This is a genomic window from Burkholderia sp. IT-111MI5, from assembly GCF_949752865.1.
Classification (GTDB): domain Bacteria; phylum Pseudomonadota; class Gammaproteobacteria; order Burkholderiales; family Burkholderiaceae; genus Burkholderia; species Burkholderia pyrrocinia_C.
Map to the genome: position 1 here is coordinate 112,521 of NZ_CATKIF010000005.1, position 56,270 is coordinate 168,790.

53 protein-coding genes, 2 tRNA genes and 1 pseudogene (1 of these 56 only partly in view) are annotated in these 56,270 nt (G+C 66.7%); 21 read left to right on the top strand and 35 right to left on the bottom strand.

Annotation, left to right across the window (positions count from 1 at the left end):
• Window positions 1-45 precede the first annotated feature (45 nt).
• The 12 genes from queD to def form a co-directional block, all read right to left on the bottom strand.
• On the bottom strand, window positions 46-498 hold the full coding sequence (gene queD, locus ACM6JT_RS04575; RefSeq protein WP_006477472.1) for a 6-carboxytetrahydropterin synthase QueD: 453 nt from the start codon (window positions 496-498) through the stop codon (window positions 46-48).
• An 18-nt stretch (window positions 499-516) separates the two neighbouring features.
• Window positions 517-1,149 (bottom strand): 7-carboxy-7-deazaguanine synthase, encoded by a 633-nt coding sequence (queE, locus tag ACM6JT_RS04580; RefSeq protein WP_072437609.1) that lies wholly within the window; start codon window positions 1,147-1,149, stop codon window positions 517-519.
• A 75-nt stretch (window positions 1,150-1,224) separates the two neighbouring features.
• Window positions 1,225-1,959: a 7-cyano-7-deazaguanine synthase QueC gene (gene queC / locus ACM6JT_RS04585; RefSeq protein WP_034179351.1), complete on the bottom strand. Its 735-nt coding sequence runs from the start codon at window positions 1,957-1,959 to the stop codon at window positions 1,225-1,227.
• Between the two features lie 351 nt (window positions 1,960-2,310).
• Window positions 2,311-2,386, bottom strand: a tRNA-Phe gene (locus ACM6JT_RS04590).
• A 61-nt stretch (window positions 2,387-2,447) separates the two neighbouring features.
• A complete protein-coding gene (esaR, locus tag ACM6JT_RS04595) occupies window positions 2,448-3,149 on the bottom strand; it encodes a response regulator transcription factor EsaR (RefSeq protein WP_034179352.1) in 702 nt (233 codons plus the stop codon).
• A complete protein-coding gene (gene esaS, locus ACM6JT_RS04600; RefSeq protein WP_414856029.1) occupies window positions 3,150-5,564 on the bottom strand; it encodes a sensor histidine kinase EsaS in 2,415 nt (804 codons plus the stop codon).
• Window positions 5,554-6,144: a DUF4390 domain-containing protein gene (locus ACM6JT_RS04605; protein ID WP_034179354.1), complete on the bottom strand. Its 591-nt coding sequence runs from the start codon at window positions 6,142-6,144 to the stop codon at window positions 5,554-5,556. The genes esaS and ACM6JT_RS04605 overlap by 11 nt, the downstream gene beginning before the upstream one ends.
• Window positions 6,141-7,532 carry a 16S rRNA (cytosine(967)-C(5))-methyltransferase RsmB gene (gene rsmB, locus ACM6JT_RS04610; protein ID WP_105389500.1) on the bottom strand — a complete coding sequence of 464 codons (1,392 nt, stop codon included), beginning with the start codon at window positions 7,530-7,532 and terminating at the stop codon, window positions 6,141-6,143. The genes ACM6JT_RS04605 and rsmB overlap by 4 nt, the downstream gene beginning before the upstream one ends.
• Window positions 7,533-7,752: 220 nt before the next feature.
• Window positions 7,753-8,610, bottom strand: a complete 858-nt coding sequence (htpX, locus tag ACM6JT_RS04615; RefSeq protein ID WP_034179355.1) for a zinc metalloprotease HtpX — start codon at window positions 8,608-8,610, stop codon at window positions 7,753-7,755.
• A gap of 100 nt (window positions 8,611-8,710) precedes the next feature.
• A complete protein-coding gene (locus ACM6JT_RS04620) occupies window positions 8,711-9,346 on the bottom strand; it encodes a LysE family translocator (protein ID WP_034179356.1) in 636 nt (211 codons plus the stop codon).
• A gap of 120 nt (window positions 9,347-9,466) precedes the next feature.
• On the bottom strand, window positions 9,467-10,450 hold the full coding sequence (gene fmt, locus ACM6JT_RS04625) for a methionyl-tRNA formyltransferase (RefSeq protein WP_105389499.1): 984 nt from the start codon (window positions 10,448-10,450) through the stop codon (window positions 9,467-9,469).
• Between the two features lie 34 nt (window positions 10,451-10,484).
• On the bottom strand, window positions 10,485-10,988 hold the full coding sequence (def, locus tag ACM6JT_RS04630; protein WP_034179358.1) for a peptide deformylase: 504 nt from the start codon (window positions 10,986-10,988) through the stop codon (window positions 10,485-10,487).
• A gap of 185 nt (window positions 10,989-11,173) precedes the next feature.
• Between def and dprA the strand changes: the two genes are divergently transcribed.
• The 3 genes from dprA (at window position 11,174) to ACM6JT_RS04645 (ending at window position 15,737) form a co-directional block, all read left to right on the top strand.
• Window positions 11,174-12,502, top strand: a complete 1,329-nt coding sequence (gene dprA / locus ACM6JT_RS04635) for a DNA-processing protein DprA (protein WP_414856030.1) — start codon at window positions 11,174-11,176, stop codon at window positions 12,500-12,502.
• Between the two features lie 36 nt (window positions 12,503-12,538).
• A complete protein-coding gene (locus tag ACM6JT_RS04640; protein WP_034179360.1) occupies window positions 12,539-12,919 on the top strand; it encodes a thioredoxin family protein in 381 nt (126 codons plus the stop codon).
• A gap of 193 nt (window positions 12,920-13,112) precedes the next feature.
• Window positions 13,113-15,737: a DNA topoisomerase III gene (locus ACM6JT_RS04645; protein WP_131947210.1), complete on the top strand. Its 2,625-nt coding sequence runs from the start codon at window positions 13,113-13,115 to the stop codon at window positions 15,735-15,737.
• 130 nt (window positions 15,738-15,867) lie between these two features.
• Here the strand turns inward: ACM6JT_RS04645 and ACM6JT_RS04650 are convergent, their stop codons facing one another.
• The gene (locus ACM6JT_RS04650) at window positions 15,868-16,917 is read right to left on the bottom strand and encodes a LysR family transcriptional regulator (protein ID WP_034179362.1); all 1,050 of its coding nucleotides are present in this window, start codon (window positions 16,915-16,917) and stop codon (window positions 15,868-15,870) included.
• Window positions 16,918-17,342: 425 nt separating this feature from the next.
• Here ACM6JT_RS04650 and ACM6JT_RS04655 point away from each other — a divergent pair, with 425 nt between their 5' ends.
• A complete protein-coding gene (locus ACM6JT_RS04655) occupies window positions 17,343-18,356 on the top strand; it encodes a D-2-hydroxyacid dehydrogenase family protein (RefSeq protein WP_034179363.1) in 1,014 nt (337 codons plus the stop codon).
• Window positions 18,357-18,405: 49 nt separating this feature from the next.
• Here the strand turns inward: ACM6JT_RS04655 and ACM6JT_RS04660 are convergent, their stop codons facing one another.
• Both ACM6JT_RS04660 and ACM6JT_RS04665 read right to left on the bottom strand, forming a co-directional pair.
• Complete coding sequence (locus ACM6JT_RS04660) at window positions 18,406-19,272, bottom strand: patatin-like phospholipase family protein (protein ID WP_034179364.1); 867 nt, start codon at window positions 19,270-19,272, stop codon at window positions 18,406-18,408.
• Between the two features lie 8 nt (window positions 19,273-19,280).
• On the bottom strand, window positions 19,281-19,685 hold the full coding sequence (locus ACM6JT_RS04665) for a PaaI family thioesterase (protein ID WP_034179365.1): 405 nt from the start codon (window positions 19,683-19,685) through the stop codon (window positions 19,281-19,283).
• Between the two features lie 190 nt (window positions 19,686-19,875).
• Between ACM6JT_RS04665 and ACM6JT_RS04670 the strand changes: the two genes are divergently transcribed.
• Together ACM6JT_RS04670 and ACM6JT_RS04675 are read left to right on the top strand one after the other, a co-directional pair.
• Window positions 19,876-19,951, top strand: a tRNA-Lys gene (locus ACM6JT_RS04670).
• Window positions 19,952-20,138: 187 nt separating this feature from the next.
• Complete coding sequence (locus tag ACM6JT_RS04675; protein ID WP_414856031.1) at window positions 20,139-21,191, top strand: DUF3592 domain-containing protein; 1,053 nt, start codon at window positions 20,139-20,141, stop codon at window positions 21,189-21,191.
• Between the two features lie 49 nt (window positions 21,192-21,240).
• Here the strand turns inward: ACM6JT_RS04675 and ACM6JT_RS04680 are convergent, their stop codons facing one another.
• Window positions 21,241-21,855 (bottom strand): CGNR zinc finger domain-containing protein, encoded by a 615-nt coding sequence (locus tag ACM6JT_RS04680; protein ID WP_175749053.1) that lies wholly within the window; start codon window positions 21,853-21,855, stop codon window positions 21,241-21,243.
• An 81-nt stretch (window positions 21,856-21,936) separates the two neighbouring features.
• On the opposite strand from ACM6JT_RS04680, the gene ACM6JT_RS04685 reads away from it, so the two are divergent.
• Entirely contained in the window at window positions 21,937-22,752 is an 816-nt protein-coding gene (locus ACM6JT_RS04685) for an alpha/beta fold hydrolase (RefSeq protein ID WP_243565014.1), read from the top strand.
• Between the two features lie 24 nt (window positions 22,753-22,776).
• On the opposite strand, the gene ACM6JT_RS04690 is transcribed toward ACM6JT_RS04685, so the two are convergent.
• Genes ACM6JT_RS04690 through ACM6JT_RS04700 form a run of 3 tightly spaced genes read right to left on the bottom strand, consistent with a single transcriptional unit; the run spans window position 22,777 to window position 25,009 of the window.
• Window positions 22,777-23,535, bottom strand: a complete 759-nt coding sequence (locus ACM6JT_RS04690; RefSeq protein ID WP_034179380.1) for an amino acid ABC transporter ATP-binding protein — start codon at window positions 23,533-23,535, stop codon at window positions 22,777-22,779.
• Window positions 23,532-24,212 carry an amino acid ABC transporter permease gene (locus ACM6JT_RS04695; protein ID WP_034179381.1) on the bottom strand — a complete coding sequence of 227 codons (681 nt, stop codon included), beginning with the start codon at window positions 24,210-24,212 and terminating at the stop codon, window positions 23,532-23,534. The genes ACM6JT_RS04690 and ACM6JT_RS04695 overlap by 4 nt, the downstream gene beginning before the upstream one ends.
• A 14-nt stretch (window positions 24,213-24,226) precedes the next feature.
• The gene (locus ACM6JT_RS04700; protein ID WP_414856032.1) at window positions 24,227-25,009 is read right to left on the bottom strand and encodes an amino acid ABC transporter substrate-binding protein; all 783 of its coding nucleotides are present in this window, start codon (window positions 25,007-25,009) and stop codon (window positions 24,227-24,229) included.
• A 324-nt stretch (window positions 25,010-25,333) separates the two neighbouring features.
• On the opposite strand from ACM6JT_RS04700, the gene ACM6JT_RS04705 reads away from it, so the two are divergent.
• Entirely contained in the window at window positions 25,334-25,609 is a 276-nt protein-coding gene (locus ACM6JT_RS04705) for a hypothetical protein (protein ID WP_034179383.1), read from the top strand.
• An 89-nt stretch (window positions 25,610-25,698) separates the two neighbouring features.
• On the opposite strand, the gene phnY is transcribed toward ACM6JT_RS04705, so the two are convergent.
• Window positions 25,699-27,153, bottom strand: coding sequence for a phosphonoacetaldehyde dehydrogenase (gene phnY, locus ACM6JT_RS04710; protein WP_414856033.1), 1,455 nt, complete (start codon window positions 27,151-27,153; stop codon window positions 25,699-25,701).
• A 29-nt stretch (window positions 27,154-27,182) separates the two neighbouring features.
• Complete coding sequence (phnA, locus tag ACM6JT_RS04715) at window positions 27,183-28,421, bottom strand: phosphonoacetate hydrolase (RefSeq protein WP_414856034.1); 1,239 nt, start codon at window positions 28,419-28,421, stop codon at window positions 27,183-27,185.
• A 202-nt stretch (window positions 28,422-28,623) separates the two neighbouring features.
• Between phnA and ACM6JT_RS04720 the strand changes: the two are divergent.
• Window positions 28,624-28,842, top strand: a pseudogene (locus ACM6JT_RS04720) (2-aminoethylphosphonate--pyruvate transaminase); the annotation flags it as partial.
• Window positions 28,843-28,961: 119 nt separating this feature from the next.
• Window positions 28,962-30,350: an FAD-dependent oxidoreductase gene (locus tag ACM6JT_RS04725; RefSeq protein WP_414856035.1), complete on the top strand. Its 1,389-nt coding sequence runs from the start codon at window positions 28,962-28,964 to the stop codon at window positions 30,348-30,350.
• Window positions 30,351-30,443: 93 nt separating this feature from the next.
• On the opposite strand, the gene ACM6JT_RS04730 is transcribed toward ACM6JT_RS04725, so the two are convergent.
• Together ACM6JT_RS04730 and ACM6JT_RS04735 are read right to left on the bottom strand one after the other, a co-directional pair.
• A complete protein-coding gene (locus tag ACM6JT_RS04730; RefSeq protein WP_105389490.1) occupies window positions 30,444-31,172 on the bottom strand; it encodes a phosphonate utilization associated transcriptional regulator in 729 nt (242 codons plus the stop codon).
• A gap of 194 nt (window positions 31,173-31,366) precedes the next feature.
• Entirely contained in the window at window positions 31,367-33,538 is a 2,172-nt protein-coding gene (locus ACM6JT_RS04735) for a phosphocholine-specific phospholipase C (RefSeq protein WP_414856036.1), read from the bottom strand.
• A gap of 231 nt (window positions 33,539-33,769) precedes the next feature.
• Between ACM6JT_RS04735 and ACM6JT_RS04740 the strand changes: the two genes are divergently transcribed.
• Window positions 33,770-34,669 (top strand): LysR family transcriptional regulator, encoded by a 900-nt coding sequence (locus tag ACM6JT_RS04740; RefSeq protein ID WP_414856037.1) that lies wholly within the window; start codon window positions 33,770-33,772, stop codon window positions 34,667-34,669.
• Between the two features lie 99 nt (window positions 34,670-34,768).
• Here the strand turns inward: ACM6JT_RS04740 and ACM6JT_RS04745 are convergent, their stop codons facing one another.
• Window positions 34,769-36,409, bottom strand: a complete 1,641-nt coding sequence (locus tag ACM6JT_RS04745; RefSeq protein WP_243565020.1) for an L-lactate permease — start codon at window positions 36,407-36,409, stop codon at window positions 34,769-34,771.
• Window positions 36,410-36,847: 438 nt separating this feature from the next.
• Here ACM6JT_RS04745 and ACM6JT_RS04750 point away from each other — a divergent pair, with 438 nt between their 5' ends.
• Complete coding sequence (locus tag ACM6JT_RS04750) at window positions 36,848-37,159, top strand: DUF4148 domain-containing protein (protein WP_105389486.1); 312 nt, start codon at window positions 36,848-36,850, stop codon at window positions 37,157-37,159.
• 103 nt (window positions 37,160-37,262) lie between these two features.
• On the opposite strand, the gene gshA is transcribed toward ACM6JT_RS04750, so the two are convergent.
• From gshA to ada, 3 genes are all read right to left on the bottom strand, one after another.
• The gene (gshA, locus tag ACM6JT_RS04755) at window positions 37,263-38,876 is read right to left on the bottom strand and encodes a glutamate--cysteine ligase (RefSeq protein WP_034179389.1); all 1,614 of its coding nucleotides are present in this window, start codon (window positions 38,874-38,876) and stop codon (window positions 37,263-37,265) included.
• Between the two features lie 452 nt (window positions 38,877-39,328).
• On the bottom strand, window positions 39,329-40,288 hold the full coding sequence (locus ACM6JT_RS04760) for a DNA-3-methyladenine glycosylase family protein (protein WP_034179390.1): 960 nt from the start codon (window positions 40,286-40,288) through the stop codon (window positions 39,329-39,331).
• Window positions 40,285-41,376, bottom strand: coding sequence for a bifunctional DNA-binding transcriptional regulator/O6-methylguanine-DNA methyltransferase Ada (ada, locus tag ACM6JT_RS04765; protein WP_034179391.1), 1,092 nt, complete (start codon window positions 41,374-41,376; stop codon window positions 40,285-40,287). Before ada ends, ACM6JT_RS04760 begins: the two co-directional genes overlap by 4 nt.
• 430 nt (window positions 41,377-41,806) lie before the next feature.
• Between ada and ACM6JT_RS04770 the strand changes: the two genes are divergently transcribed.
• Window positions 41,807-42,220 (top strand): VOC family protein, encoded by a 414-nt coding sequence (locus tag ACM6JT_RS04770; protein WP_034179392.1) that lies wholly within the window; start codon window positions 41,807-41,809, stop codon window positions 42,218-42,220.
• A gap of 21 nt (window positions 42,221-42,241) precedes the next feature.
• Here the strand turns inward: ACM6JT_RS04770 and ACM6JT_RS04775 are convergent, their stop codons facing one another.
• The 3 genes from ACM6JT_RS04775 to speG form a co-directional block, all read right to left on the bottom strand.
• Window positions 42,242-42,796: a YaeQ family protein gene (locus ACM6JT_RS04775; RefSeq protein WP_031401498.1), complete on the bottom strand. Its 555-nt coding sequence runs from the start codon at window positions 42,794-42,796 to the stop codon at window positions 42,242-42,244.
• A 190-nt stretch (window positions 42,797-42,986) separates the two neighbouring features.
• Window positions 42,987-43,334: a surface attachment protein Sap1 gene (gene sap1, locus ACM6JT_RS04780; protein WP_034179393.1), complete on the bottom strand. Its 348-nt coding sequence runs from the start codon at window positions 43,332-43,334 to the stop codon at window positions 42,987-42,989.
• Window positions 43,335-43,825: 491 nt separating this feature from the next.
• Complete coding sequence (speG, locus tag ACM6JT_RS04785; RefSeq protein ID WP_034179469.1) at window positions 43,826-44,368, bottom strand: spermidine N1-acetyltransferase; 543 nt, start codon at window positions 44,366-44,368, stop codon at window positions 43,826-43,828.
• A 151-nt stretch (window positions 44,369-44,519) separates the two neighbouring features.
• Between speG and ACM6JT_RS04790 the strand changes: the two genes are divergently transcribed.
• From ACM6JT_RS04790 to ACM6JT_RS04805, 4 genes are all read left to right on the top strand, one after another.
• On the top strand, window positions 44,520-44,690 hold the full coding sequence (locus ACM6JT_RS04790; protein WP_034179470.1) for a hypothetical protein: 171 nt from the start codon (window positions 44,520-44,522) through the stop codon (window positions 44,688-44,690).
• Window positions 44,691-44,805: 115 nt separating this feature from the next.
• A complete protein-coding gene (locus ACM6JT_RS04795; protein WP_034179394.1) occupies window positions 44,806-45,054 on the top strand; it encodes a DUF2795 domain-containing protein in 249 nt (82 codons plus the stop codon).
• 110 nt (window positions 45,055-45,164) lie between these two features.
• Window positions 45,165-46,523, top strand: a complete 1,359-nt coding sequence (locus tag ACM6JT_RS04800) for a GGDEF domain-containing protein (RefSeq protein WP_175749063.1) — start codon at window positions 45,165-45,167, stop codon at window positions 46,521-46,523.
• 151 nt (window positions 46,524-46,674) lie between these two features.
• A complete protein-coding gene (locus ACM6JT_RS04805) occupies window positions 46,675-46,797 on the top strand; it encodes a hypothetical protein (RefSeq protein WP_256260617.1) in 123 nt (40 codons plus the stop codon).
• Between the two features lie 205 nt (window positions 46,798-47,002).
• On the opposite strand, the gene mnmE is transcribed toward ACM6JT_RS04805, so the two are convergent.
• Window positions 47,003-48,397 carry a tRNA uridine-5-carboxymethylaminomethyl(34) synthesis GTPase MnmE gene (gene mnmE, locus ACM6JT_RS04810; protein ID WP_034179396.1) on the bottom strand — a complete coding sequence of 465 codons (1,395 nt, stop codon included), beginning with the start codon at window positions 48,395-48,397 and terminating at the stop codon, window positions 47,003-47,005.
• Window positions 48,398-48,735: 338 nt separating this feature from the next.
• Between mnmE and ACM6JT_RS04815 the strand changes: the two genes are divergently transcribed.
• Window positions 48,736-49,170 (top strand): transcriptional regulator, encoded by a 435-nt coding sequence (locus ACM6JT_RS04815; RefSeq protein ID WP_034179397.1) that lies wholly within the window; start codon window positions 48,736-48,738, stop codon window positions 49,168-49,170.
• A 125-nt stretch (window positions 49,171-49,295) separates the two neighbouring features.
• On the opposite strand, the gene yidC is transcribed toward ACM6JT_RS04815, so the two are convergent.
• From yidC to rpmH, 4 genes are all read right to left on the bottom strand, one after another.
• Window positions 49,296-50,963, bottom strand: a complete 1,668-nt coding sequence (gene yidC, locus ACM6JT_RS04820; protein WP_407970980.1) for a membrane protein insertase YidC — start codon at window positions 50,961-50,963, stop codon at window positions 49,296-49,298.
• Window positions 50,964-50,971: 8 nt separating this feature from the next.
• Entirely contained in the window at window positions 50,972-51,238 is a 267-nt protein-coding gene (gene yidD, locus ACM6JT_RS04825) for a membrane protein insertion efficiency factor YidD (RefSeq protein WP_009694594.1), read from the bottom strand.
• A 75-nt stretch (window positions 51,239-51,313) separates the two neighbouring features.
• Complete coding sequence (rnpA, locus tag ACM6JT_RS04830; RefSeq protein ID WP_021157986.1) at window positions 51,314-51,775, bottom strand: ribonuclease P protein component; 462 nt, start codon at window positions 51,773-51,775, stop codon at window positions 51,314-51,316.
• Window positions 51,776-51,790: 15 nt separating this feature from the next.
• Complete coding sequence (gene rpmH / locus ACM6JT_RS04835; protein WP_004198824.1) at window positions 51,791-51,925, bottom strand: 50S ribosomal protein L34; 135 nt, start codon at window positions 51,923-51,925, stop codon at window positions 51,791-51,793.
• A 421-nt stretch (window positions 51,926-52,346) separates the two neighbouring features.
• On the opposite strand from rpmH, the gene dnaA reads away from it, so the two are divergent.
• The 3 genes from dnaA to gyrB form a co-directional block, all read left to right on the top strand.
• Window positions 52,347-53,924 (top strand): chromosomal replication initiator protein DnaA, encoded by a 1,578-nt coding sequence (gene dnaA / locus ACM6JT_RS04840; RefSeq protein WP_414856038.1) that lies wholly within the window; start codon window positions 52,347-52,349, stop codon window positions 53,922-53,924.
• A gap of 169 nt (window positions 53,925-54,093) precedes the next feature.
• Window positions 54,094-55,200: a DNA polymerase III subunit beta gene (gene dnaN / locus ACM6JT_RS04845; RefSeq protein ID WP_059605245.1), complete on the top strand. Its 1,107-nt coding sequence runs from the start codon at window positions 54,094-54,096 to the stop codon at window positions 55,198-55,200.
• A gap of 193 nt (window positions 55,201-55,393) precedes the next feature.
• A protein-coding gene (gene gyrB, locus ACM6JT_RS04850; RefSeq protein ID WP_414856043.1) for a DNA topoisomerase (ATP-hydrolyzing) subunit B crosses the window boundary here: on the top strand, window positions 55,394-56,270 show its 5' end (the start). Its footprint extends 1,598 nt past the window's final position; 877 of the gene's 2,475 nt are visible here — the first part of the coding sequence; its start codon is at window positions 55,394-55,396; the stop codon falls past the right edge of the window.

Here is a 56,270-nt window from a genome sequence, read left to right on the forward strand (position 1 = left end):
GACGGGCAGCCCGCGCCGGCCGGCGGGGCTGCCGGGAAGGCAGGATCAGCGGCCGGGCTGGCGCTCGACGTCGGCCCAGCAGTTCGGCGTTTCGTACAGACGCACGCGCTCGAGGCGCAGGTTCACGCCGTAGTGCGCGTCGTACACGTTCGCGAGCAGGTCGAACGCGATCGCCGCGAGGTTCTCGACGGTCGGGATCCGGTCGATCACGACGGTCTTGTGGTCGGCCATCTGTTCGAGGAACGAGCGCACGACGTCGTCGCGCGCATAGACCAGGAATGCGTGGTCCCACTTGCTGACGAGGTGCTCCATCGCGAGCGCCTTCACGTCGGCGAAATCCATCACCATGCCACGGTCGGGAGCGCCCTCGGTATCGACGAGATCGCCGCGCAACGTGATTTCGAGCACGTAGCGATGGCCGTGCAGGTTCCTGCACTGGCTGCGGTGATCGGGAATGCGGTGGCCCGCGTCGAATTCGAGTTTTCGGGTAATCAGCACGATGTCAAAGGCCGTGGCTCAGGGAATGTTCAGATATTTGTGGGTCTGCATCGACAGGCGCCACTGCGGATGACGCTTGCACCAGTCGATCGCGAGCTTCGTATTGAGGTCGCGCGACGGGCCGTCCATCGGCTGGACGAGGAAATACTCGAAGTCGAGCTTCGCATAGTCGGCCAGCCGCTGGTTGTCCTGCGGGATCACGACTTTCAGTTCGTTGCCCTTCGTGACCACGAGCGGCGCGTCGGCCTTCGGGCTCACACAGATCCAGTCGATCGATTCGAGCACCGGCAGCGAGCCGTTGGTCTCGATCGCGATCTCGAAGCCGGCCGCGTGCAGCGCGTCGACGAGCGGCTGGTCGAGCTGCAGCATCGGCTCGCCGCCCGTGCAGACGACGAAGCGGTGCGCTTCGCCGTCCGGCCACAGGCCGGCGATCGTCGCGACGAGCGCTTCGGCGTCCTTGAACTTGCCGCCGTTCTCGCCGTCGGTGCCGACGAAGTCCGTATCGCAGAAGCGGCACACGGCCTCCTCGCGATCCTCTTCGCGGCCCGACCACAGGTTGCAGCCGGCGAACCGGCAGAACACAGCCGGCCGGCCCGCGTTCGCGCCCTCGCCCTGCAACGTGTAGAAAATTTCCTTGACCGCGTAAGTCATCGTCCGTCGTCCGGCTCGCGCCGCTCGTTGTCGATCAGAATCCGTTATTCATCAAGCGCTGCCGGCGCAGCCGCGTCACAGCGGCGCTTCGGTCACCCGCTCGCCCTTCAGGTAGGCCTCGTAGCCGCGCTTGCGCAGCTTGCAGGCCGGGCACTCGCCGCAGCCGAAGCCCCAGTCGTGCAGTTCCGCGCGCTCGCCCACGTAGCACGTGTGCGTCTCGACGCGGATCAGTTCGACGAGCGCTTCGCCTCCGAGCTGCTCGGCGAGCTGCCACGTCTGCGCCTTGTCGAGCCACATCAGCGGCGTCTCGAGCACGATGCGCGTGTCCATCCCGAGATTCAGCGCGACCTGCAGCGCCTTCATCGTGTCGTCGCGGCAGTCGGGGTAGCCCGAAAAATCGGTCTCGCACATCCCGCCGACCAGCACGCGCAGCCCGCGGCGATACGCGATCGCCGCGGCGATCGTCATGAACAGCAGGTTGCGGCCCGGCACGAACGTGTTCGGCAGGCCGCTCGCCGTCGTCTCGATCTCGATCGTGCGCGTCATCGCGGTATCGCTGATCGCGCCGAGCACCGACAGGTCGATCATGTGATCGTCGCCGAGCCGGTCCGTCCACGCGGAAAAGTCGCGCTTCAGCGCTTCGCGTACGCCTTCGCGGCATTCGAGCTCGACACGATGGCGCTGGCCGTAATCGAAGCCGAGGGTCTCGACCGTCTGGTAGCGTTCGAGGGCCCACGCCACGCACGTGGCCGAGTCCTGCCCGCCGGAAAACAACACGAGCGCGCCGTCTTTAGCGTCTGTCCGAATCACCGTGATACTCCGTGAATGTATAGGCTCGCGTCGCGCTGCGCCGCGGGGCCGGCTGCCGCCGGGCGGCCCGACGCGTACCGGCCTGCGCCGGCTCGACCAGTATAGGCAGCGCGGTCGGCCGCGAACGCGGCGGAGCGCTTATACCGCCCATCGCGCGACATCGTTGCCGCGCATCACGGCGGCGCGTTGCTGGCGGCCTGCCGTGCATATGAAGCGATGCGCTAAGTCATTGAGCGGGCACGGATTTTATCATGCCCCCGCGAATGCTGCCGCACACGCCGCCTATGACACGCAATACCCACCACAAACGAAAAACCCCAAGAACCTTCCGATTCTTGGGGTTGGAACTGCTGGTGGCCTGGGACGGAATCGAACCATCGACACGCGGATTTTCAATCCGCTGCTCTACCAACTGAGCTACCGGGCCAACGAAGAATGAAAGTATATCGAGCTTTTCCCACCTGCTCAAGCGTTTTCGCAAAAAAATTTTATACCGCGCCTTCGGACGGCTTCTTGCCGAGCTCGACGCCCAGCTGCTTGAGCTTGCGATACAGGTGCGTGCGCTCGAGGCCCGTCTTCTCCGCGACGCGCGTCATGCTGCCGTTCTCGCGCGCGAGGTGATATTCGAAGTACGCGCGCTCGAACGCATCGCGCGCTTCGCGCAACGGGATGTCGAACGGGATCGCGGCCGTCTGCCCCGCGAGGCCGAGTGCCGCCGCCATGTCGTCGCCGAGCGTCGGCAGCGCAGCCGCGGACGCAACCGCCGCGGGCCCCGCTGCCTGTCCGGCGCCGCCCTTCGCCGCCGCGTTGGCGGACACCGGCGCCGCGCCGCGTGCGAGACCGTGCTCGACGGACTTCAGCAGCTTCTGCAGCGCGATCGGCTTCTCGAGGAAATCGAGCGCACCGATCTTCGTCGCCTCGACGGCCGTGTCGATCGTCGCGTGCCCGGACATCATGATCACGGGCATCGTCAGCAGCCCCTGCGCCGCCCATTCCTTGAGCAACGTGACGCCGTCGGTATCGGGCATCCAGATATCGAGCAGCACGAGATCGGGCGCCTGATTCAGCCGGTATTCCCGCGCGGCCTGCGCGTTCTCCGCTGCCTCGACGACATGTCCTTCATCGCTGAGGATCTCCGAGAGCAATTCCCGGATGCCCATTTCATCATCTACCACCAGGATGGTTGCCATTTACGCTGCCCTTGTCTGCTCACTTGCTTTTGTCTTAGCGGGGGTCGTCCCGTCCTGCGCGCCCGGTTCGGCGCCTGGCGCATCGCTCGCCATCTGCAGGAACAGGATCGACACCTGCGCACCCTCGACGGTCTCGCCGTGCATGCGATTGCGCAGATCGATCCGCGCACCGTGCTCGTCGACGATCTTCTTGACCGTGGCCAGCCCGAGCCCCGTGCCCTTCGCCTTCGTCGTCACGTAAGGCTCGAACGCGCGGGTCAGGATGCGTGCCGGAAAACCGGGCCCGTTGTCGGACACGGTAAGACGTACCGCGACGCGCGTTTTGCCCTCTGCGTCGGGATCGCCATATTCTACTGTCTTGGTTTCGATCAACACACGCGGATGCGCGGCTTCCGCGACCGAATCCTGCGCATTCTGCAGCAGGTTGTGGATCACCTGGCGCAATTGCGTCGCGTCGCCGCGAATCACCGGCAGCGACGGCGCGAGCTCGGCGGCGATCGGGCTCTTGCCTTCGCCGACGCCGTACAGCCCGAGCACCTCGCTCGCCAGTTCGTTCAACTGCAGGTTCGCAAGCACCGCCGGCGGCGTGCGCGCGTATTCGCGGAAATCGTCGACCATCCGCTTCATCGCGGCCACCTGGTTGACGATCATCGTCGCGCCGCGCTTGAGCACATCCGCGTCGGACGGCGCAAGCTTGTCGGACAGCTTCATCTGCAGCCGCTCGGCCGACAGCTGGATCGGCGTCAGCGGATTCTTGATCTCATGCGCGAGCCGCCGCGCGACCTCGCCCCACGCAACCGAGCGCTGCGCGGAAATCACGTCGGAAATGTCGTCGAATACCACGACGTAACCGGACGTCTGCGGATCTTCGGCCTGCCCCTCGACCGTCGACACGAGGCGCGCGCCGCGCACGAGCAGTGTCAGCGGTTCGGTTTCGCCCGGCATCTCGATCGCGAACTGCTGCTGCCAGTGGCCGCGATCGCCGCTGCCGCCGTCGGATGCCGCCTCGCGATCGGCGAACGCCTTGCGCACCATCGCACCGAATCCCGCCGCAACGCCGATCCGGTCGAGCGTCGTGCCGATCAGCGCGTTGAACGGCTGCCGGAAGATCCGCTCGGCGCCGCGGTTGGCCGTCGTCAGCCGGAACTGGCGGTCGAGCACGAACACGCCGGCCGTCAGGTTCGCGAGGATGCTCTCGAGATAGGTCTTCGAATGCTCGAGCGCGATGCGGTTCTTCTCGACCGCGAGACGCGCCTCGGACAACTGGCGCGTCATCGCGTTGAACGACTGCGTGAGGAAGCCGAGCTCGTCGCGCGTCTTGATCTCGCGCTTCGGCGTGTAATCGCCTTCCGTGATCTCCTTGGTGCCCTGCGCGAGCAGGAACAGCGGCCGCGCGAGCTGCTGGCCGAGCGCGAGCGCGAGCATCATCGCGATGAAGGTCGCGAGGAACAGCGCGAGCGTCAGCGTGCCGATGTACATCTTGCGCAGGCCCGTGCGGCCGAGCGCCTTTTCCTGATACTCGCGATACGCGCGCTGCACGGCGTCCGCGTTGTGCGCGAGCGTCGGCGGCACCGGCTGTGTGAGCTGCAGGAAGCGTTCGGCCGGCTGCAGCAGCGACGTCGTCGCATCGGGAATCGGCCGCACGACGCGCAGCCGCAGCGCGCCCTTCGCGCCGTGCGCGCGCGGGTCGCCGTCGACTTCGCCTTCGATCGCCGCGTACGCGCCGTGTTCGCGCGCCTGGCTCAGCATCAGCGGCGTCGGCAGGTCGTCCGGAATCAGCGCCGCGAAATTGCCCGATGCCTGCGCGACGATGTGCAGGTCGGGCGCCGCGCCCGAACCGCCGCGGCTCGGCTCGACGATCGTCGCGTCCTGCACGCCGAACTGGTCGCGCAGCCGCAGCAGCGTGAGCGTCGTGCCGTTCGTGTTCGCGTCGACGCTCGCGAGCTGGTCGGACATCAGCCGCGCCTTCGTCTGCAGATCGGACAGCGACGCATCGAGCATCCCGCGGCCGAGGTTCAGGCCGGCCGTCAGCGCCGTCTCGACGTTCACGTCGAACCACGACTCGATGCTGCGCGACACGAACTGGTACGACACGATGTAGATGATCCCGCCCGGCACCACGCCAACGAGCGCGAAGAACACCGCGAGCTTCGCGAGCAGCCGCGTGCCGAACTTGCCCTTCCTCAGGCGCACGACGATCATCCCGATCAGCCCGAGCACCACGAGCAGGAACACCAGCGCGACGACGATGTTGGTCGCGTACAGCCACGAATAGTAGCGATCGAAGAATTCGGTATTCGCGCTCGCGGCCGCGAGCAGCACGAGCAGCAGCAGCGCGGTGAACGCGACGGTCGAGACGATCACGCGAACGAGGAGGCTCTTCCCGCTGGCCGCGCGGCGCACTTTATTTAGCACGTTCGGTCACCGTGAAGTTGAAGCGCTTCCAGTCCGACCCGAGCGTCCAGTCGCGATTGTTCACGGCGTCGACCTGGAACGGCTTCGGCATCAGCGCCGTATCGAGCTGCATCCGCACCGACGCCATGTAGGTTTCCCCCAGGCGCACCTGGTTGCGGTCGATCACGTGCCACGACGTGATGTGCCTGACCACCGCGAGCGCGTCCTTCAACGACGGGAAGCCGAGCTGCAGGCCGCCCGTCGACACGCGGTATTCGCGCGTGAGCGGCTGGAACGACAGGCGGATCGTCTGCGTCACCGACACCGGCTGCTCGTCGAACCAGTACCAGCGCGCGCGGCTCAGCTCGAAGTCGGTCGTGAAGTAAAGCGGGATGCCCTTGTTGACGGCATCCTCGAGGTTCGGATTCAGCTCGAAATCGAAGCGGGCATCGAGGCTCCAGCCGCTTCCGTCGGCCTGGAGCGACGCGCGCTGCACGGCGATCGACTGCGCATGCGCCGGCCGGACGACGGCCAGGCACAGCGTCAACGCGACCATCAGGACGGCCGCGAGCCGAAGTGGAAAAAGGTGTTTGATCGTCACCGTTTCTGAAACCGCGCGTAGAAAAATCCGTCGTGATCGGTGTTCTGGTCGAGTGCGCCGGCGGCAGCCCCTCCCTGCACTCCGCCCGGCAGCAGCTGGCCGGGGGCGTCCAATCGTACCGCATCTTCACAGACCGCTTCAAACCAGCGGGCCTGCAACTCGCCTTCCTCGGGGAAGATCGAGCAGGTCACGTAAAGCAGTTCGCCGCCCGGCTTCACGAGCGGCCACAGCGCCGACAGGATGCGGCGCTGTTCCGCGACGAGCGCCGGGATGTCGGCCTCGCGGCGCAGCCAGCGGATGTCGGGATGCCGCCGCACGATGCCCGATGCCGAGCACGGCACGTCGGCCAGGATGCGGTCGAACGGGCGCCCGTCGTACCACGCGCCGGGCGCACCCGCATCGCCGACGCGCACGTCCGCTGCGAGCGACAGGCGCACGAGGTTCTCGCCGATGCGCGCCGCGCGCGTCGCGTCGCTTTCGAGCGCGACGACTTCCGCGTTGGCCAGCTCGAGAATATGGCCGGTCTTGCCGCCGGGTGCCGCGCATGCATCGAGTACGCGCATGCCGTCGCGCGCGCCGAGCCATTCGGCCGCGAGCTGCGCGCCGGCATCCTGCACCGATACCACGCCGTCGGCGAATCCCGGAATGCGCTCGACCGGCAGCGCCGATGCGAGCCGCACCGCATGCCGGCCGATCGCGGTCGCGTCGATCCCGCTCGCGCGCAGCGTGTCGAGATACGCGTCGACGCTCGCGCGACGCGCATTCACGCGCAGCGTCAGCGGCCCCTGGCGCTCACCGGCCGCGAGGATCGCCTGCCATGCGTCGGGCCATGCGCGCTTCACTGCATCGACCCACCATGCGCGGTAATTCCAGCGCGCAACGGCGTCGTCCTGCATCGCCGCGACGAGCACGTCGCGCTCGCGCAGGAAACGACGCAGCACCGCGTTGACCAACCCCTTCGCGAATGCGTATTCGCGGCGTGCGCCGATCACGGTCACGGCCTGGTCAACCACCGTGAACGCCGAATATGCGGCATCGTCCGCCGGATCGAGCAGCAGCGCGAGCGCGCCGGCGAGCACCGCGTTCACGTGCGCGGGCGGCGCCTTGCTGACGAGCCGGCCGATCAGCCAGTCCACGCTGCCGAGGCGACGCATCGTCCGGTACGCGACGTCCTGCGTCGCGCCGCGCGCGAGCGCCTGTGCACCGGACGCCATCTGCGCGAATACCGCCGACAGCGCTGCCGGCAGCGCTGTGCCGCGCCGTACCGCATCGACCGCCTGCGCGGCCGCGTCGAGTGCGAAGCCGAGCGAATCGGGCGCAAGATGCGGCGCGGACAGGCGCGCCGGGCGGCCGGAAGAAGACGGGGCGGAAGAACGGGTTCGTGTCATCGGAGCGGAATCGGCAAACAAACGCAGCAAACAAATGCGGCAAACGGCGGGATTGCTGCGGCCGCGCGGCCCTGCGATCCCAAACCGCGCATTGTAGCGTGCGACCATGCGGCCCCTTTGGCCCCTTTACGGCGCGCACAAATGAAACACCCCGCAGCGCGAAGCGTGCGGGGTGGCGGGGCGGACGCCGCGCGGCAACGGCCGCGCGATGCGCCGAGGTTTAATCGAAGCGGCCGGTACGCGCCATCTCCATCAGGCGCGCGATGCGTTCCTCGGTGGCCGGGTGCGTCGAGAACAGGTTCTGCAGGCCGCCGGCGCGGAGCGGGTTCATGATCATCATCTGCGCGGTGGCCGGATGCGCTTCGGCCGCCTGGAACGGGATGCCGGCCGCATAGCGATGGATCTTGTCGAGCGCGGTCGCGAGCGACTGCGGATCGCCGGAAATCTGCGCGCCGCCGCGGTCGGCCTCGAACTCGCGTGCCCGCGAAATCGCCATCTGGATCAGCGCGCCGGCGATCGGCGCGAGCAGCGCGACCGCAATGCCCGCGATCGGGTTGGCCGGCCGGCCGTTCTCGTCGCGCCCGCCGAAGAACATCGCGAAGTTCGCAAGCGCCGAGATCGCGCCCGCCATCGTCGCGGTGATCGTCGAGATCAGGATGTCGCGGTGCTTCACGTGCGCGAGCTCGTGCGCCATCACGCCGCGCATCTCGCGCTCCGACAGCACGCGCAGGATGCCCGTCGTCGCGGCGACCGCCGCATGCTCGGGGTTTCGGCCCGTCGCGAACGCGTTCGGCGCATCCTCGTTGATCAGGTAGACGCGCGGCATCGGCAGGTTCGCGCGCGTGGCCAGCTCGCGCACCATCCGGTAGAACTGCGGCGCCGTGCTCTCGTCGACTTCCTGCGCGTTGTACATGCGCAGCACCATCTTGTCGGAGAACCAGTACGAGAAGAAATTCATGCCGAGCGCGAACAGCAGCGCGATCGTCATGCCGCGCGAGCCGCCGATCATTCCGCCGATCACGATGAACAGGGCCGTGATCGCGGCCATCAGCATCGCCGTTTTGACCCAATTGAACATACCCACTCCTTATCCGTCAGGGGACCCGCCGCGCATCACAGGGCGCGACGGAAAATTGTAAGCGATTTGTTAGATAAGGTCTTGCCGGAAAAATTCAATCTCAGCGTTGCGAAGCTGCAAGACGCAGGCCGAGGCCGACGAAAGCGCTGCCGACCGTGCGGTCGAGCCACTTCCTGACGCCCGGCTTGCCGGAAAAACGCTGCGTGACGCTGCCCGCGACCCATGCGACCAGGCTGGTCCAGACCGTGCTCATCGCGACGAACACCGCGCCGAGGGTCAGGAACGCCAATGCCTTGTGCGGGCTGTCGGCCGACACGAACTGCGGGAAGAACGACACGAAGAACAGCACGACCTTCGGGTTCAGCACGTTGGTCCAGAAGCCCTGCATGAACAGCTGGCGCAGCGGCTTTGCTGCCGTGGCGGCCTCCGCGCCCGACGGCGCGGCGGCCTGCTTCGCGACGATCATGCGCACGCCGAGATAAATCAGGTACGCGGCGCCGACCAGCTTGATCACCGTGAACGCGGCAGCCGACGCCGCAAGCAGCGCCGTGAGGCCGAATGCGCACGCGAGCGCGTGAACGCAGCAGCCGGCCGAAATGCCGAGCGCCGACATCAGCCCCGCACCGCGGCCCTGCGCGACGCTGCGGCCGACGATGTAAGCCGTGTCGGGGCCGGGCGTGACGTTCAGCAGGAAAACTGCAAGCACGAAGAAGCCGAAATGGGTGATGCCGAACATGAAAACCTCGAAACCGGAGAGCGCAGGGAAATTCTACGCGCGCCTGCCGCGCTGCGCGACTCGACCGTTCGGCCGATTGCGCAGGGCCGGCAGGTCGTGTCGAATGGCGGTCAGGTCACGTTACGCAAGGTCGGTCAGCGCGAAACGCTGGCCCGCGGCGAGCGGCGAGCCGGCGAGGAATTCGCGCGCGGGCAGCCGCTTGCCGCCCGGCTTCTGCAACTGCGTGACGCGCAGCGCGCCACTGCCGCACGCGACGACCACGCCTTCCGGCGCGGCCTCGACGATCGTGCCGGGCGCTGCGTCGCCGCGCGCCGCCACCGGCTCCGCAGCCCACAGCTTGATTGCCGCGCCGTCGAGCGTCGCGACGCCGCCGGGAAACGGATCGAACGCACGCACCTGGCGCGCGAGCACGTCGGCAGGCTTGCGCCAGTCGAGCGCCGCTTCGTGCTTGCCGATCTTTTCCGCATAGGTCACGCCGTCGGCCGGCTGCGGGGTCGCCGGCAGCGTACCGTCGCGCTCGAGCCGCACGAGCGCGTCGACGATCAGCCGCGCGCCGTCGGCGGCCAGCCGGTCGTGCAGCGTCGCGGTCGTGTCGTCGGGCGCGATCGCGATGCGCGCCTCTTCGATCATCGCGCCGGTGTCGAGGCCGACGTCCATCTGCATCAGCGTGACGCCCGTCTCGGCGTCGCCGGCCTCGATCGCGCGGTGAATCGGCGCGGCGCCGCGCCAGCGCGGCAGCAGCGACGCATGGATGTTGATGCAGCCGCTGCGCGGAATGTCGAGCACCTCCTGCGGCAGCAGCAGGCCGTACGCGGCGACCACCATCACGTCGTGCGGCGTCGTGCGCAGCAGCTCGATCGCGTCGGCCGCCTCCGCGGGGTACTTGCCCGCGCGGCGCAGCGACGGCGGCTGCGCGACGGGCATGCCATGCTCGACGGCGTAGCGCTTCACGGCGCTCGCCTGCAGTTTCATCCCGCGGCCGGCCGGGCGATCGGGCTGGGTGAGCACGAGCGGCACCGGAAAACCGGCCTCATGGATCGCGGCGAGCGCAGCCGCGGCAAATTCCGGCGTGCCGGCAAAAATCACGCGCAACGTATGGGTCATGACAGCGTTCTGGGTCGGGCAGGATGAACGCGCGTCACATCGCGCGTTCGAGTTTCTTCATCTTCGTCTTGATGCGCGTCTGCTTGAGCGGCGACAGGTATTCGACGAACACGCGCCCCATCAGGTGATCCATCTCGTGCTGGACGCACACGGCAAGCAGGCCCTCGCAGTCGAGCTCGAAGGCCTCGCCCTGCTCGTTGAGCGCGCGCACGCGCACGTGGTCGGGACGCTCGACTTCGTCATAGATGCCGGGTACCGACAGGCAGCCCTCTTCATAGATCTGCTTCACGTCGCTCGACCAGACGATCTCGGGGTTGATGAACGCGCGCAACTCGTTCTTTTCCTCGGAAACGTCGATCACGATCACGCGCTCGTGCACGTCGACCTGCGTGGCTGCAAGGCCGATGCCGGGCGCCGCGTACATGGTCTCGGCCATGTCGGCGACGAGCTTGCGGATCCGGTCGTCGACCTTGTCGACGGGCTTGGCGACCTTGTGCAGCCGCTTGTCGGGGTAATGAAGAATGTTGAGCAAAGCCATGGTGTTCGGTATTCGGTGGCGCGGCGTGCCGCATCGGCCATCCGGCCGGCTGGCGCCGCCGCCGCGATGCAATGAAGATGAGGCGGATGCGCGGCGTATCAATGCCGCGGATCGCGCCTCCTGCAATTGGCCGGGCGCCTGCGCGCACGGCCCTGTCGAGTATTTCGGATGATGAAAATTTTATCATGGCGCCACGCGGTCCGCTGGCCGTCGCGTTCGAGGGCAGCCTCATGTCGCCTCAAGCGCTGACCACCTCCGCGTTGCGCGCGTGGCTGCAGCTCGGGCACGCGCCCGGCCTCGCACCCGCCGTACTGCAGGCGCTGCTCGACGCGTTCGGCTCGCCGGCGGCGCTGCTGCGCGCATCCGACCAGGCCATTGCCGCCGTGAGCAGCCCCGCCGCCGCGCAGGCCGTGCGCGCAAGTGAACGCGACGATCTCGATGCGCGCACCGACGCCGCGCTGGCTTGGCTCGATGCGCCGGGCAACGCGCTCGTCACGCTCAACGATCCGGCCTACCCGCCGCGGCTGCGCGACCTGCACGACCCGCCGCCGCTGCTATATGTAAAGGGCCGGCTCGACCTGCTGCACGCACGCAGCGTCGCCGTGGTCGGCAGCCGCCACGCGACGCCGCAGGGGCTCGCCGACGCGACGCGCTTCGCACGCGAGTTGTCCGACGCGGGGCTCCCGATCGTGTCGGGCCTCGCGCTCGGGATCGACGGCGCCGCGCATCGCGGCGGGCTCGACGGCCGGTCGGGCACGGTCGCGGTGATCGCGACGGGCGCCGATCTCGTCTATCCGGCGCGGCACCGCGCACTCGCCCACGAGATCGCCGCGCACGGTGCGATCCTGTCGGAATGGCCGCTCGGCACACCGGCACGCGCAGCGCATTTCCCGCAGCGCAACCGGCTGATCGCGGCGCTCGCGATCGGCGCGCTCGTCGTCGAAGCCGCCCCGCGCTCCGGCTCGCTGATCACCGCGCGGCTCGCGAACGAACTGGGGCGCGATGTGTTCGCGATGCCGGGCTCGATCCACGCCCCGCTCGCGCAGGGCTGCCACGCGCTGATCCGCGACGGCGCGAAGCTCACGGCGGCGCCGCTCGACATTCTCGAGGAATACGGGCTGGGCGAACCGACGACCGATGCGGCGTGCCCCGGAATTCGGCGCGCGAATCCCGACGAGGTTCGAGAAACCGAAGCTTCCGGCCAGCGCGCCTGCGCCGGCATCATGGAAGCGCCCCCTTCCGTTCCGGCCGCCGCGCCAGCCCGAATCGAAGCATCACCGCCTCCGTCGCCCTACACCCCGTCCGAGCAGACCGTGCTCGCCGCACTGGGATACGGCCCCGTCACATACGAATGGCTCGCCGAACACAGCGGCCTGTCCGACGACGTGCTGCACCGCGCGCTGCTCGCGCTCGAACTGGCCGGTCGCGTCGCGAGCCTCCCCGGCGGACGCTTCGTGCGGCTTGACGCGGCCCCCACCCCGCCTGCGCGCGGCGTGCTACATTTCCCCGAATAGGGGCGGCCGCGCCGCCGACGATATTCAAGGAAATCCATGCCCGCGCTGAATCTCGACACCGATGCGGATCGGATCGCCGAGCGCCTCGCCGATCCCGGCACGTTGCTCGTCGCCTGCCTGTGCGCCCAGTGGTGCGGCACGTGCCGCGACTACCGGACGGCCTTCGACCAGCTCGCCGACGCGCATCCCGACGCCTGCTTCGCCTGGATCGACATCGAAACGCATGCCGACCGCCTCGACGATCTCGACGTCGAGAACTTCCCGACGATCCTGATCGAGGACGCCAACACCGCACGCTTCTTCGGCACGGTGCTGCCGCACGCGGCGATCGTCGAACGAATGCTGTCCGACCTGAGCGCGGTACCCGGTGCGCCGCACGCACCGAAATTGCGCAACGTCCTGAACGTCGAAGCCTGAATTCGCGCGCCCGCCCGGCGGTTTTTCGCGCGTTTGCGCGCCCCGCCGCGCCGGGCGCTTGCCGCCGTTGCAGCCCCCCTCTATGATGGGCCGCTTTTTACACGCCGAGCCGCCGTCGCTTCGGCGTGTGCTATAAAGCGGTCGTTAAAGGGACCCACAACCGGCGACCCCGGTCTACCATCACACACCTGTCATGTCCAAAGCACTGATCATTGCGGAAAAGCCTTCTGTCGCGAACGACATCGCACGCGCTTTGGGCGGCTTTACCAAGCATGACGAATACTACGAGAGCGACGAATTCGTCCTTTCGTCCGCTGTCGGCCACTTGCTCGAAATCGCCGCTCCGGAAGAGTACGAGGTCAAGCGCGGGAAATGGAGCTTCGCGCATCTGCCCGTCATCCCCCCGCATTTCGACCTGAACCCGATCGCAAAAAGCGAGTCGCGCCTCAAGGTGCTCACCAAGCTGATGAAGCGCAAGGACGTCGACCGCCTGATCAACGCATGTGACGCGGGGCGCGAGGGCGAACTGATTTTTCGCCTGATCGCGCAGCACGCGAAGGCGAAGCAGCCGGTCCAGCGCCTGTGGCTGCAATCGATGACGCCGCAGGCGATCCGCGACGGTTTCGCGAACCTGCGCAGCGACACGGACATGCAGCCGCTCGCCGACGCCGCACGCTGCCGCTCGGAAGCCGACTGGCTCGTCGGGATCAACGGCACCCGCGCGATGACCGCGTTCAACAGCAAGGGCGGCGGCTTCTTCCTGACGACAGTCGGCCGCGTTCAGACGCCAACGCTGTCGATCGTCGTCGAACGCGAAGAGAAAATCCGCCGCTTCATCCCGCGCGACTACTGGGAAGTGAAGGCCGCATTCGCGTGCGCGGGCGGTTTCTACGAAGGCAAGTGGTACGACCCGAAATTCAAGCGCGACGAATTCGACCCGGAAAAGCGCGACTCCCGCCTGTGGAGCCTGCCGGCTGCCGAAACGATCGTCGCCGCATGTCGCGACAAGGTCGGCACGGTCTCCGAGGAATCGAAGCCGTCGACACAGCTGTCGCCGCTGCTGTTCGACCTGACGAGCCTGCAGCGCGAGGCGAACGGCCGCTTCGGCTTCTCCGCGAAGAACACGCTCGGCCTCGCGCAGGCACTGTATGAAAAGCACAAGGTGCTGACCTACCCGCGTACCGACGCGCGCGCGCTGCCGGAAGACTACCTTTCGACGGTCGAGTCCACGCTCGAGATGCTCAAGGAGAGCAACAACTACCTGCCGCATGCGAAGCAGGTGCTCGACAAGGGCTGGGTGAAGCCGAACAAGCGGATCTTCGACAATTCGAAGATCAGCGACCACTTTGCAATCATCCCGACGCTGCAGGCGCCGAAGTCGCTGTCCGAGCCGGAGCAGAAGCTGTACGACCTGGTCGTGAAGCGCTTCCTCGCCGTGTTCTTCCCGGCGGCCGAATTCCGCGTCACGACGCGGATCACCGAAGTCGCCGGCCATCACTTCAAGACCGAGGGCAAGGTGCTCGTCGAGCCGGGCTGGCTGCAGGTGTACGGCCGCGACGCCGAAGGCGCGGACGCGAACCTCGTGCCGGTGCAGAAGGACGAGAAGGTGAAGACGGACGAAATCGCCGCCGTCGCGCTCGTGACGAAGCCGCCCGCACGCTACTCGGAAGCGACGCTGCTGTCGGCGATGGAAGGCGCGGGCAAGCTCGTCGAGGACGACGAGCTGCGCGAGGCGATGGCCGCGAAGGGCCTCGGCACGCCGGCCACGCGCGCGGCGATCATCGAAGGCCTGCTCGGCGAGAAATACCTGTTGCGCGAAGGCCGCGAGCTGATCCCGACCGCGAAGGCATTCCAGCTGATGACGCTGTTGCGCGGGCTCGGCGTGAAGGAACTGACCGCGCCGGAGCTCACCGGCGAATGGGAATACAAGCTGTCGCAGATGGAGCGCGGCAACCTCGGGCGCGACGCGTTCATGCAGGAAATCGCCCGCATGACGCAGCAGATCGTCAAGCGCGCGAAGGAATACGATTCCGACACGATTCCCGGCGACTACGCGACGCTCGAGACGCCGTGCCCGAACTGCGGCGGCCAGGTGAAGGAAAACTACCGCCGCTTCGCGTGCACGAAGTGCGAGTTCTCGATCTCGAAGATCCCGGGCAGCCGGCAGTTCGAGATTCCCGAAGTCGAGGAGCTGCTGCAGAAGAAGGAAATCGGTCCGCTGTCCGGGTTCCGCAGCAAGATGGGCCGCCCGTTCTCGGCGATCCTCAAGCTGTCCTTCGACGACGAAACGAAGAACTACAAGCTCGAGTTCGATTTCGGCCAGGACCAGGGCGGCGAGGAAGGCGAAGCGCCCGACTTCTCCGCGCAGGAGCCGGTCGGCGCGTGCCCGAAGTGCAAGGGCCGCGTGTTCGAGCACGGGATGAGCTACGTGTGCGAGCACTCGGTTGCGAACCCGAAGACCTGCGACTTCCGCTCGGGCAAGGTGATCCTGCAGCAGGAAATCACGCGCGAGCAGATGGGCAAGCTGCTTGCCGACGGCCGCACGGATCTGCTGCCGAACTTCAAGTCGTCGCGCACGGGCCGCAACTTCAAGGCGTTCCTCGTGAAGCAGCCGGACGGCAAGATCGGCTTCGAGTTCGAGAAGAAGGAACCGAAGGCCGCTGCCGCGAAGAAGACGGCGAAATCGGCGACGAAGGATGCCGAAACCGTAACGGAAGGCGCCGAAGAGAAATCGGCACCGGCCCGCAAGACCGCTGCCAAGACCACGGCGACCAAGACTGCCGCCCGCAAGACGACGGCGCGCAAGACCGGCTCGTAACGGCCGGGCCGCCGGGGCTTCCCCCCGGCGTACCGGGCGCCGGCAGGCAGCCGAAAAAAAACGCGGATCGATCGCTCGATCCGCGTTTTTTCTTTGTGCCGGCGGCAACCGCCGCCCGGCCGTCGCGCCGTTACAGCGGCGACGGCACCGCAACGCGCGTGCGTGTCGAACGCGGCAGGCGCGGCGACAGGTTCGGGTCGGCTGATTCGGGCTGCTCGGCACGCGTCTCGACGCCGATCGGCGCGAGCGTCGCACCCTGCGCGGCCCACTGCTCGCCGATCGTCGCATCGGTCGAGTGGCTGAAATACTCGACGAGGTGGTCGATGAACGTGCGCACCTTCGCGGGCAAATGGCGCCGGCTCGGGTAGGCGATGTTGATTTCGACCTGCGGCAGCCGGAAATCCGGCAGCAGCCGCACCAGCGCGCCGCGCGCGATGTCGCTGCCGATCAGGTAGCTCGGCAGGATCGCGACGCCCATCCCGAGCAGCGCGAACTGGCGCAGCATCGCGGTGTTGTTCGCGACGATCACGTTGGTCGGGCGCACGCGCACTTCGCCGTCCGGCCCCGTGAACACGCGCTCGTCGCCCCAGTATTCGGCCGGCAGGCTCAGGCTCGGGTGCGCGACGAGCTGCTCCGGATGGGTCGGCACGCCGTGCTTCTCCAGATAGCTCGGCGTCGCGCACACGGTCATGCAGCCCGTGGTCAGCCGCCGCGTGACGATGCTCGCGCTGCGCATCTGGCGCGTGACGACGATGCCGACGTCGAAGCCTTCCTCGACGAGATCGACCTGCCGGTCGACCAGCGTGAGATCCGGCACCACTTTCGGGAAATTCTCCGTGTACGTCTGCAACACGGGCGCGAGGTTATGCAGGCCGAACACGACCGGCGCGACGATGCGCAGCGTGCCGACCGGCTCGTGATTGCGCGCAACGACCATCTGCTCGACGTCCTCGAGCTCATCGAGGATCTGGCGAGCACGCTCCAGATAGACCTGGCCCGACTCCGTCAGGGAAAGGCTGCGTGTGGTGCGGTTCAGCAAACGCGTGCCGAGCCGGCCTTCCAGATCGGCGACGTGACGCGTCGCAACCGCGTTGGAAATATCCATTGCACTCGCGGCCCGCGCAAAACTGCCGAGATCTGCAACCTTGACGAACACGCGCATCGACTGCAAATGATCCATAAACGACTCCTGCCGCTGTTACAACTTCAAAAAGATGAAGCAAATGCGTAATTCTCCTACGACAGCGGAAATGATGCAGAGTTGCTCAACAAGGCACCGGTTGACGATAAAAATAGTCAAAAATCCTCGCCATTTGCGGATGGTTGATCCAATTATTCTAATTGGAACAACAATTGGGTGAACCTCGTCGAGTAAACGGCCGAATCAGGAAAGACGTATTTGATGCGGCACAGCAGCGCACCCTTGCGCACCGCACGCGAGCGGCGCCGGGTGCGGCTGCCGCCAATTGCGGCGGAGCGTAACAACCTGTTAAAAAGACACCACGAACGCGGCCGACGTAGCATCATGTCGGCCCCGGCCGGGCGGGCGAGTGCGCGACGTGCGCCGCCGCCACTGCCGCTTTCAACGCGCGACACCCGTTCACCATGAAAATTGCCATCCTCGACGACTACCAGGACGCCGTCCGCAAGCTGAACTGCTTCGAGATGCTTGCCGGCCACGACGTGAAGGTCTTCAACAATACGGTGCGCGGCCTGGGACAGCTCGCAAGCCGTCTGGCGGAAGTCGAGGCGCTCGTGCTGATTCGTGAACGGACCCCGATTTCGTCGCAACTGCTCGCCAAGCTGCCGAACCTGCGCATGATCAGCCAGACCGGCCGCGTCTCGAGCCATATCGATCTCGAAGCGTGTACCGACCGCGGCATCGCGGTGCTCGAAGGCACGGGTTCGCCGGTCGCGCCCGCCGAGCTGACCTGGGCGCTCGTGATGGCCGCCCAGCGCCGCATTCCGCAGTACGTCGCGAACCTGAAGCAGGGCGCATGGCAGCAGTCGGGCCTGAAGACGTCGGCGCTGCCGCCTAACTTCGGCCTCGGCCAGGTGCTGCGCGGCCAGACCCTCGGCATCTGGGGCTACGGCAAGATCGGCCGGCTCGTCGCCGGCTACGGCAAGGCGTTCGGGATGAACGTGCTGATCTGGGGTCGCGAGCATTCGCTCGAAGCCGCGCGCGCCGACGGCTACACGGCCGCCGAGAGCCGCGAGGCGCTGTTCGAGCAGAGCGACGTGCTGTCGCTGCATCTGCGCATGCACGACGACACGCGCGGGATCGTCAAGCAGGAAGACCTGATGCGGATGAAGCCGACGTCGCTGCTCGTCAACACGAGCCGCGCGGAGCTGCTCGAGGAAAACGCACTCGTCAACGCACTGTCGCACAACCGTCCGGGGATGGTCGCAATCGACGTGTTCGAGAGCGAGCCGATCCTGCAGGGCTACAGCCTGCTGCGGATGGAGAACGTGATCTGCACGCCGCACATCGGCTATGTCGAGCGCGAGAGCTACGAGCTCTATTTCAGCGCGGCGTTCAGGAACATCCTCGCATTCGACGACGGCGACATGTCGAGCGTCGCCAATCCGGAAGCGCTGACGCCGATCCGCAAGCGCTGATCGCGCGGGCTGCGCACGCCGCGCGGCCCCGCTGCTCCATTCCCCGCCATCAGGCGGCCACGCGGCCGCCCGTCATCGCACCGACGCGCGTGAGGAAATGCTCGCCGTCGCGCCGCCCGAGGTCGTACGCATGCCGCATCTGCGACGGGCTCGTGTAATCCCAGCTCGAAATCGGCACCTTGCTCGACGGCTGTACGTACAGCCGCCGCTGCTCGCCGTGTGCGACCGTGAACATCTGCGGGCGCGGATACAGCCGCGTGACGAGCACCAGCACGTCGCCCGGCGACGGGTCGAGCGCGTCGACCGGCACGTTGTCGACCATCCCGCCGTCGAGCACCGGCCGGCCGCCGCGGCGCAGCACCGGCGTGAACGGCGGCGTGCAGGACGACTGCAGGATCAGGTCGGCAAGTTCGTCGACTTGCGTGCAGGCCTGCGCGCGCACGAACTCGGGCCGAAAGCCGAGCGTGCGCCCGAGTGTCGGGTGCAGCGTCTTGCGCACATATTTCTCGATGTTGTACGCGACGAGGCCGGCAGCGACCGCACTGCGCGCACCGAGCCAGCGCGGCACGTGCGATACGCCGATGCGGATCTCCGGCGCCTCGGCAAGCTTCGCGAACGGCTCGCCGTAGATGTCGAGCAATGCCTGACGGTAGATGCGGTAATGCGGAAACACGGGCTCGCGCCCGAACAGGTTGCCCCAGTACGCGTTCTTCCGGTTGTGGCGCAGCGCCTCTTCGTAATAGCGCATCACCCAAGCGGCGTCGCGCGTATACAGCATGCACGCGGTCGCCGCGCCGGCCGAGATGCCGGTGATCACGCGCGGGCGCAGCCCGAGGGCCGGCTGCACGACGTCCCAGAAGCCGGCCTGCCACCAGCAGCGATTGCCGCCGCCCGCAAAGACGATCTGGTCGAACATCGCGCCGCTCAGCTGACGAGTGCGTAGGTCGACGTCGCGTGGACGGCCATCTTGCCGTCCTCGTCGAACAGCTCGACTTCGCCGAACACGAGGTTGCGGCCCATCCGCAACACGCGCGCAGTGACGTGCACGTCGCCCTTGCGCACGGGGCGCATGAAGTTCGTGTTCAGCGACACGGTGGTCATCGGCCGGAACTCGCCGAGCGCGGCCGAAATCGCGACGACCATCGCGGTGTCGGCGGCCGCCGTGAACACCTGGCCGCAGATCACGCCACCCGAATGGCGGAATTCGCCGGAAAACGGCAGGCGCATCGTGACGCTGTCGTCGCCGATCGACACGGGGACCAGACCGAGCGAGCGGACCCACGGGGCCAGCAGGCGATCCAGCAATTCGCGGACTGCGTTTTCGTCCATCTTCGAATGTCCAGAAAACGTTGCGCGACCGCCGCGCAACACGTGTGGCGTCATCATACCGGGAGCGCGCAAACTGCGACCGCTCGTCACCGCGTCGATAGCCGCCGTTGGCGTGACGAAATATTTTCGAGAAATTTGCACAAAGGGCTTGCCATGCCCCTGAAACACGTGCATAATCTTTCTTCTGTTGGGGGCGTTAGCTCAGTTGGTAGAGCAGCGGACTCTTAATCCGTAGGTCGAGTGTTCGAGTCACTCACGCCCCACCAGGATTTCAAAAGGCCGGTCAGCGAAAGCTGACCGGCCTTTTTCATTTCCGCACGCCACGTTCGTGGCGCGCTCCCTCCAGCGGCACACATCCGCACGCCCCTTCCGCACCGTTTCCGCTAGAATCGTCCGACAAATATCACACGACCGGCGCAGGTACCGTCGTTTGCCCGCCGGCACAGAGAGAACATGGGACGTCATACATGGAAGCATGTGAACGAGACGCGACCATTCAGAGGGCCTGGTTGCGCCGATATCGGCCTGTCCGTCGGGACACGCCATTCACCCGATCGCACCCGAATCCGCCGCGCGACACACCAGCCGGATTCGGTCATGCCCGGTAAGGACGCACTCGCCGCGCTGGCGCTCGGCGTCGTGCTGCTCGTGCTCGCAGCCGTACTCGCGGCCACGAGCGGCCGCGCGACCGCTCATCTGGTCCGCGCGCCAGGCACGGTCGTGCGCATCGTGCAGGACAGCGACGCGATGCGCGCATACCGGCCGATCGTCGCCTACCTCGCGAACGACGGCCAGCGCTGCGAAATCGCCGGCAATACCGCGTCGACCGTCCCCGCGTACGACATCGGCGAGAGCGTCGACATCTTGCTCGATCCGGCCCATCCCGACCGCCCCGCACTGATCGACGATTTCGCGCAACGCTGGTTTCCGGTTGCGGTGCCGGCGCTGCTCGCCATCGCGTCGTTCGCGATCGGCGGCCTGCTGATCGCCGCCGAGCGCCGCCGCCACCGGCCATCCGACCCGCCGCCGGCCCCCGCCGCACGCAAGCAGGCGCGGCGCCGCTGGGATATCGCGATCGTGCTGATTCCGATCGCGATCGGCACGGGCTTCCTCGCCGGCGCCGGCGCTGCCGGCCTGCGTCAGTGGCAGATCGTCCGCGACTATGCGCACTCGACCGGCCATGTCGTCGAGATCGCGAAAAACGCGCGGTCGCCCCGGCCGCGCACGTCGCTGTATTCGGCAATCGTCGCGTTCACGACCGACAGCGGGCGCCAGATCACGTTCGCCCTGGGCGCGGCGTCGTCGCATCCGGGCCTGCGCGAAGGCGAAGCGGTCAACGTGCTGTACGACCCCGTCACCCCCGAGCGCGCGGTCGTCGACCTCTTCTGGGATCGCTGGGGCCTCACGGCCATCCTGTTCGCAATCGGCGCGCCGTTCCTCGCGGCCGGGCTGTTCGTCGCCGCGACGCTGTGGCCGGACCATCGGCCGCACGAAGCCGCTCAATGACGCTCGCGCGCCGGCCGCGCGCGGCGCGGCAACCGTAACGGCGCGCGCTTCATCGTTCCCTGAACGCCTCCACCTTCGCGCGATTCCCGCACGTGCGCATGTCGCACCAGCGCCGCCCGACGCCGCGGCCGCGATCGACGAAGAACCACGTACAACGGCCGCACTGCCGCACGCGCGCGAAATCGTCGCTGCGCAGCAGATGCTCGAAACCGAGCGCGGCCGCATCGACCCAGCGCGACGCGGCGCGCGCGTCGGGCCGCCACGCGAACCGGCCGTCGACCGCATCGAACGCACTGCGCCCGATCGCTTCGCGGATCGCCACGGCGAGCCGGTCCGTCGCACGCGCACCGGCGCTGCCGCCGCCTCCGGCCGTCAGGTGCACGATCGCGGCGTAGGCATCCTCGCGAAAACGATGCAGCGCCACCAGCTCGTCCGGGCCGTCCTGCCGCACATGACGCAGAAGCCGCGCCAGATCGGCCGGCGCCAGCAATCCCGCTTGCTCGGCCCACGCGCGCACGGCCGGCCAGTCGACGAGCTTGTCCTCGTCGCGCGTCTTGCCCGTATCGGCCACCGTGTTCAGGAAGTCGAGCGCCGGATGGCCGCCGACGAAATCGGCCGCGCCCCATTCGTGCGCGTGTCGCGCAGACTCGTATCGAGTAACCATTTATTTGCACCTATCGGTTTCATGTCCGGGCAATCCGGAGTAACCCGTTTACAGCAAAAACAGGTTATCACGGAGATGCCGATGCTCGAACTCGCCAACCGCTTCATGTTCGAAGGCCACCGGATTGCATGGGGAACGTTCGGCGAAGGCCCGCCGCTCGTGCTCGTTCATGGCACGCCGTTTTCATCGCAGGTGTGGCGCCGGATCGCGCCGTGGCTCGCGCGGCGTCATCGCGTGTACTTCTACGACCTGCTCGGCTATGGCCAGTCCGACATGCCGGACGCGGATGTGTCGCTCGGCCGTCAGAACGTACTGTTCGGCGCGATGCTGGATGAATGGAAAATTGCGCGCCCGCGTGTGCTCGCACATGACTACGGCGGTGCGACCGTGCTGCGCGCGCACTTCCTCGACGGCATCGCGTATGCGGACCTCACGCTCGTGAACCCGGTCGCGATCGCGCCGCAGGGCTCACCGTTCGTGCGCCACGTCGCGCAGCATGAGGCCGCGTTTACCGGATTGCCGGCGTATGCGCATCACGCGCTCGTATCGGCCTACATCGGCAATGCCGTGGCACGGCCGCTGAGCGACGATGCGCTGTCGATCTACCGTTCGCCGTGGCTCACGCCGGCCGGACAATCCGCGTTCTATCGCCAGATCGCGCAGATGCGCCAGCGCTACATCGAGGAAGCGGAGGCTCGCTATGCACCACCGGACTTTCCGGTGCGCATCGTGTGGGGCGAGGACGATGCGTGGATTCCGCTCGAACAGGGACAGGCGCTCGCCGATCGCATCGCGAACGGCGAATTGATCCGGGTGCCGTGCGCGGGCCATCTCGTGCAGGAAGATGCGCCGGAGGCGATCGTCGCAGCGGTGCTCGACGGGCAAGCGCCGGGCTGAGCACCGCAGGAATCGCGTATCGCGTCAGAATGCCGGCACGCCTTGCGCGAGCGTCGCGATGAACTTCGCGGTGCGCGGATCGCGCGGCTGGCTAAACAGGTCGCGCGATGCACCGGCTTCGACGATGCGGCCATCGGCCAGAAACACCGCATCGTGCGCAATCGACGCGGCCAGGCGCAGGTCGTGCGTGGCCATCAGCATCGTCGTGCCTTCGCGAGCGAGCTGGCGCAGCACCTCGACCACCTCGATGGACAGCTCGGGATCGAGCGCCGACGTCGGCTCGTCGCACAGCAGCACCTGCGGCGACGGCGCGAGTGCGCGTGCGATGGCGACGCGCTGCTGCTGGCCGCCCGACAGCGTCGCGGGCCACGCGTCGGCCTTGTCCGCGATGCCGACCTTGTCGAGCAGCGCGAGTGCCCGTTCGCGCGCACGCTCGCGCGGCCAGCGCTGCACGGTCACGAGCCCTTCCATCACGTTCTGCACGACGCTCAGGTGCGGAAACAACTGGAAGTTCTGGAACACCATGCCGGTCTGCCGGCGCACCGCGAACACGGCGTCGCGCGACGGCCGGCGCGCCGGTGCAAAGTCGACGCGCGCGTCGCCCACCGTGAGCGTGCCCGCCTCGGGCACTTCGAGCAGGTTCACGCAGCGCAGCAGCGTGCTCTTGCCGCTGCCGGACGGCCCGATCAGCGCGGTCACGCTGCCCGGCTGCAATGCGAGGTCGATCGCGCTCAGCACGCGGTGCGCGCCGAACGACTTGTCGATGCGTTCGAGACGAATCATCGCAACTCCGCCTGGAACAACGCATGACGGCCGAAACGGATTTCGAGGCGACGTTGCAGCGTGGAGAGCACCGAACTGAACAGCAGGTAGATCAGCGCGGCTTCGGTATAGAGGATCAGCGGCTCGTAGGTCACGGCCGCGATGCGCTGCGCGGCCTGGAAGATCTCGGGCACCGTCAGCACGGCCGCGAGCGACGTGTCCTTCACGAGCGAGATGAACGAATTCGACAGCGCGGGCAGCGCGACGCGCGCGGCCTGCGGCAGGATCGCGCGGCGCAGCGCCTGCGCGCGCGTCATCGCCATCGAGTACGCGGCCTCCCACTGCCCCTTCGGGATCGATTCGATCACGCCGCGGATCACCTCGGCGTTGTACGCGCCGACATTCAGCGAGAAGCCGATCACGGCGGCGGTCAGCGGATCGAGCACGATGCCGACGCTCGGCAGCCCGTAGAAGATCACGAACAGTTGCACGAGCAACGGCGAGCCGCGAAACAGCCAGATATAAAAGCGCACGACGGCCTGTGCCCAGCGCGGCCCGAACAGCCGCGCGAGCGCCGCGCCGAACGCGAGCAACAGGCCAATCGCGAACGACGCGAGCGTGAGCGGAACCGTGAACACGAGCCCCGCGTAAAGCAGGGGCCGCAGCGATTCCGCCATCAGGTGCAGCCAGGGCGGCATCGTTCAGCCTCGCGTCACGGCTGCGACACGTCGCGGCCGAAGTACTTCTGCGAGATCTTCGCGTAGGTGCCGTCCGACTTGAGGTCCGCGAGCGCCTTGTCGATCGCGGCCACCAGGTCGGGGCTGCCCTTGCGCAGCAGCACGCCCGACGCGTCGCCGGCGCCGGTCGTGTCGGTCGCGGCAATCTTCAGTTTCGCGTCGGGCTTGTGCTTGCGGAAATCGAGGTACGACAGCGAATCGTTGATCGTCGCGTCGACGCGCCCGGACGTCAGCAGGTCGATCGATTCGTTGAAGCCCTGCACGGGCACCACGTCCGCGCCGTGAGACGCCGCGAGCTTGCCGAAATTGCTCGTCAGCGTGTTCGCGGATTTCTTGCCCTTCAGGTCGCCGAACGAGCGGATCGTCGTGTTGTCCGTGCGCACGATCAGCACCGCGTGCGACGTGATGTACGGCGACGAGAAAGCGTATTTCGCCTTGCGCGCGTCGGTGATCGACACTTCGTTGACGACCGCGTCGTAGCGGTTCACGTCGAGGCCCGCGATCAGCCCGTCCCACTTTCCTTCGACGAATTGCGGCTTCACGCCGAGGCGCTGCGCGATCGCGGTGGCGATGTCGACGTCGAAGCCCGTCAGCTTGCCCGTTTCGTCGTGGTACGTGAACGGCGCGTACGTGCCTTCGGTGCCGACCCGGAACACGCCGGACGACTTGATCTGCGCGAGATCGTCGGCGGCGAATGCGCTCGTGGCCGCGACGGCCTGCAGCAGCGCGACGAGCAGAATGGAGCGGATGAATTTCATGGTGCGGACCCCGAACGATGGAAGGGAGTAACCCGCCGGCCCGAGCGGCCGCGCGAGAGGTCCGCGAATTCTACCGACGCGCCGATGCCCGGCAAAAACGCAAATCCGCTAACGATATGAGCGCGTCGAATAACGCGCCGGCCAGCCACGCATTCCGCAGACGAAATCCGTCGCGATACGGCGCGGCAATCGTCCGACGATTCGTTACCGGTGGTTACAGAAACGACAACGCGGTATCACCCATTCGGCACGCACTACATACCATGAAGACAGGTGAACCGATTGCTCGCGGGCCTTGCCGCCCGCGAACGGAGGGAACGGCAAATGAAACGCATCCTGTTGTCCAGCGCCCTCGGCATCGCGGCCGCCTGCCTGTCGGCAAGCGCATTCGCGCGTGCCGACATCGGCGTGTATTTCGGCGTGCCGGGGCCCGTGATCGAAGCGCCGCCTGTCTACTACGCGCCGCCGCCGCCCGTCGTGTACGAGCCGGCACCCGTCTATTACGGCCCGTACTACGGCGACTACCGTTACCGCTACTACCGGCATGACAACGGCTGGCATCGCGGCTGGCGTCATCACCACCACGACGAGGGCGATTGAGCGTCGCCTGACGGCCGTCGCGGCCGCATCCCGTCGAGGGAAATTTCGCGCGCCGGCCTTCGAGCCGGCGCGTCCGCATCACGCGCCGCTCACCACGGCAGCGAATACGTCTTCGTATTCGTGAAGCTCTTCATCGCTTCCTGCACACCTTCCTTGTAGCCGAGCCCCGAATCCTTCACGCCGCCGAACGGCGTCAGCTCGAGCCGGTAGCCCGGCACCTCGCGCACGTTCACGCTGCCGACTTCCAGCTCGGTGATGAAGCGCGTGATGTTGTCGAAGCGGTTCGTGCACACCGACGACGACAGCGCATAGTCGGTGCTGTTCGACATCCGGATCGCTTCGTCGATGTCGCGAAAGCGCATGATCGGCGACACGGGGCCGAAGGTTTCATGCTTCACCAGCGGCATGTCGGGCGTCACGCGATCGATCACCGTCGGCGAATACAGCGCGCCGTCGCGCACGTTGCCGACCAGCAGCCGCGCACCGCGCGCGATCGCGTCGTTCACCTGCTGCTCGCAGAACTTCGCGGCCGCTTCGTCGATCACGGTGCCCATGTCGACCGACGGATCCGACGGATTCCCGTACGACCACGCGCGCGTCTTCTCGACAACGAGCTCCGTGAATCGATCGGCCACCGCTTCGTGCACGAGCATCCGCTTGATCGCCGTGCAGCGCTGCCCCGAGTTCTTGTACGAGCCCGACACCGCGAGCGTGCTCGCTTCGTCGAGATCGGCGTCTTCCATCACGATGATCGGATCGTTGCCGCCGAGTTCGAGCACCGCGCGCCGGTAACCCATCCGCGCGGCGATCGACTTGCCGATCGATACGCCGCCGGTGAACGTGATCAGATCGATCGCCGGGTTCGTGATCAGTTCGTCCGCGATCTCCGTCGGGTCGCCGGTGAGCACCTGCAGCATCTGCGGCGGCAGGCCGGCTTCATACAGGATGTCGGCGAACAGGTAGCACGACAGCGGCACCTTCTCCGACGGCTTCACGACGATCCGGTTGTTGGTCGCGACCGACGGCACGATCTTGTGCGCGACCTGGTTCATCGGGTGGTTGAACGGCGTGATCGCGGAAATCACGCCGAGCAGCGGATCGCGCTGCGTGTACACGCGGCGCTTCTTGCCGTGCGGCGTCAGATCGCACGAGAAGATCTGCCCGTCGTCCTTCAGCACTTCACCGGCGCCGAACGTCAGCACGTCGGCCACGCGGCCCGCTTCGTACGTCGAATCCTTGATGCACAACCCGGCCTCGGCCGTGATCAGCGCCGCGATCCCGGCGGTGCGCGAGCGCACGATGTCGGCCGTGCGGCGCAGGATCGCCGCACGCTCGTGACGCGTGAGCGTCGGCCGGTACGCGCGCGCGACCGCGAATGCGCGCCGCACGTCTTCCAGCGTCGCCTTCGGCACGGTGCCGACCAGCGAGCCGTCGTACGCGTTGCGCACGTCGATCACCGCGTCCCGATGAATCCGTTCGCCGTCGATTCGCAGTGCTTCGCGACGAATCTCGCGGACGGCCGTCGAGGCTGCAATGGCGTTCATGAGTGTGTCCCCTTGCGGATGCGTGCGCATCACTGCAGATGGTTGAGCGCGATGTCGATGATGTCGAAGTTGCGCAGCCGCGCGCGGCCCGTGACGTCGGCGGCGACCGGCTTGCTGAAGATCAGCGGCACGATCTGCTCGGAGATCCCGCCGTGCGAGCGCAGCGGCACGTCGAGCCCCGACAGGTCGTGCCTGATGCGGCGCGTGCCGAGCACGACGTCCTGCTTCGAGATCACGATCAGGTCGCCCATCCGCGCCGGCGGCAGTTCGAAGCGCTCGCAGCCCTCGGCGCCCGTCAGCACGATCTCGATGCCATCCACCGCCGCAAGACGCGCGCGCAGCGCATCGACATCGGCCGACGCCGGCACGTAGACGGTCGCGAACGAGCCGAGCGCGCCGTGGTGCACGACGTACGGATCGGTGATCGGCAGGATCACGCGCGCCGCGTCGTGGCCGAGCCATTCGTCGAACAGCTCCTGCAGGTAGATCACGTTCGGCTCGCCGGTGGTGGCGTCGTGCTTCGCATTCATCCCGTGGTCGGCCGTGATCGCGACGATCGCGCCGAGCGCGTCGAGGCGCCGCAGGTACTTGTCCATCATTGCGTAGAACGCGTTCGCGCCGGGCGTGCCGGGTGCGCACTTGTGCTGCACGTAGTCGGTCGTCGACAGGTACATCAGGTCGATCGGCCGCGTCTCGAGCAGGCGTACGCCGGCCGCGAACACGAACTCCGACAGATCCGCGCTGTACACGCTCGGCACCGGCTTGCCGACGAGCTCCAGCACGTTGTCGATGCCGTTTTCCTCGAGGCTCGCTTCGTCGGCCTTTTCCGACGAGAAGCAGATGCCCTTCAGCCCCTTGCCGAGCAGGCGGCGCAGCTTGTCCTTCGCGGTGACGACCGCGACGCGCGCGCCCTGTTCGGCGAAGGTTGCCAGCACGGTGGGCGCGATCAGGTACTTCGGATCGTTCATCAGCACCTCGGCGCCGGTGTCGCGATCGTAGAAGTAGTTGCCGCTGATCCCGTGGATCGCGGGCGGCACGCCGGTAACGATCGACAGGTTGTTCGGGTTCGTGAAGCTCGGCACCACGCATTCGCCCTTGAGCGCCGTGCCGGGCTTCAGCAGCGTGCGCAGGAACGGCGCGACGCCGGCCTCGGCTGCTTCTTCCAGATATTCGTATGCGCAGCCATCGACGCAGACCACCACCACGGGCCGGCTCATCCAGTTGTAGCGGCGGCCGTTCACTTCCACGGAATCAGGCGTTCCAGTCATGACGTTCATTCCTTTCAGTTCGACGGGGTTGAGCCGTCGGCGCCCGCGCCGCGCCGAAGGGAGGTGTTTTCGATGCTTGACATTAAAGTTGATGATTTGTAGATTGTCAACAACATGCAGAGAACAGAAAGCAAAGTGGCGCAGTGAAAAAGAGGCTGGTCTCAACTCATCCGCCGCGTGCCGCGGCGTCTCAGTCAAGGGGGCTGAAGATGAACCGAACTACGACTTCAAGCGGTTTTATCAGGAGGTCAAAAAGCGCGACTACATTCCGTATCCGGGCAAGCTGACCGAAGTCGAGACGTTCCGGGTCGGCTGCATCGGCGACGTTGACGAGGCCGGCATTCCGGACGCCGTCATCGCGATCGCCGACACGCTGCGGGCGATGGGCGTGAGCCGTGTGTCGGCCGAGACGGCGGCCTGACATGACGTGACGCAAACTGGCCGCGTGCCATGCGCGCGGCCAACTCCGCAGTGTGTCGCCACGCGGCGGCGAGGTTTTCCGGCCATGCGCGGCACCGCCCCTTATTGAAGAACCACTCGATGCGACCCTTCTGGATCGAACAAGCACTGTTCAACGACGGCGATCTCGCCCCCGCGCTGCAGGGCGCAACGCAGGCCGACGTCTGCATCGTCGGCGGCGGCTTCACCGGGCTGTGGACCGCGATCCAGGCGAAGCAGCAGAACCCGGCGCTCGACATCGCGATCCTCGAAGCCGACCTGTGCGGCGCCGGCGCGAGCGGCCGCAACGGCGGCTGCCTGCTCACGTGGTCCGCGAAATTCCTGACGCTGCGGCGGCTGTTCGGCGAAGCCGAGGCGATCCGGCTCGTGAAGGCGTCGGAAGCGGCGGTCCGGCACATCGCCGATTTCTGCCGCGCGCACGACATCGATGCCGAACTGCGGCTCGACGGCACGCTGTACACCGCGACGTCGCGCGCGCAGGTCGGCACGCTCGCGCCGGTGCTCGCCGCGCTCGCCGCATGCAGCATCCACAGCTACGAGCCGCTGCCGCCCGCCGAAGTCGCGCGCCGCTCGGGCTCCGCGCGCAATCTCGACGGCGTCTACTCGCCGATCGCCGCGACCGTGCATCCCGGCAAGCTCGTGCGCGGGCTGCGCCGCGTCGCGCTCGCGATGGGCATCCGGATCCATGAACGCACGCCGATGCTCGACTTCACGCTCGGGCAGCCGGCCGTCGTGCGCACGCCGTCCGGCAGCGTCACGGCGGGCAAGCTCGTGTTCGCGATCAACGCGTGGATGGCGAGCCGTTTCCCGCAGTTCGAGCGCACGATCGCGGTCGTGTCGAGCGATATGGTCATCACCGAGAAATGCCCGGAGCTGCTCGAGAAGACCGGGCTCGTGGACGGCGTGTCGGTGCTCGATTCGCGGATCTTCGTCTACTACTACCGCACGACGGCCGACGGGCGGCTGATGCTCGGCAAGGGCGGCAACACGTTCTCGTGGCGCAGCCGCATCGCGCCGGTGTTCGACCGGCGCTCGCCGTACGAGGCGCAGCTCACGCAAGGCCTGCGCGAATTCTTCCCGTCGCTCGCGGGCGTGCCGATCACCGCGAGCTGGAACGGCCCGTCGGACCGCTCGGTGACGGGCTTCCCGTTCTTCGGCCGCTTCGACGGCGCGCCGAACGTGTTCTACGGTTTCGGCTATTCGGGCAACGGCGTCGGGCCGACCTACATGGGCGGGCAGATCCTGTCGTCGCTCGTGCTCGGCCTCGACAACGCGTGGACGCGCAGCCCGATCGTGCGCGGCCCGCTCGGCCATTTCCCGCCGGAGCCGATCCGCTATGTCGGCGCGCACGTCGTGCGCAACGCGATCCGCCGCAAGGAGCGCGCGGAGGACGAGAACCGGCAGCCGTCGGCCGTCGATACGTGGCTCGCGAAGTTCGCGAGCGCGGCCGGGAAGGCCGACAAGGCGTGACGATGCGTTCGACGCGACGACGGTAACGTCGCAATGAAAAAGGGACGCTGCAAGGCGTCCCTTTGCTTTTTACCGGCGATTCGTGCGGCTGCGTCAAGCGCGCGCGGTTTTCTCCCGCGCCGCCTTGCCCGCTGCCGGCAGCCCCTGCTCGTGCGTGCGGCGCATCCGCGCGAGGCCATGCGCGACGTGCTCGCGCACCAGCGCGACGGCCTTCTCCTCGTCGCCGCTCGCGAGCGCCTGCACGATCTTGTCGTGCTCGGCCGCCGACACCGCGATCGCATCTTCCTCGGCCTCGATCGCGGCCTGGCGCAGCAGCCCGAGCTGACGCACGAGCCGGCGGTAGGTGTCGGTCAGGTGCGTATTGCCGACGCCGACGACCATCGCGTCGTGGAACTGCACGTTCAGCTCGGTATAGCGCGTGACGTCGTGCGACTTCGCGGCGCCCTTCATCGACTGGATAATGCCCTTCAGCACTTTCAGCGTGTCGGGCGAGATGCGCTTCGCGAGCGCGCGCGCGACCGACTCGTCGAGCATCGCGCGCACTTCGTAGATCTCCTCGGCCTCGCGCAGCGGCACGACGCGCACGGTCACGCCGCGGTTCTTCTCGTTGCGCAGCAGTCCGGCCTGTTCGAGCGCGCGGAACGCTTCGCGCACGGGGCCGCGCGACACGTTCAGCTTCGTCGCGATCTCGACTTCGTTGAGCTTCTCGCCGGGTACGTATTCGCCGGAGACGATCGCGCGCTCGAGCATGTCCTGGACGATCATCGCGAGCGACTGGCTTTGCAGGAGTTCGATGGCACTGAGCGTGTTCGGGGCAGTCATGGTCGGGCAGGCAGCGGGGCTGCGGGTGAAAACGAGGGCGCCATATCGGCGAATGACCTTCTATACCCTCGGCCCGACACATTGTCAACAGTCTTCAGTTTCCAAAAACCAATTCCACCTGCCGGGGTTCATCCGGCAGGCGGCCGTCGCACGGCGGGCGAAGCTTGCCCGAACCGCGCGACGTGTGCCGGCCGTCAGGCCGTGTGCTTCACCGGCCCCGGATCGCTGTGGCTCGGCCGGCCCGTTTCGACGTGGCCCGCGAAGCGGCGCACGACCTTGTCGTCGCCACCGCGCAGCGTCGTCGCGGTGATCGTCAGATCGTACCAGCCGTGGCTCGACGACAGCTCGAAGTGATCCTCGACGCGCTCGCCCGGCTCCAGCGTGTAGGTACGCGCATGCGCATGGCTGTACGCGTTGTCGACCGTCACGCGGCACGTCGCGCGCCCGCTGTTGCGCAGTTGCAGGTACACGTGGCGGTTGCGCACGTCGTAGCCGATCTTCGCTTCGGGGTTCGCGTGGCGGCCGTCCGCGGCCAGCCGCGTGTTGCCCTGGAACTCGCACAGATAACCGTTCGGGCCGTATGCGGCGAGATGGTACTCGCCGTGCGCGGCCGACGTGCTCCACGTATCGACGAAGCGGTCGTGCGCGGACACCGCATAACGACGCGGCGGTGTCGCCGGGTTGCGGCGGTCGTACACGTAGAACGCCGCGCCCGCGTCGCCGGAGTTCGCGAAGTCGAGCGACACGCTGTCGTCGTGCCCGCTCACGCGGCTGTGCACGAACAGCTCGTACGGCAGCGCACGCGCGGGACGCGTGCCGGGCTCCTGCGCCGGCATCGACTGCTGCGCGGGCACCTGGTACGCGTGGCCGGCCGTCGCGATGTGCTGCGGCACCGTGAAGCTCACGGTGCGCGTGTCGGGGCGCGCGGAGAAATCGAATGCCGACGTGAGGTCGCCGCAGATCGACCGGCGCCATGCGCTGATGTTCGGCTCCTTCACGCCGAAGCGCGCTTCGAGGAAACGCAGCACCGATGTATGGTCGAACGTCTCCGAGCAGACCCAGCCGCCCTTCGTCCACGGCGAGATGATGATCAGCGGTACGCGCGGCCCGAGGCCGATCGGCTGGATGCCGCCCGGGTCGGCACCCGGCACGAGCGGGCTCATCTCGCCCGGGTACTTGTTCAGGTCGAGCAGCTCGTCGCCGAGGTTCGACAGCAGGTTCGACGACACGATGCCCTGCCCGCCCACGCCGCTCGTCACCGGCGGCACCGGCGGCACGACGTGGTCGAACAGCCCGTCGTTCTCGTCGTAGTTGAGGATGAACACCGTCTTCGCCCACACCTCGGGATTCGACGTCAGCGCCTCGAGCACCATGTTGATGTAGAACGCGCCGTCGGTCGGCGACGCCTGCGGGTGCTCGCTGTACTTGTACGGCGACACGATCCACGACACCTGCGGCAGCCGGTTCGCCTGCACGTCGGCCTTCAGCTCGGCGAGCGTGTGATCCGACGCGCCCTTGTCGACCAGCGGGCCGCTCGCGCCTTCCTTCACCTGGAAGCGCTTGAAGAACATCAGCGAATTGTCGGTGTAGTTGTCGGTCGGGTCGCCCGGGATGCCCGTGCCGCCCTGGTACACCTTCCAGCTGATCTTCGCGTTCTCGAGGCGCTCGGCGTAGGTCGTCCACGTGTAGCCGTTCGTGTTGTTGCGCTCGCCGATGCCGGGGCCATTCGGCTGCGTGCCGTACACGTTGCGCGAGTCGATCGTGCCGGTCCACAGGTAGATGCGGTTCGGCGCCGTGTCGGCGTGCGCGGAGCAGAAGTACGAATCGCAGATCGTGAACGCGTCGGCCAATGCGTAGTGGTACGTGAGATCCTGGCGCTTCAGGTAGCCCATCGTCAGCACGTCCTGCTTCTGGTTCACCCACTGGTCCCACTGGCCGTTGTTCCAGGACAGGTGGCCGCTGCTCCAGCCGTGGTTGGTGCCCGGCTGGAATTCGGTCGTCTGCTTCGGGTCGAGGTAGAACGGCAGCACGTACGGCGCCGACGGATCGAGGCCGCGCGAATGGTAGTTCTTCGTGAATACCGACGCCGGCGGCTGCTGCCACACCGGTGCGCCGCTCGGCAGCAGGTGCGGTCGCGGGTCGTTGAAGCCGCGCACGCCGCGCAGGCCGCCGAAGTAATGGTCGAACGAGCGGTTTTCCTGCATGAAGATCACGACGTGTTCGACGTCGCGGATCGTGCCGGTGCGATAGGCGGCCGGCATCGCCAGCGCATTGCGGATCGCGGGCGGGAAGCCCGCGTAGGCGGCCATCGCGCCGGCCGACTGCGCGGCGAGGCGCAGGAAATCGCGTCGATTGTTCGAGGACATGAAGAAGACCCTGTTTTCGGTAGGAGTGGGGTCGCCGGTCGAGCGGGGCCGGCGGTCGGTGCGTTGCCGTTATTACCCCGCACCGGCATGTCCCGGCCGTGACCGGTTCCCGCAGGTTTCTTGCGGTTACCCCCAGCTTTTTTTCGAAGCGGCATACGACGCGCCTTTCATGCAGCCGACACACGCATGCGCTACGCTGACGCGCGATGAAGAGGGGGGAGAAGCCGAGTCGTGTTCGATCAGCTGAAGGCGTTCCACGCGACCGTCCGGCAGGGCAGCATCACGCGCGCCGCGCGCCACCTGGGCGTGAGCCAGCCGACGATTGCCGCGCAGATCCGGCAGGTCGAGCAGGTGTACGGCGTCGAGCTGTTCTACCGCAGCGGCCGCAAGCTCGAAGTCACCGAGACGGGCATCGAGCTGCTGCCGCTCGTCGAGAAGATGATCGCGCTCGAGGCGCAGGCCGACATCATGCTGCGCAACGTCGGCGGCCTGTTCGAAGGCCACCTGCGGATCGGCGCGACGGGCCCGTACTACATCATGGACGCGGTCGGCCGCTTCTCGAACGCGCATCCGTCGATCGCGCTCACGTGCCGGATCGGCAACTCCGAGGAAATCCTGCAGGCGCTGCAGGAATTCCGCATCGATCTCGCCGTCTCGTCGCAGCCCAACGACGCCGACGGCCTCGAACGCAAGGTGATCTCGACCGATCCGCTCGTGCTCGTCGTGCATCGCACCCATCCGCTCGCGCGTTTCGACACGATCGACCCGGCGCAGCTCGCCGACGTGCGGCTGCTGATGCGCGAGGAAGGCTCGGTCACGCGCCGCTGCACGGAGACGATCCTCGCGACGGCCGGCGTCGCGGCTGCGTCGGTCGCCGAGATCGGCAGCCGCGAAGCGATCCGCGAGGCGATCCTGCATGGCGTGGGCGGCAGCCTGTTTCCGCTCGGCGAGGCCGAGCGCCATCCGGACCTGCGCGTGATCGCGCTGCGCGGCATCGACACGACGATCGACGAATACGTGTACTACCTGAAGGCGCGCCGCCAGAGCCCGGCGATCGACGCGTTCCTCGCCTGCATCCTGCCGGCGGAGCACGCACCGCGCGACACGACGCGGCGGGCGAACGCGCGCTGAGTCGCCGCGCGTTCGCCGCTTTCGCGCATTTTCTGGCGCCTTTCGTCGCGCCTTCCCTCGTTATTTCCTCGTGCCTTCCTTCTCGCGTCCGGCCACGCGTCACTTCGGCAGCGCCGGAATCATCCACGTGAACACGTGCTGCTGCAGGAACACGAGCACGCCGAGCAGCAGCGTGAGGATCACGCTGTGCCAGAAGGTGCGCGCGAACACGACGCCTTCCTGCCCCTTCAGGTCCGTCGTCGACACGCCCGTCGCGATGTTCTGCGGCGAGATCATCTTGCCCATCACGCCGCCCGACGAGTTGGTCGCGGCCATCAGCACCGGATCGAGGCCGAGCTGCCTCGCGGCGACGACCTGCAGGTTGCCGAACAGCGCATTGCCCGACGTGTCGCTGCCGGACAGGAACACGGCGATCCAGCCGAGCGACGCTGACACCAGCGGGAACAGCGCGCCCGTCGACGCGACGCCGGTGCCGAGCGTGTAGCTGATCCCCGAGTAGTTCAGCAGGTACGCGAGCCCGACGATCATCATCACCGTGACGATCGCGATCCATGTCTGCCGCCAGGTCTTGACCACGCATTCGAGGAACGCACCGACGCCGGTGCGCGTCAGCGCGGCCGTGACGATCGCCGAGAGCAGGATCGCGGTGCCCGTGCCGAGCGGCTGGAAATCCCAGATCGCCGCATACGGCTTGTGGTACAGCGACACGAACACCGCGTTGTGCAGGCCCGGCCACTTGATCTTCACGTCGCCGATCGCCGCGACGTTCGCGTGCACCCACACGATCACGACCACCGACACGACGAGCCACGGCAGCCAGCCGCCGAAGCCCGCGCGCGCGGCGCCGGCTGCCGCGGGCACGCTGCGCGCGAGCGCGTATTGCGGATCGGGCTGCGGCTTCCACAGCTGCAGGAAGCCGATCGTGACGATCAGCGACGTGAGCGACGACAGCACGTCGGTGAGCTGGTAGCCGAGGAAGTTCGACGTGACGAACTGCGCGAGCGCGAAGCTGGCGCCCGACACGAGCAGCGCGGGCCACAGCTGCCTGATCGAACGCAGCCCGCCATACGCGCCGACCACATAAAACGGCAGCAGCAGCGCGAAGAACGGCAGCTGGCGGCCGACCATCTGCGCGAGCGTCGCGGGCGGCAGCGACGTGACCGCGCCAAGCACGGTGATCGGCACGCCGAGCGCGCCGAACGCGACCGGTGCCGTGTTGAACAGCAGCGTATAGGTGAGCGCTTCGAGCGCGGGGAAGCCGAGCGCGATCAACAGCGCGCTCGTGATCGCGACCGGCGTGCCGAATCCGGAGATCCCTTCGAGCAGGCAGCCGAACGAGAACGCGACGACGAGCAGCACGAGGCGGCGGTCGTCGGGCAGGTTGTCGAGCATCCACTGCCGGAACTGGTCGAAGCGGCCCGATTTCACCGCGATGTTGTACAGCAGCAGCGCGTTGAAGACGATCCACATCACGGGCACGACCGCGAGCGCCATGCCCGCGCCGACCGCGTTGAACGCGAGCCCGGCCGGCATGCCCCACGCGCCGATCGCGACCGCGAGGCCGGTGACGAGCCCGGCGAGCGACGCCTGCCACGCGGGGCGGCGCAGCACGCCGAGCGCGATCAGCGCGACCGCGATCGGGATCACGGCGACGAGGAAGGACAGGAACAGCGAGTTGGCGACCGGCGTCAGCGGCTGCGCGAAGACGATGCCGGGCGGTAGGGCGTCGGTGGGATTCATCGTGTCTCCAAAGGCGACCCGGGTTGGCGCGTCAGCGCCCCCGGATTCGGTGCAAAGCGACGTTCTGCAGTCGCGACAACGATCGGGCACTTGTGCACGCAACGACGTTGCACGGCCAACCGATCGGTTGCTTAAAAGAGGTTAGGAGGCGTACGGCGCTTGTACAAGGGGGACAAGCCCGAAAATGCAGCGACCCGATACGGACATCCGCCGCACGATGGCCGGCAGTTGGCGGGCCGCTGTCGCACCCGACAGGAAACCTGTCGCGAACGGCCCACCGGCGTGCGCGACGTCATCACCTGCGCAATGTTGCGCGCGCGACAAAGGAGACTACCGGCCGGCGGGATGTTTCGTTTGGCGTCCGAAGCCTAGACTGGCCGCATCGATTCCGCCCACGCCGACGACGGCGCGGCACCGGAACCTCACGGAGTGAACACGATGAAGACGATGAAACAGGCGGCATGCGCATTCCTGCTGATCGGCGCGGCCTTCGCCACCCACGCGCAGGCCGCATCGACGCTGACGCGCGCGGAGGTCCGCCAGGAACTCGCTGAACTGGAGGCCGCCGGCTACCGGACGAGCCTCGCGAGCAGTCCCGACTTTCCGGAGAACATGCAGGCGATCATGCGGCGCGCCGCGCAGGCACGCGGCGACGATGCGAGTTACGGCAACGGTGGCCGGGCGAACGTGGAATCGGGCAAGCCGGCGCTGCCGCATACGATCGATCGCGGCACGTACGCGCATCACTGATTGCCGACCGAACCGGATCGAACGGGTAACGGCGCGGCACGACCGCACCGACCGACACGCACGCGGCCCGCACGCCAACGCGCGCGGCCGCGCTGCGCGATCCTCAGACGCTGAAGCGGTTCAGCGTATACGCGCGATAGGCCGCGACGAACGCGTCGAACGATCCGGCCTCCTTCGCTTCGAGCTCGGCCTGCTCGGCCAGCGACTTCGCGGCGAGCGCCTGCTCGGTGCGCAGCGTGTCCGCCGACGGCGGATGCGCGCGGAAATACGCGGCATGCGCTTCGCTCTGCGCCAGCGCGAACGCGAGGAACGACTGCCCGTTCTCGCGCATCGTGCGCAGCACGCGCGCCGACGGCGTGCGCTCCGGATCGGCGAGCTTCTCGCGCTGCGCGGCGATCGCGCGCGCATGCTCGTCGCCGCCGCGGATTTCGTCGAGACGGCGGCCGACGGTTTCGATATCGGCCATCAGGTCGTCCGCCCACGCCTGCAGCGTGATCGGCTGCCCGTCGCGCGACAGCGTGAGCCCCGGCTTGCGGCCTTCCATCGTCACGCTGCCGAAGTTCGCATTCGCTTCCTTGTACGCGTCGCAGTCGAGCGGCGCGCTGTCGTCGAGCGCGCACGCGAGCAGGAACGCGTCGATGAAGCGCGCGGTCTCCAGCGCGATGCCGGTCGGCTCGAACGGATCGATGTCGAGGCAGCGCACCTCGATGTACTGCACGCCGCGCGATGCGAGCGCATGCAGCGGGCGTTCGCCCGAATACGTGACGCGCTTCGGCCGGATCGTCGAGTAGAACTCGTTCTCGATCTGCAGCACGTTCGTGTTGATCTGGATCCACTCGCCGTCGCGATGCGTGCCGATCGCCTCGTATGCGGGATACGGCTCGCTGACGGCCTTCGACAGCGCGTCGAGATAGCCGGGCAGCGTGTTGTAGTCGACGTGCAGCGCGGCCTGGGCCGTCGTGTTCGAGTAGCCGAGATCGCTCATCCGCAGGCTGGTCGCATACGGCTGGTACAGCGTATCGGCGTCGAACGTATCGAGCTTGTGCGGCTTGCCGCGCAGGAACTTCGTGTCGAGCGCGGGCGACGCGCCGAACAGGTACATCAGCAGCCAGCTGCGGCGGCGGAAGTTGCGAATCTGCGCGAGATAGCGCTCCGACTGGTAATCGACGAGCGTGGCCGTCGACCCTTCTTCCGCGTGCAGGCGCCGCCACACTTCCTCGTGCAGCGAGTAGTTGTAGTGGATGCCGGCGATGCACTGCATCGTGCGGCCGTAGCGATACGCGAGGCCGCGCCGGTACACCGTCTTCAGGCGGCCGATGTTCGACGTGCCGTAGTTGGCGATCGGAATCTGGTCGTCGGCCGGCAGCAGGCCCGGCATCGAGTCGTTCCACAGCATCTCGTCGCCGAGCGACGCATAGACGTAGCGATGCAGCTCGTCGAGGCGTTCGAGCGTGATCGCGGCGTCGCGTTCCGCGGGCGTGATCAGCTCGATCAGCGCTTCGGAGTAGTCGGTCGTCAGCGCCGGGTGCGTGAGTGCCGAACCGAGCGCGCGCGGATGCGGCGTGAACGCGATCATCCCGTCGCGCGTCACGCGCAGGCTTTCCTTTTCGATGCCGCGCAGGCCGTCGGGCAGATGCTGCCGCGTCGGGCCCGAGCTCAGTGCTTCGAGGCGATTCAGCAGCAGTTCGGACTGGCGGTGAGTCATGGTGTTCGACATGGAGACGCAAGTGCGTGACGGCCGCGCGCAGAACGCCGCGCGCGGCCGGCTGGATTGTTGGTCGCTTCGTTGGTAGCGGGCACTTTAACATCTCGCCGGAACACGCGCTTGAGGTGGCCGCGGGCATGGCTCGCGGGCCGGAGCGGGCCGCCGGACGGGCCGATCGCGGCTGCCGCGGCGTGTGTTACCGGTTTCAGGCGGCGTCGATCGGCACGTCGGTCACGTGAATTTGTCCGATGGATCGTGAAGCGCGGACAGGCGGCGGCAGGTGCAACCGTGCTGCCGAACTGACAGAGGAAAGAGGCATACGCGCGCGTTGCGCGCCCGGCGTCCGGCAGGCGCCGGATTCGCCGAATCGTCGTGGCGGCCAGCAGCCGACGAACGGCGACACGGCTTGCGCAACGGGTTGCATCGCGGCCTCGTCCGGTCGCCCCCGACTCGGGCCGCCGCCATCACCCGCCGCGCGCGCCGCCCGCCCGGTCGGCCACTTCGTTCCACAAATGCAGCGCCGCGTACGCGCGCCACGGCCGCCAGCCTTCGGTGCGGCGCTTCTGGCTCGCCAGCCGGTCGAGCGACGGATCGCGCGCGGCGATCGACTGCATCAGCACGAGATCGGATGCCGGCCATGCGTCCGGGTCGCGCCACGCGCGCATCGCGATGTATTCGACGGTCCACGGGCCGATGCCGGGCAGATCGAGCCACGCGCCGCGCAGCGTCGCGAGATCGGCATGCGCGCGATCGACCGGCACGTCGCCGGCCGCCACCGCGCGCGCCACGCCGGTCAGTGCGGCAACGCGCTTGCCGGGCATCCCGATCTTGTCGAGATCGCACGCGGCCAGCGCGTCGGGCGTCGGGAAACGCCAGGCCGGCGCGCCATCGTCGATATGCATCACGCGCTCACCGGCCCGTTCGACGAGCCGGCCGACGATCGTCGTCGCAGCCTTCACGCTCACCTGCTGGCCGACGATCGCGCGCACGGCCAGCTCGAACCCCGACCACGCGCCCGGCACGCGCAGCCCCGGCGCGGCCTCGACGAGCGGCGCGAACCACGGATCGCGCGCGAGCCCGCCGCCGATCGCAGCCGGATCGGCGCCGAGGTCGAACATCGTCGCGACGCGCGCGGCGAATGCATCGTCGACATGACGCGCGACCGCCCCTTCAACGGTCGCGATCAGGCAATGCTTGCGCGGATGTTTCGTGACGGTGAGCCGGCCCGAGTCGCCATGCAGGTCGACGATGCGGCGATACACGCCGTCCGCGACCTGCTCGACACCCGGAATCGCGCGCCCGCTGAAGAAACGCAGCACGCGCGCCCAGTCGTAGGGCGCGTTGAAGCGCAGTTCCATCTGCGCGGACGGCGGCACATGGCCGCCGTTCACGGTTGACGTGATCGTTGTTTTCGCGATGCTCAAACTGCACTTCCCTCCGTCACGGCTTCGTTTTCATCGTCGTGCGCATGACGCGCCTCGGCCGCGAGCAGCGTCGCCTTGCGGCGCACGCCCCAGCGATACCCGGCGAGCGCGCCGCCCTTCTGCACGACACGGTGGCACGGGATCGCGAGCGCGACCGGGTTCGACGCACACGCGGACGCCACGGCACGCACCGCGCGCGGCGAGCCGAGCGCCTCGGCGATCTCCGAGTAGCTGCGCGTTTCACCGTACGGAATATGCGTCAGCGCTTCCCACACGCGCTGCTGGAACGCGGTCGGTGCGATGTCGAGCGGCAGGTCGAATGCGTGCCGCGTGCCGTCCAGGTACGCGCGGATCTGCGTGACGAACGGCGCGAGCCGCGCGGACGATTCGACCAGTTCGGCGCGCGCGAACGCGTCCTTCAGCTCGCCGACCAGCAACGCCGGTTCGTCGCCGAACGCGATCCGGCAGATGCCCTGTTCGGTCGCGGCGACGAGCACCGTGCCGAGCGACGTCGACGCGGTCGCATAGTCGATCCGCAGGCCGGCGCCCTGGCGACGGAACGCGGACGGCGCCATCCCGAGCTCGCGCGGCACCGACGCATAGAGCCGCGACGGCGAGTTGAAGCCCGCATCGACGGCCGCCTGCGTGACCGGCTGCCCGCTTTGCAGCGCCTGCCGCAGCGCGGCGCCGCGCTGCGCGGCCTGGTACTGCCGCGGCGACACGCCGACCACGCGCTTGAAGAGCCGCTGAAGGTGGAACGGGCTCACGTGCACGGCATCGCTCAGCTGCTGAAGCGTGAGCCGCTCGGCATGCGCATCGAGCACCGCGCACGCGCGGTTGACGATCTCGAGCTCGCGCGGCAGCCCTTCCGGCTGGCAGCGCTTGCAGGGCCGGAAGCCGGCCGCACGCGCGGCCGCCGGATCGGCGAAGAAGGACACATGCTCGCGGCGCGGCAGCCGCGACGCGCAGGTCGGGCGGCAGAACACGCCGGTCGTGCTCACGGCATAGAAGAACGCGCCGTCCGCATGCGGATCGCGCTCGGTCACGGCACCCCAGCGGGCATCGTCGGTCGGATAGGCGGTTTTCATCTGAACCTCGCACTCTCTAGTGTAGATGTGCCTACTCTAGACATCGGCACGTGCCGTCGCGCCCTGAATCTTGCTCTGTGATTCGCGCCGGCGAACCGGGGGCGGATCACCCCGAAATAAATCGGACAACACGCCCGCTCCGGCTGATCCGGCGCGGTTTTCGTCATCGTCCCGTCATCGATTTGTTGCAGTGCGGATGCGACAAATCGCCGTCCTGACGTTTTTTTGCACTCTGAATATTGCGTCGCACCATCGCCGTGTGTATAGTTGGAACTGTCTCCTCCATGTCTCCTCCTGATATGGATTAAGCCCGTTCCGCTCTGCGTGAACGGGCTTTTTTTCGTCTGTCGATTGTGCCGCGTTCCGGCCGGCAGCGCAGGCACGATGCGTCTACACTCGATGCTCGTCGACTGCGAAGGAGTATCGGCTTATGAAACCCACCATCCGCGCGATCGATCACATCGTGCTGCGCGTGACCGACATGGCCGCGATGACGCGCTTTTACTGCGACGCCGTCGGCTGCCACGTGGAGAAGGAACAGCCCGATCTGGGCCTCGTGCAGTTGCGCGCCGGCGATGCGCTGATCGACCTGCTGTCGGTCGGCGGCCCGATCGACCGTCCCGACAGCGGCCCGCCCGGCACGGGACGCAACCTCGATCACCTGTGCCTGCGCGTCGAGCCGTTCGATCCCGATGCGCTGATCGCGCATTTCGCCGCACATGGCGCGCGGCCGGGCGCCCCCGCGGAGCGCTACGGCGCCGGCGGCTACGGGCCGTCGATCTACCTGTTCGATCCCGAAGGCAACATGCTGGAATTCAAGGGGCCGCCGGCCGCGATCGGCTGAGCACGGCCGGTGCGCGGGCCGTCACGCGCCCGCGCGCGCCTTCAGCACCGTCCATTCGACCGCGACCGGATCGTGGTCCGCGCTCGAGATCCACGCCGCGCCGTCCTGCACCGTGCACTGCAGGCGCATCGTGCGCTCCGCGAGCTGCCCGAGCGCGGCCGCGACGCCATCGGCCAGCGACAGCACCTGCACGTTGCGCAGCCGCTCGACCTTGCTGCGCACGCCCTGCCACCAGATATCCGACGTCTTGCCGCCGTACGCGATCACCGTGACCTGCCCGGCGCGGCCGGCCGCTTTCGAGATGCGCCGTTCGTCGGGCTGGCCGGCCTCGATCCACACGTCGATCGCGCCCGTCAGGTCCTTCTGCCACAGATCGGGCTCGTCGACGTCCGACAGCCCCTTGCAGAATTCGAGCCGCTCGTGCGCGAACAGTGCGAACGCGACGATGCGCACCATCATCCGGTCGTCGGTTTCCGACGGATGGCGCGCCACCGTCAGCGCGTGATCGGCGTAGTAATGCCGATCCATGTCGGCAATTTGCAGTTCGGCTTTGTAGATCGTGGATTTCAGCGCCATGCGGATGCGGCCCGGGCGGGCATTCGGTTCGGTCGGGCCGTGATGATACCGAATGCGCGCCGTCCGGCGCGTGTCATGTGCGCCCTCACAGCGCAACGGCCCGGCATGCACCGGGCCGTGTTCGGTTCGCGCCGCCAGTTGATCGGGCCGGCGCGCTCGCGCGTCGTGCGACTGCGCAGCGACTGTGCGGTTATTGCTTGACGAAGCGCGAATCGGCCCAGAGCCCCTGCTGGTCGCTGTTGTCTGCGCTGACGAACTGCACGTCGCCCTGGTCGACCGACACCACGCGGAAGCGCTGGCCTTCCGGCACCGACAGGCAGCGGTAGTCGTCGAAGTACTGCTGCTTCGCCTGCGACTTGCCGTCGCGCTCGTGATTCAGTACGGAATCCAGATTGTCTTTCGACAGGCAGCCCCAGGCATTCTTCGTCAGCTGGATTTCCTGCTTCGGCTTGACGGCCGAATCGCCGCCGGCCTGGGCAATCGACACTGCGCAAAATGCACCGACGAGGGCAAAAAGGATACCGGTACGCTTCATCATTTTTTGTCTCCAGGCTTGCGGGCACCAGGCTTGGGTTAGCTATGTGTTTAAAGGTGATCGTGAACCCGCGTTTTTCACTTTAGAAGACCGGCAAGCGATAGCAAGCACATTTGTTGTGCGACCGCAATAGCGGCGGATTGTCGCACCCCGTGCGCAGCCCGTTTTCCGTGCGGGACCACGCCTGCCGCGCGGTGGACAGGCCCGTGGCGCCGGGCGGAAAGCGTTACCCGGCAAGACTTTCAGCAAAGTTACAATGCGGCTATTGAACGGTTTGGATAATCCATTTCGATATCCGGATCATTTTGATGCGCCGCACATAAAGTCATTCGAAACGATCCGACTTTACCGCAGCGCGGAATCGCATTTACCTGATACAAGAAAAATGCCAGGTATAAGCGCGTCCGTATTTACCCGTGTTCCCCCGCATGCATCCTGCGCCCGCGGAGGCCATGCCGCGGGCGTATTTCGTCAGCGTGTTTACCCTGCTTTATTCAGGCCGATTGCTGCCGCTCGAAATAATCGCGCTGGAAGATGCACATGCGATAAGCATTGTGATACGCACCGTTGCCGAAAAATTCTTCCTTCAATTCAGCCTCGTGCTGGAACCCGCATTTTTCGTACACGTGAATCGCCGCCGCATTCGTCGTATCGACGATCAGGTAAAGCTTGCGCATGTTCAGTACGTTGAATGCGTACTTGATCGCGAGGCGCGTCGCCTGGCCTGCATAGCCGCGCCCCTGGCATTGCGGCGCGATGATGATCTGGAACTCGCCGCGGCGATGGATGTAGTCGAGCTCGATCAATTCGACGAGACCGACCAGTTCGCCTTGCGCATCGACCGCGACGAAACGGCGCTCGCGCTGGTCGTGCACGTGGCGGTCGTACAGTTGCGACAGTTCCGAGAAGGTTTCGTACGGCTCCTCGAACCAGTAGCGCATGATCTTCGCGTCGTTGTTCAGCTCGTGGACGAAGCGCAGGTCCTGGCGCTCCAGCGGCCGCAGCGCAAGCGTGTTGGTATCGTTCTGGAGTTGCATGTTCATGTCCTTTTTGATGCCGGCGCACGTGCGGAACGCCCGCGCGGCGCAGCCGCGTTCGGGCCCGTTCCGCACTGTAAGAAATTGAACGCGAGCGAAGTTCAGAGCCTAGAATGTGAGCAAGGGTTCCTGCCACCGCAAGGAGGCTATCGTGATCGAGCAAGTCATACTCGGTATTTTTCTCGTGCTGCCGCTCGTGATCGTCACGGCGCTGTTTTCCGACGAACTTTGGCAGGAACATCGGCGCCAGCATCCGCGCGACGAAAACGCCCCGCACATCGACTGGAAGCATCCGTGGCGCCGCGTGCGACGCGGGCATTGAGCCGATCGCCGTCCATCCGCGGCGCGCGCCGGCCGGGCAGCCCCGGGCCGGGCAACGCGCGACGCGCCCTTATTCCGCTTTGATCCGATTCCCGCCCAACCCGCGAGACGCCGACGTGAACGACAAGCCCGCCCTCCCTCCGCACGATATTCCCAACGAAACGATCGACCTGCAGATCGCCGACGTGCTGGCGGCCGTCCGCTACCCGGCGAACAAGGATGCGATCGTCGACGCCGCGCGCGACGCCGGCGCCAGCAACGAGGTGCTGTCGATGCTCGACGGCCTGCCCGAACAGGACTACGCGGACGTCGACGCCGTCACGCACTGGGTCGCCGGCAACTTCGGCCCGGGGCTCGGCATTTGAGCGCGCGCCAATAACGCGATAGGATCGGGCCGCACCGGTCGCGCCGCGGCCGGGATGCGCGCCGCCCGGCGCAAGACCGGGCGTTTGCGCACGCGTGTCCGGGGGACTCCATGGAAGGCATCCTGATCCAGCACACGACGCGTCGTCAGCTCTGGTTCGGCGCGCTGACGGCGCTCGTCATCCTGCTCGCACTCGGAATCGCCGCGCCGCACGCGAACGTCACGCTGCCGGCCATCGAGCCGTTCATGCCGATGTGCGCGCTCACCGTGTTCACGACCGCGAGCATCGCCGCGTTTTTCCTCGGTGCGCAGTTCACTGTGACGCGCCAGCCCGTGCTCGGCGCGCTCGGCGGCGCCTATGCGTTCACCGCGCTCGCCGTCGCGCTGCAGTTGCTCACCTTTCCCGGCGTATTCGCGCCGCATGGCCTGCTCGGTGCGCGCCCGCAAAGCGCCGCGTGGATGTGGATCTTCTGGCATGCGGGCTTCCCGTGCTTCGTGATGGCCGCGCTGCTTGCGCGCGAGCGGCTGACGCGCGCACCGGTCAGCGCGAAGCAGACGCGCCGGTGGACGATCGCGCTCGTCGGCGGGCCGGCCATTGCGGCCGCGCTGCTGTGCGCGCTCGCGCTGAACGTGTCGCTGCCGCCCGCGTTCCATCCGCCCGGCGACGCGGCCGTGCTGCCCTTCAACGGCGTCGCGCTCGTCGTGTGGATACTCAATGCGCTTGCGCTCGTGGCCGTGCTGGCCACCGGCCGGCTGCGCACGACGCTCGACCTGTGGCTCGCGATCGCGGTGCTCGCGTGCCTCACCGACACGACGCTGAACCTGCTGACCACGAACCGCTTCACGGTCGGCTGGTATGTCGCGCGCGTGTTCAGCATGTTCACGCCCGGCGTGCTCGTGTGCGTGCTCGCATGGGAAGTGACGATGCTGTACCAGCAGTTGTTCGAGGCGCATGCGATGCTGATCCGCTCATCCGCGCGCGACGGGCTGACTGGCGCGTTCAATCGCAGCCACTTCAACGATCATTTCCACACGCTATTCCTGCAGGCGCGGCGCCAAGGCGAACCGCTGTCGCTGCTGATGGTCGACGTCGATCGCTTCAAGGCCTACAACGACGCGTTCGGTCACGTGAAGGGCGATGCGTGCCTGATCGCGGTCGCGAATGCGCTGGCCGGCGCGGTGAGGCGGCCAGCGGATATCGTCGCGCGCTACGGCGGCGAGGAATTCGCGATCGTGCTGCCGAATACGGGTGCGCGCGGTGCGCGGGTCGTTGCGGAAGAGGCGCGCGAAGCCGTGTTGCGGCTCGATCTCGCGATGCCTGCTTCGCCGGCGGGGCGTGTGAGCATCAGCGTCGGTTGCGCGACCGTATCGGCCGACGATCTGTCGACGCCCGACGCGTTGATCGAAGCCGCCGACGCCGCGCTGTATCTTGCGAAGGATGCGGGGCGAAACAGGGTCGTCGTTGCCTGAATACGTCTGCTGTTTGGGGCATTTGTTACGGTCATTTTGACCGGAATAATGCGCCGTTACGCAATGCGGAGCGGGGATACCAATGCTTACAGCCCGTGTTGCGGGCGCTCGATATGCTCGGTTTCATATCGAACCCGAGCAGGTGAGCGCCATGAAGAAAACCCTTTTGCTGATTGCCGGCGTCGCCGTGTTGCTGAGCGGCTGTATCGTGGTGCCTGACGGTGGGTATTACGGTGGTGGCGGGTATTACCATCATCATCGGCATTGGGATTGAGGACGCCAGCCATGCGTTGCATCACGCCCCGGGTCTCGGATGAATGTCGGCCGCGTAATACGTCGACGCAATGCCTCTGACGCACGATTCGGATCGAATGCATGCATTCGATTCGACGTCGGCAGACTGTGCGCTTCCCGCAATAAGGATTGGAAGCACGGTGACTATCGGCGACGGGCATTGAAATACCTGCGCCGATTACCCGTTATTTCCCAATACAAAACCTGCTGAAAATCACTCCCAGCAGGTCATCCGAAGTGAACTCCCCGGTAATCGCATTGAGCTGTTCCTGCGCGAGCCGCAACTCCTCGGCAAACAGATCGAGCGACTGCGCCCGTTGCTCCGCATGATCCGCCGCCTGTGCCAGATGCTCCTGCGCCGCTCGCAGCGCGATCAGATGCCGCTCGCGTGCGAGATACACGCCTTCTGCCCCCGCCTGCCACCCCGCGATCCGCAGCAGCTCCGCACGCAGCATATCGATCCCGTCACCGCGCTTCGCCGACAGATGCACCTCGGTCAGATCGCCTTCCGCGGCAGGATGCTCGACACAAGCCGGCACGCCGGTCAGATCCGTCTTGTTCAGCACGCGCACCACCGGCACGCCGCCCGGAAACCGCGCGGCGATCGTCTCGTCATCCGGCGTCAGCCCCGTGCGTGAATCGAGCAGATGCAGCACGACGTCCGCGCGCTCGATCTCGCTCCACGTGCGCGCAATCCCGATCCGCTCGACTTCATCCTCCGTCTCGCGCAACCCGGCCGTATCGATGATGTGCAGCGGAATCCCTTCGACCTGGATCGTCTGCGCGACCTTGTCGCGCGTCGTGCCCGCGATCGGCGTGACGATCGCCAGCTCCGCGCCGGCCAGCGCGTTCAGCAGCGACGACTTGCCGACGTTCGGCTGCCCCGCGAGCACGACCGACAGCCCCTCGCGCAACAGCGCACCCTGCCGCGCATCGCCAAGCACGTGCGCGAGCTGCGCACGGATCTTCGCGAGCTTGCCGCGTGCATCGGCGGCCTCCAGGAAGTCGATTTCCTCTTCCGGAAAATCGAGCGTCGCCTCGACCAGCATTCGCAGCGTGATCACGTCTTCGACGAGCGCATGGATCTGCCGCGAGAACGCGCCATCGAGCGAGCGCCCGGCCGACCGCGCGGCGGCCTCGGTGCTTGCCTCGATCAAGTCGGCAACCGCCTCGGCCTGCGCGAGGTCGAGCTTGTCGTTCAGGAACGCGCGTCGCGTGAACTCGCCCGGCTCCGCAAGCCGCAAGCCGAAGCCGCGCCCCGCATCCAGGCAGCGCTGCAGCAGCAGTTGCATCACGATCGGCCCGCCATGCCCCTGCAGTTCGAGCACGTGCTCGCCGGTGTACGAATGCGGCGCCGGGAAATACAGCGCGATCCCGCGGTCGAGCGGCGCGCCGTGCTCATCCAGGAACGGCACGTAGCTCGCATGGCGCGGCGCGAGCTTCTGCCCGCACAACGCGTCGATCAGCGGCAGCGCGGCCGCCTCGCCGCCGCGCCCGAACGACACGCGGACGACACCGATGCCGCCCCGGCCGGCAGCAGTGGCGATGGCGACGATCGGATCGGAATCGGTAGCGAGCATGGGAATCGGATGAATCGGGAAATCAGGCAGTAAGTGGTGCGCCCGCGCAACAGTTCGGGCAACGGAACGCCGGCATTGTAGCGTGCCCGCACACACGCCACCGGACGCCACGCGGAATTCGGACTCGCCCGAATTTATCCCACCGGGGATAAGTCGAGTATCAGTCCAGCACGATGACACAGCCACCGTTTCGGACGCGTATGCCTACCGGAGCGGCCTGACACTGCGTCCCTCAATTCCGCTGGTCATCCTGCGCAAGTCCGGGATTAGTCCAAACAAGATATGTTTATCCCATACGGTTGTCTGAAAGACGTCGGTGGAATTGCACAATCTCCCCCATGCCGACATCCGAAGAAAAAGCCGCGTTCTCGGAACGCCTGAAATTCGCCCTGCGGCGCAGTCCGGAGAAGGTCACCGGCGCGACGGAGCTTGCGAACAAGTTCAATCTGCGCCACCGCGGAACGCATCCCGTTTCGCCGCAAACCGCGCACAAGTGGCTGACGGGCCGCACGATTCCGACGTCGGACAAGCTCGCAACGCTCGCCGAATGGCTGCGCGTCGAACTGCACTGGCTGCATTACGGGCCGTCGCCGAGCGTGATCGAACACCCGACACCGCAACCGCTGCCGCGCGACGAACGCTATCCGCCGACACCCGAAACGATCGAACTCGCGTCGAAGATCGAGGCACTGTCTCCGCATCACCGCTACCTCGTTCAGGAACTGGTCGAGCAGTTCTACGGCGAACCGAAAATCGAAGCGAAGAAATCCTGACCGGGAACGGCACGCGCATCGCACACCGCGCGCCGCCGCCGAGAAGCAAAAAAGCCGCATGGGCGAACCATGCGGCTTTTTTGCGTGCATCGCGGGCGGCTCGCCGCCCGCGGGTGCGACGGGCGTCAGGCCGGTTTCTTCTTGACCCCGCCGAGCTTGCGCGTGATGTAGTACTGCTGCGCGATCGACAGCACGTTGTTCACGACGTAGTACAGCACGAGGCCGGCCGGGAAGAAGAAGAACATGACCGAGAACGCGATCGGCATGAACTTCATCATCTTCGCCTGGACGGGGTCCGGCGGCGTCGGGTTCAGGCTCGTCTGCACGAACATCGACACGGCCATCAGCACCGGCAGGATGAAGAACGGATCGCGCTGCGACAGGTCGTGAATCCACAGAATCCACGGCGCGCCGCGCATTTCGACCGACGCGAGCAGCACCCAGTACAGCGAGATGAACACCGGGATCTGGATCACGACCGGCAGGCAGCCGCCGAACGGATTGACCTTCTCGGTCTTGTACAGCTCCATCAGCGCCGAGTTCATCTTCTGCGGATCGCTCTTGAAGCGTTCGCGCAGCGCCTGCATGCGCGGCGTGATTTCCTTCATGCGCGCCATCGACTTGTAGCTCGCGGCCGACAGCGGGAAGAACACCGCCTTGATCAGCACCGTCAGCAGCACGATCGCCCAGCCCCAGTTGCCGACGTAGCCGTGGATCTTCTCGAGCAGCCAGAACAGCGGCTTCGCGATGATCGTCACCCAGCCGTAGTCCTTCACGAGTTCCAGGCCCGGCGCGATGCCTTCGAGCATGCGTTCTTCTTCCGGACCGGCGAACAGGCGTGCCTGCACGTCGGCCGACTGGCCCGGAGCGATCGCGGCGACCGGCTGCTTCACGCCGACGCGGTACAGCGTCGGATCGATCTTTTCAGCGTAGATGTCGCGCTTCGTGCCCTGCTGCGGAATCCATGCCGACGCGAAGTAGTGCTGCACCATCGCGACCCAGCCGTTGTCGGCGGACTTCTCGAAGTTCGCCTTGTTCTTGTCGAGGTCGCTGAAGTCGATCTTCTGGAAGTGCTTTGCGTCCGTGTAGACCGCCGGCCCAAGGAACGTGTGCGAGAACATCGGCGTTTCGACGGCCGTGTTGTCGCGGACGAGTTCCATGTAGACCGTCGGCGTGACAGGCGCCGTGCCGACGTTGTCGATCTTGGTATCGACGCCGATCACGTAGCTTCCGCGCGTGAACGTGTAGGTCTTGATGACCTTCACGCCGCCCTTCACCGGCGATTCGAACGACAGCTTCAGCGTGTTCTGGTCGCCCGTCAGCGACGTCGAGCCGGCGTTCACCTGCGTGTAGACGTCGTTGTGGTTCGGGAAGTCGCCGCCGAGCAGGCCCGAGCGTGCGAGATACGTGTGGCCGGCCGTGTGGTCGAACAGCGTGATGTACAGGTCGGGCTGCTTGCCGTCGCCCTGCTTCTTCAGCGTCAGCTTCGCGAGCGTGCCGCCGCGCGTGTCGATTTCGCCGTCGTAGACGTCGGTCGAGAACTTCACGAGCTGCGCCTGGGCGGCCGGTGCCGTCGTCGACGGTGCGGCGCCGGCTGCGGCGGCAGGCACTTCACCTGCGGTCGTCGTCGTCGCGCCCGTGCCCGATGCGCCGCCGGCAGCGGCCGCGGGTGCCGTCTGCGTGGCGCTCGGGAAGAACATCGACGGGCGTCCATGGGAACGCTGCCAGTTGTCGTACAGCATGACAGCTGACATGAAGAAGATCACCCATAGGACGGTGCGTTTGATATCCATGCGTTGTCTCAGAGTCGATGGGACCGCGCGTCGGCTTCGCCGCGAGCGCGAGTGTCGGAGTTGGGCGGCGGGACGAGGTCGATGCCGCCCGCGGAAAACGGATGGCATCGGCACACGCGCCTGACGGCGAGATACGTGCCGCGCGCGGCGCCATGATACTGGATTGCCTCGCGCGCGTAATCCGAACAGGAAGGATAAAAACGGCAACGGTTGCCGAGCAGGGGGCTCACGGCAACCTTGTAGAAGCGCAGCAACGCGATCAAGACCGTTTCCATACCTTGGGCGGCGCCGTTCGGCACCGCGTCAAAACCGGCCGGGCGGGCGCGAACGCCGCACCGCGAACGGATGCGTCACTCGGACGCGGGCTTCGACGCACGGCGGGCGATTTCCCGGACTGCCCTGTCGAGCAGCTCGCGGATTTCGGCCGCGCACATCGCCGCGAGCGGGGCGGAAGCCGCGCTCGGCAGCGCTTTCTTGTCGAAGCGCGTGTGCTGCCGCAGCAGCAGGTCGTAACCGGCGAATTCGGCCCGGCGCAAGCGAAACGCGTCGCGCGCCAGCCGCTTCACGAGATTACGCGTGACTGCACGCGGCGCATACTTCTTGCCGACGACGAGCCCCAGACGCGCGGGCTGACCGGTCGGCTTGCCGTAAATCACGAAGTGCGCGGAACGCCGCCAGGGGCGCAAACGAAAAACGGATGAAAATTCATCCGTTTTCAGAAGTCGCGCAGCTTTCGGGAAGGCGGCTTTCGTCTGCGACGGATTCGCACCCGGCTCGACGGCACCTTCCGCAGGACTGCGGACGGCGGACACAGCGCGCAACCTGCCTTAGATGGCGAGGCGCTTGCGGCCCTTCGCGCGGCGAGCGTTGATGACCTTGCGGCCACCTGCCGTCTTCATGCGGACACGGAAGCCATGGGTGCGCTTGCGGCGCGTCACGGACGGTTGGTAAGTACGTTTCATGATGTTCTCACTTGTTCGAGAATGTCGAAATTCAGGGGACCGCGTGCCCTTAACCGGAGGCATTCGGGCGAACGCAATCGCCGGGAATACAGGATTGGTTTTCGCGGAACCCGCTATTTAAACCGTTTTTCTCTTGACGGTCAATACTTTAGGAGTCACGCGCCTGTGCCGGCCCTCGCCGATCCGGCCCCGCGACCCACAATCACAGCCTGTGGATAAGTCCCGCTGTGGCCGCGTTTGGCGTTAGAATCTCGCCTTATCTCCAAGAATCCCGCACGCCGCCCCGGCTCCCGCCTGCCTCTGCACGACTGTGACGCAGGCGTCCGAGGCACGCTCGCACGACCGCTTCGGGCCTTGTTGCGTCATCGCGACAAGGGCGCCGGCGAGCCGCGCTGTGCATGCAAAAAACGACAGCTACTTGATGAACGATTTCTGGCAACACTGTTCCGCACTGCTGGAGCGCGAGCTGACGCCCCAGCAGTACGTGACGTGGATCAAACCCTTGGCCCCGGTGGCCTTCGATGCGTCGGCGAACACGCTGTCCATCGCCGCGCCGAACCGCTTCAAGCTGGACTGGGTCAAGAGCCAGTTTTCGGGCCGGATCTCCGATCTGGCCCGGGATTTCTGGAACGCGCCGATCGAAGTCCAGTTCGTCCTCGATCCGAAGGCCGGCATGCGCAGCGCCGCTACGGGCGCCGCGTCGGCAGCCCCGCGCGCGCCGCTGCAGCCGAGCGGCCCGGCCGCCACGGTGGCCGCGATCGCCGCCAACCTGACCGCGCATGCCGCGGCTGCGCCCGCCGCGCCGGCCGACGTGCCGATGACGCAATCGGCAGCCGCCACGCACCACCTGAACGCCGACGACGCCGACATCGACCTGCCGAGCCTGCCCGCGCACGAAGCGGCTGCCGGCCGCCGCACGTGGCGCCCGGGCCCCGGCGCCGCGCCCGCCAACGGCGGCGAAGCCGATTCAATGTACGAGCGCTCGAAGCTGAACCCCGTGCTCACGTTCGACAACTTCGTGACCGGTAAGGCCAACCAGCTCGCGCGCGCCGCCGCGATCCAGGTCGCGGACAACCCCGGCATCTCGTACAACCCGCTGTTCCTGTACGGCGGCGTCGGCCTCGGCAAGACCCACCTGATCCACGCGATCGGCAACCAGCTGCTGCTCGACAAGGCCGGCGCGCGGATCCGCTACATCCACGCCGAGCAATACGTGTCGGACGTGGTGAAGGCGTACCAGCGCAAGGCGTTCGACGACTTCAAGCGCTACTACCACTCGCTCGACCTGCTGCTGATCGACGATATCCAGTTCTTCTCCGGCAAGTCGCGCACGCAAGAGGAATTCTTCTACGCGTTCGAGGCGCTGGTCGCGAACAAGGCGCAGGTGATCATCACCAGCGACACGTATCCGAAGGAGATCTCGGGGATCGACGATCGCCTGATCTCGCGCTTCGATTCGGGCCTCACCGTCGCGATCGAGCCGCCCGAGCTGGAAATGCGCGTCGCGATCCTGATGCGCAAGGCGCAGTCGGAAGGCGTGAACCTGTCGGAAGACGTCGCGTTCTTCGTCGCGAAGCACCTGCGTTCGAACGTGCGCGAACTCGAAGGCGCGCTGCGCAAGATCCTCGCGTATTCGAAGTTCCATGGCCGCGAGATCTCGATCGAGCTGACCAAGGAAGCGCTGAAGGACCTGCTGACCGTGCAGAACCGGCAGATTTCGGTCGAGAACATCCAGAAGACCGTCGCCGACTTCTACAACATCAAGGTCGCCGACATGTATTCGAAGAAGCGTCCGGCGAACATCGCGCGGCCGCGGCAGATCGCGATGTACCTGGCGAAGGAACTCACGCAGAAGAGCCTGCCGGAAATCGGCGAGCTGTTCGGCGGGCGCGATCACACCACCGTGCTGCACGCCGTGCGCAAGATCGCCGACGAGCGCAGCAAGGACGCGCAGCTCAACCACGAGCTGCACGTGCTGGAACAGACGCTGAAGGGCTGAGCGCGCGGGCGCGCTTGATAATTCGGCCTCCGCCCCAATTTAAGGGGGGCGGTTCGGTTTTGAGGCACAATACTGGTTTGACCGCCCCGGCGGTGGCGGGCCAAGAGCCCGGCCGGCGGGGCGCTGCGTGGCTGCTGCGCTGCAGGCCGTTACTCAACGAAGGAACTCTATGCAACTGGTCAAGACCGAACGAGACACCCTCCTCAGGCCGCTGCAAACGGTCAGCGGCATCGTCGAACGCCGCCATACGTTGCCGATCCTCGCCAACCTGCTGATCACCAAGAACGGCCCGGACGTTTCATTCCTGTCGACCGACCTGGAGCTGCAGATCACCACGCGCGCCGATTTCGGCGTCGGCGGCGACCAGGTGGCCACCACCGTCGCGGCCCGCAAGCTGCTCGACATCCTGCGCGCGATGCCTGACGGCCAGGTCACGCTGTCGCTCGCCGACAAGCGCCTCACCGTTCAATCGGGCAAGAGCCGTTTCGCACTGCAGACGCTCGCGGCCGACGAGTTCCCGACCGTCGCGCAGGCGAAGGATTTCGGCGCGACCCTCACCGTCCCGCAGAAGTCGTTCCGCCAGTTGCTCGGCATGGTGCACTTCGCGATGGCGCAGCAGGACATCCGCTACTACCTGAACGGCATGCTGCTCGTCGTCGACGGCGACCAGCTGATGGCCGTGGCCACCGACGGCCACCGCCTCGCGTTCTCGTCGATGAAGATCGAAGGCGGCACGTTCGGCCGCCAGGAAGTGATCGTCCCGCGCAAGACGATTCTCGAGCTGCAGCGCCTGCTCGAGGACATCGACGACACCGTCACCATCGACATCGCGCAAACCCAGGCCAAGTTCACGTTCGGCCAGGTCGAGCTCGTGTCGAAACTCGTCGAGGGCAAGTTCCCCGACTTCCAGCGCGTGATCCCGAAGGCGCACAAGAACACGTTCGAGATCGGCCGTGAAGAACTGCAGCGTTCGCTGCAGCGTGCGGCCATCCTGACCTCGGACAAGTTCAAGGGCGTGCGCTGCATCATCGCGCCGGGCCAGCTGAAGATCATGTCGACCAACGCCGACCAGGAAGAGGCGCAGGAAGAACTGGAAATCGCCTATCAGGGCGACACCGTCGACATCGGCTTCAACGTCACGTATCTGCTCGACGTGCTCGCGAACCTGAAGGTCGACACCGTGCAGGTGAGCCTCGGCGACGCCAGCTCGAGCGCGCTGATCACGGTGCCCGAGAACGACGAGTTCAAGTATGTCGTGATGCCGATGCGCATCTGACGCGCGCGACATCAAGACACACACCAGGGGGCGGCAAGCCCCTTTGGCGTTTTTATGGCGAACCGACAACCCGTCCTTTCGGTGCCTGACCGGCACCGTGGACGAGCCAGGAAACTGGAGCGGCCCGGCGATTTCTCTCGCTGAAACGCACCGCGCCGCCACTAGAGTGGCCTCGCAGAACCGGAAGATATCCATGAGTGAACAGCACAATTCGCAACCCGATAACAGCAGCTACGGCGCCTCGTCGATCCAGATCCTCGAAGGTCTGGAAGCGGTGCGCAAGCGCCCCGGGATGTACATCGGCGACACGTCGGACGGCACCGGTCTGCATCACCTCGTGTTCGAGGTGCTCGACAACTCGATCGACGAAGCGTTGGCCGGGTACTGCAACGACATCCACGTGACGATTCACGCCGACAACTCGATTTCCGTGACCGACAACGGCCGCGGGATTCCGACCGACGTGAAGATGAACGACAAGCACGAGCCGAAGCGCAGCGCCGCCGAGATCGTGATGACCGAGCTGCACGCCGGCGGCAAGTTCGACCAGAACAGCTACAAGGTGTCCGGCGGCCTGCACGGCGTGGGCGTGTCGTGCGTGAACGCGCTGTCGAGCTGGCTGCGCCTCACCGTGCGCCGCGGCGGCAAGAAGCGTTTCATGGAGTTCCATCGCGGCATCGCGCAGGATCGCGTGCTCGAGATGGTGGACGGCGTGGAAGTGTCGCCGATGCTGGTGACCGGCGATACCGAGAACCGCGGCACCGAAGTGCACTTCATGGCCGATCCGACCATTTTCGGCACGGTCGAGTATCACTACGACATCCTCGCGAAGCGGATGCGCGAACTTTCGTTCCTGAACAACGGCGTGCGGATTCGTTTGACCGACCTACGTTCGGGCAAGGAAGACGATTTCGCGTTCGCCGGCGGTGTGAAGGGCTTCGTCGAATACATCAACAAGACGAAGACCAACCTGCACCCGACGATTTTCCACGCCAACGGCGAGAAGGATGGTGTGGGCGTCGAAGTCGCGATGCAGTGGAACGACAGCTACAACGAGAACGTGCTGTGCT

Bases quoted from the DNA above. Each gene is read 5' to 3' on its own strand.
- htpX (WP_034179355.1), bottom strand. From the start codon at position 8,610: ATGTTCAATTGGGTCAAAACGGCGATGCTGATGGCCGCGATCACGGCC.
- ACM6JT_RS04705 (WP_034179383.1), top strand. From the start codon at position 25,334: ATGAAACGCATCCTGTTGTCCAGCGCCCTCGGCATCGCGGCCGCCTGC.
- ACM6JT_RS04750 (WP_105389486.1), top strand. From the start codon at position 36,848: ATGAAGACGATGAAACAGGCGGCATGCGCATTCCTGCTGATCGGCGCG.
- ACM6JT_RS04655 (WP_034179363.1), top strand. From the start codon at position 17,343: ATGAAAATTGCCATCCTCGACGACTACCAGGACGCCGTCCGCAAGCTG.
- mnmE (WP_034179396.1), bottom strand. From the start codon at position 48,397: ATGCTCGCTACCGATTCCGATCCGATCGTCGCCATCGCCACTGCTGCC.
- rsmB (WP_105389500.1), bottom strand. From the start codon at position 7,532: ATGACACGAACCCGTTCTTCCGCCCCGTCTTCTTCCGGCCGCCCGGCG.
- ACM6JT_RS04725 (WP_414856035.1), top strand. From the start codon at position 28,962: ATGCGACCCTTCTGGATCGAACAAGCACTGTTCAACGACGGCGATCTC.
- ACM6JT_RS04650 (WP_034179362.1), bottom strand. From the start codon at position 16,917: ATGGATCATTTGCAGTCGATGCGCGTGTTCGTCAAGGTTGCAGATCTC.
- gshA (WP_034179389.1), bottom strand. From the start codon at position 38,876: ATGTCGAACACCATGACTCACCGCCAGTCCGAACTGCTGCTGAATCGC.
- ACM6JT_RS04620 (WP_034179356.1), bottom strand. From the start codon at position 9,346: ATGTTCGGCATCACCCATTTCGGCTTCTTCGTGCTTGCAGTTTTCCTG.
- rpmH (WP_004198824.1), bottom strand. From the start codon at position 51,925: ATGAAACGTACTTACCAACCGTCCGTGACGCGCCGCAAGCGCACCCAT.
- dnaA (WP_414856038.1), top strand. From the start codon at position 52,347: ATGAACGATTTCTGGCAACACTGTTCCGCACTGCTGGAGCGCGAGCTG.
- yidC (WP_407970980.1), bottom strand. From the start codon at position 50,963: ATGGATATCAAACGCACCGTCCTATGGGTGATCTTCTTCATGTCAGCT.
- sap1 (WP_034179393.1), bottom strand. From the start codon at position 43,334: ATGATGAAGCGTACCGGTATCCTTTTTGCCCTCGTCGGTGCATTTTGC.
- yidD (WP_009694594.1), bottom strand. From the start codon at position 51,238: ATGGAAACGGTCTTGATCGCGTTGCTGCGCTTCTACAAGGTTGCCGTG.
- ACM6JT_RS04775 (WP_031401498.1), bottom strand. From the start codon at position 42,796: ATGGCGCTGAAATCCACGATCTACAAAGCCGAACTGCAAATTGCCGAC.
- ACM6JT_RS04815 (WP_034179397.1), top strand. From the start codon at position 48,736: ATGCCGACATCCGAAGAAAAAGCCGCGTTCTCGGAACGCCTGAAATTC.
- ACM6JT_RS04700 (WP_414856032.1), bottom strand. From the start codon at position 25,009: ATGAAATTCATCCGCTCCATTCTGCTCGTCGCGCTGCTGCAGGCCGTC.
- ACM6JT_RS04640 (WP_034179360.1), top strand. From the start codon at position 12,539: ATGCCCGCGCTGAATCTCGACACCGATGCGGATCGGATCGCCGAGCGC.
- ACM6JT_RS04730 (WP_105389490.1), bottom strand. From the start codon at position 31,172: ATGACTGCCCCGAACACGCTCAGTGCCATCGAACTCCTGCAAAGCCAG.
- ACM6JT_RS04770 (WP_034179392.1), top strand. From the start codon at position 41,807: ATGAAACCCACCATCCGCGCGATCGATCACATCGTGCTGCGCGTGACC.
- ACM6JT_RS04645 (WP_131947210.1), top strand. From the start codon at position 13,113: ATGTCCAAAGCACTGATCATTGCGGAAAAGCCTTCTGTCGCGAACGAC.
- ada (WP_034179391.1), bottom strand. From the start codon at position 41,376: ATGAAAACCGCCTATCCGACCGACGATGCCCGCTGGGGTGCCGTGACC.
- phnY (WP_414856033.1), bottom strand. From the start codon at position 27,153: ATGAACGCCATTGCAGCCTCGACGGCCGTCCGCGAGATTCGTCGCGAA.
- queE (WP_072437609.1), bottom strand. From the start codon at position 1,149: ATGACTTACGCGGTCAAGGAAATTTTCTACACGTTGCAGGGCGAGGGC.
- dnaN (WP_059605245.1), top strand. From the start codon at position 54,094: ATGCAACTGGTCAAGACCGAACGAGACACCCTCCTCAGGCCGCTGCAA.
- esaR (WP_034179352.1), bottom strand. From the start codon at position 3,149: ATGGCAACCATCCTGGTGGTAGATGATGAAATGGGCATCCGGGAATTG.
- ACM6JT_RS04680 (WP_175749053.1), bottom strand. From the start codon at position 21,855: ATGGTTACTCGATACGAGTCTGCGCGACACGCGCACGAATGGGGCGCG.
- ACM6JT_RS04800 (WP_175749063.1), top strand. From the start codon at position 45,165: ATGGAAGGCATCCTGATCCAGCACACGACGCGTCGTCAGCTCTGGTTC.
- def (WP_034179358.1), bottom strand. From the start codon at position 10,988: ATGGCTTTGCTCAACATTCTTCATTACCCCGACAAGCGGCTGCACAAG.
- phnA (WP_414856034.1), bottom strand. From the start codon at position 28,421: ATGACTGGAACGCCTGATTCCGTGGAAGTGAACGGCCGCCGCTACAAC.
- fmt (WP_105389499.1), bottom strand. From the start codon at position 10,450: ATGACCCATACGTTGCGCGTGATTTTTGCCGGCACGCCGGAATTTGCC.
- ACM6JT_RS04665 (WP_034179365.1), bottom strand. From the start codon at position 19,685: ATGGACGAAAACGCAGTCCGCGAATTGCTGGATCGCCTGCTGGCCCCG.
- ACM6JT_RS04660 (WP_034179364.1), bottom strand. From the start codon at position 19,272: ATGTTCGACCAGATCGTCTTTGCGGGCGGCGGCAATCGCTGCTGGTGG.
- ACM6JT_RS04735 (WP_414856036.1), bottom strand. From the start codon at position 33,538: ATGTCCTCGAACAATCGACGCGATTTCCTGCGCCTCGCCGCGCAGTCG.
- ACM6JT_RS04675 (WP_414856031.1), top strand. From the start codon at position 20,139: ATGGGACGTCATACATGGAAGCATGTGAACGAGACGCGACCATTCAGA.
- ACM6JT_RS04685 (WP_243565014.1), top strand. From the start codon at position 21,937: ATGCTCGAACTCGCCAACCGCTTCATGTTCGAAGGCCACCGGATTGCA.
- ACM6JT_RS04805 (WP_256260617.1), top strand. From the start codon at position 46,675: ATGAAGAAAACCCTTTTGCTGATTGCCGGCGTCGCCGTGTTGCTGAGC.
- speG (WP_034179469.1), bottom strand. From the start codon at position 44,368: ATGCAACTCCAGAACGATACCAACACGCTTGCGCTGCGGCCGCTGGAG.
- dprA (WP_414856030.1), top strand. From the start codon at position 11,174: ATGGCGCCACGCGGTCCGCTGGCCGTCGCGTTCGAGGGCAGCCTCATG.
- ACM6JT_RS04690 (WP_034179380.1), bottom strand. From the start codon at position 23,535: ATGATTCGTCTCGAACGCATCGACAAGTCGTTCGGCGCGCACCGCGTG.
- ACM6JT_RS04695 (WP_034179381.1), bottom strand. From the start codon at position 24,212: ATGCCGCCCTGGCTGCACCTGATGGCGGAATCGCTGCGGCCCCTGCTT.
- ACM6JT_RS04745 (WP_243565020.1), bottom strand. From the start codon at position 36,409: ATGAATCCCACCGACGCCCTACCGCCCGGCATCGTCTTCGCGCAGCCG.